This is a genomic window from Croceivirga radicis, from assembly GCF_002072105.2.
Lineage (GTDB): Bacteria > Bacteroidota > Bacteroidia > Flavobacteriales > Flavobacteriaceae > Croceivirga > Croceivirga radicis.
In genome coordinates, this window is sequence record NZ_MTBC01000005.1 from 1 (window position 1) to 57,671 (window position 57,671).

General features: G+C 36.5%; 55 protein-coding genes (1 of these 55 running past the window's edge). 28 read left to right on the forward strand and 27 right to left on the reverse strand.

The features are described 5' to 3' along the window. The first annotated feature begins 126 nt into the window (after nucleotides 1–126). Complete coding sequence (trhA, locus tag BUL40_RS08780) at nucleotides 127–756, forward strand: PAQR family membrane homeostasis protein TrhA (RefSeq protein WP_080318956.1); 630 nt, start codon at nucleotides 127–129, stop codon at nucleotides 754–756. 16 nt (nucleotides 757–772) lie between these two features. Here the strand turns inward: trhA and BUL40_RS08785 are convergent, their stop codons facing one another. After that, nucleotides 773–1,444, reverse strand: coding sequence for a ZIP family metal transporter (locus BUL40_RS08785; RefSeq protein WP_080318957.1), 672 nt, complete (start codon nucleotides 1,442–1,444; stop codon nucleotides 773–775). A gap of 61 nt (nucleotides 1,445–1,505) precedes the next feature. Between BUL40_RS08785 and BUL40_RS08790 the strand changes: the two genes are divergently transcribed. Then, nucleotides 1,506–2,669, forward strand: a complete 1,164-nt coding sequence (locus tag BUL40_RS08790) for a THUMP domain-containing class I SAM-dependent RNA methyltransferase (protein WP_080318958.1) — start codon at nucleotides 1,506–1,508, stop codon at nucleotides 2,667–2,669. Nucleotides 2,670–2,702: 33 nt separating this feature from the next. On the opposite strand, the gene BUL40_RS08795 is transcribed toward BUL40_RS08790, so the two are convergent. Continuing rightward, nucleotides 2,703–3,569, reverse strand: a complete 867-nt coding sequence (locus BUL40_RS08795) for a hydroxypyruvate isomerase family protein (RefSeq protein ID WP_080318959.1) — start codon at nucleotides 3,567–3,569, stop codon at nucleotides 2,703–2,705. 46 nt (nucleotides 3,570–3,615) lie between these two features. On the opposite strand from BUL40_RS08795, the gene BUL40_RS08800 reads away from it, so the two are divergent. The 3 genes from BUL40_RS08800 (at nucleotide 3,616) to yidC (ending at nucleotide 7,502) form a co-directional block, all read left to right on the forward strand. Continuing rightward, a complete protein-coding gene (locus BUL40_RS08800) occupies nucleotides 3,616–3,852 on the forward strand; it encodes a DUF3820 family protein (protein WP_010519787.1) in 237 nt (78 codons plus the stop codon). Between the two features lie 56 nt (nucleotides 3,853–3,908). Continuing rightward, nucleotides 3,909–5,546, forward strand: coding sequence for a CTP synthase (locus BUL40_RS08805; RefSeq protein WP_010519786.1), 1,638 nt, complete (start codon nucleotides 3,909–3,911; stop codon nucleotides 5,544–5,546). A gap of 63 nt (nucleotides 5,547–5,609) precedes the next feature. Next, nucleotides 5,610–7,502 (forward strand): membrane protein insertase YidC, encoded by a 1,893-nt coding sequence (yidC, locus tag BUL40_RS08810; protein WP_080318960.1) that lies wholly within the window; start codon nucleotides 5,610–5,612, stop codon nucleotides 7,500–7,502. A gap of 291 nt (nucleotides 7,503–7,793) precedes the next feature. Here yidC and BUL40_RS08815 read toward each other — a convergent pair whose 3' ends face one another. Together BUL40_RS08815 and BUL40_RS08820 are read right to left on the reverse strand one after the other, a co-directional pair. Next, nucleotides 7,794–9,818: a fasciclin domain-containing protein gene (locus tag BUL40_RS08815; RefSeq protein WP_080318961.1), complete on the reverse strand. Its 2,025-nt coding sequence runs from the start codon at nucleotides 9,816–9,818 to the stop codon at nucleotides 7,794–7,796. A gap of 253 nt (nucleotides 9,819–10,071) precedes the next feature. Then, nucleotides 10,072–11,655, reverse strand: a complete 1,584-nt coding sequence (locus BUL40_RS08820) for a fasciclin domain-containing protein (protein ID WP_080318962.1) — start codon at nucleotides 11,653–11,655, stop codon at nucleotides 10,072–10,074. 167 nt (nucleotides 11,656–11,822) lie between these two features. Between BUL40_RS08820 and mnmA the strand changes: the two genes are divergently transcribed. Genes mnmA through BUL40_RS08835 form a run of 3 tightly spaced genes read left to right on the forward strand, consistent with a single transcriptional unit; the run spans nucleotide 11,823 to nucleotide 14,472 of the window. Then, on the forward strand, nucleotides 11,823–13,025 hold the full coding sequence (gene mnmA, locus BUL40_RS08825) for a tRNA 2-thiouridine(34) synthase MnmA (protein WP_080318963.1): 1,203 nt from the start codon (nucleotides 11,823–11,825) through the stop codon (nucleotides 13,023–13,025). Between the two features lie 3 nt (nucleotides 13,026–13,028). Continuing rightward, on the forward strand, nucleotides 13,029–13,979 hold the full coding sequence (locus BUL40_RS08830; protein ID WP_080318964.1) for an NAD(P)H-dependent flavin oxidoreductase: 951 nt from the start codon (nucleotides 13,029–13,031) through the stop codon (nucleotides 13,977–13,979). Nucleotides 13,980–14,016: 37 nt separating this feature from the next. Then, on the forward strand, nucleotides 14,017–14,472 hold the full coding sequence (locus tag BUL40_RS08835) for a hypothetical protein (protein ID WP_095529369.1): 456 nt from the start codon (nucleotides 14,017–14,019) through the stop codon (nucleotides 14,470–14,472). 4 nt (nucleotides 14,473–14,476) lie between these two features. Here the strand turns inward: BUL40_RS08835 and BUL40_RS08840 are convergent, their stop codons facing one another. The 7 genes from BUL40_RS08840 to BUL40_RS08870 are packed head-to-tail and all read right to left on the reverse strand — an operon-like array spanning nucleotide 14,477 to nucleotide 24,065. After that, the gene (locus BUL40_RS08840; protein ID WP_080318965.1) at nucleotides 14,477–17,878 is read right to left on the reverse strand and encodes a HEAT repeat domain-containing protein; all 3,402 of its coding nucleotides are present in this window, start codon (nucleotides 17,876–17,878) and stop codon (nucleotides 14,477–14,479) included. A gap of 44 nt (nucleotides 17,879–17,922) precedes the next feature. Next, nucleotides 17,923–19,257 carry a DUF58 domain-containing protein gene (locus BUL40_RS08845; protein ID WP_080318966.1) on the reverse strand — a complete coding sequence of 445 codons (1,335 nt, stop codon included), beginning with the start codon at nucleotides 19,255–19,257 and terminating at the stop codon, nucleotides 17,923–17,925. Between the two features lie 2 nt (nucleotides 19,258–19,259). Beyond that, nucleotides 19,260–20,252, reverse strand: a complete 993-nt coding sequence (locus BUL40_RS08850) for an AAA family ATPase (protein WP_080318967.1) — start codon at nucleotides 20,250–20,252, stop codon at nucleotides 19,260–19,262. Nucleotides 20,253–20,255: 3 nt separating this feature from the next. Further along, on the reverse strand, nucleotides 20,256–21,461 hold the full coding sequence (locus BUL40_RS08855) for a DUF4350 domain-containing protein (protein WP_080318968.1): 1,206 nt from the start codon (nucleotides 21,459–21,461) through the stop codon (nucleotides 20,256–20,258). Continuing rightward, entirely contained in the window at nucleotides 21,454–22,185 is a 732-nt protein-coding gene (locus tag BUL40_RS08860) for a DUF4129 domain-containing protein (protein WP_080318969.1), read from the reverse strand. Before BUL40_RS08860 ends, BUL40_RS08855 begins: the two co-directional genes overlap by 8 nt. After that, the gene (locus BUL40_RS08865) at nucleotides 22,178–23,116 is read right to left on the reverse strand and encodes a hypothetical protein (protein WP_080318970.1); all 939 of its coding nucleotides are present in this window, start codon (nucleotides 23,114–23,116) and stop codon (nucleotides 22,178–22,180) included. The genes BUL40_RS08860 and BUL40_RS08865 overlap by 8 nt, the downstream gene beginning before the upstream one ends. Then, complete coding sequence (locus BUL40_RS08870; RefSeq protein ID WP_080318971.1) at nucleotides 23,082–24,065, reverse strand: stage II sporulation protein M; 984 nt, start codon at nucleotides 24,063–24,065, stop codon at nucleotides 23,082–23,084. Before BUL40_RS08870 ends, BUL40_RS08865 begins: the two co-directional genes overlap by 35 nt. Nucleotides 24,066–24,100: 35 nt before the next feature. Here BUL40_RS08870 and BUL40_RS08875 point away from each other — a divergent pair, with 35 nt between their 5' ends. Both BUL40_RS08875 and BUL40_RS08880 read left to right on the forward strand, forming a co-directional pair. Then, the gene (locus BUL40_RS08875) at nucleotides 24,101–24,826 is read left to right on the forward strand and encodes an RDD family protein (RefSeq protein WP_080318972.1); all 726 of its coding nucleotides are present in this window, start codon (nucleotides 24,101–24,103) and stop codon (nucleotides 24,824–24,826) included. Nucleotides 24,827–24,829: 3 nt separating this feature from the next. Continuing rightward, nucleotides 24,830–25,438 carry a trimeric intracellular cation channel family protein gene (locus BUL40_RS08880; RefSeq protein WP_010519771.1) on the forward strand — a complete coding sequence of 203 codons (609 nt, stop codon included), beginning with the start codon at nucleotides 24,830–24,832 and terminating at the stop codon, nucleotides 25,436–25,438. A 2-nt stretch (nucleotides 25,439–25,440) separates the two neighbouring features. On the opposite strand, the gene BUL40_RS08885 is transcribed toward BUL40_RS08880, so the two are convergent. Continuing rightward, complete coding sequence (locus BUL40_RS08885) at nucleotides 25,441–26,169, reverse strand: peptidylprolyl isomerase (protein ID WP_080318973.1); 729 nt, start codon at nucleotides 26,167–26,169, stop codon at nucleotides 25,441–25,443. On the opposite strand from BUL40_RS08885, the gene BUL40_RS08890 reads away from it, so the two are divergent. Together BUL40_RS08890 and BUL40_RS08895 are read left to right on the forward strand one after the other, a co-directional pair. After that, on the forward strand, nucleotides 26,168–26,812 hold the full coding sequence (locus tag BUL40_RS08890; RefSeq protein ID WP_010519769.1) for an NUDIX hydrolase: 645 nt from the start codon (nucleotides 26,168–26,170) through the stop codon (nucleotides 26,810–26,812). The genes BUL40_RS08885 and BUL40_RS08890 overlap by 2 nt on opposite strands. Before the next feature lie 36 nt (nucleotides 26,813–26,848). Next, on the forward strand, nucleotides 26,849–27,664 hold the full coding sequence (locus tag BUL40_RS08895) for a lysophospholipid acyltransferase family protein (RefSeq protein ID WP_010519768.1): 816 nt from the start codon (nucleotides 26,849–26,851) through the stop codon (nucleotides 27,662–27,664). On the opposite strand, the gene BUL40_RS08900 is transcribed toward BUL40_RS08895, so the two are convergent. From BUL40_RS08900 to BUL40_RS08910, 3 genes are read right to left on the reverse strand one after another with little or no spacing between them, the layout of a single operon-like run. Continuing rightward, entirely contained in the window at nucleotides 27,661–28,299 is a 639-nt protein-coding gene (locus BUL40_RS08900) for a hypothetical protein (protein ID WP_080318974.1), read from the reverse strand. The genes BUL40_RS08895 and BUL40_RS08900 overlap by 4 nt on opposite strands. 3 nt (nucleotides 28,300–28,302) lie before the next feature. Beyond that, nucleotides 28,303–28,797 carry an RNA polymerase sigma factor gene (locus BUL40_RS08905; RefSeq protein WP_010519766.1) on the reverse strand — a complete coding sequence of 165 codons (495 nt, stop codon included), beginning with the start codon at nucleotides 28,795–28,797 and terminating at the stop codon, nucleotides 28,303–28,305. Between the two features lie 58 nt (nucleotides 28,798–28,855). After that, nucleotides 28,856–30,283 carry an amidohydrolase gene (locus tag BUL40_RS08910; protein WP_080318975.1) on the reverse strand — a complete coding sequence of 476 codons (1,428 nt, stop codon included), beginning with the start codon at nucleotides 30,281–30,283 and terminating at the stop codon, nucleotides 28,856–28,858. A 99-nt stretch (nucleotides 30,284–30,382) separates the two neighbouring features. On the opposite strand from BUL40_RS08910, the gene BUL40_RS08915 reads away from it, so the two are divergent. Continuing rightward, nucleotides 30,383–31,672 carry an NAD(P)/FAD-dependent oxidoreductase gene (locus BUL40_RS08915; RefSeq protein ID WP_010519764.1) on the forward strand — a complete coding sequence of 430 codons (1,290 nt, stop codon included), beginning with the start codon at nucleotides 30,383–30,385 and terminating at the stop codon, nucleotides 31,670–31,672. A gap of 2 nt (nucleotides 31,673–31,674) precedes the next feature. On the opposite strand, the gene xerD is transcribed toward BUL40_RS08915, so the two are convergent. After that, entirely contained in the window at nucleotides 31,675–32,577 is a 903-nt protein-coding gene (gene xerD / locus BUL40_RS08920; RefSeq protein ID WP_080318976.1) for a site-specific tyrosine recombinase XerD, read from the reverse strand. 252 nt (nucleotides 32,578–32,829) lie between these two features. Between xerD and BUL40_RS08925 the strand changes: the two genes are divergently transcribed. Next, entirely contained in the window at nucleotides 32,830–33,351 is a 522-nt protein-coding gene (locus tag BUL40_RS08925; RefSeq protein ID WP_010519762.1) for a hypothetical protein, read from the forward strand. Between the two features lie 68 nt (nucleotides 33,352–33,419). Here BUL40_RS08925 and BUL40_RS08930 read toward each other — a convergent pair whose 3' ends face one another. Then, nucleotides 33,420–33,755, reverse strand: coding sequence for a TM2 domain-containing protein (locus BUL40_RS08930; protein ID WP_010519761.1), 336 nt, complete (start codon nucleotides 33,753–33,755; stop codon nucleotides 33,420–33,422). Between the two features lie 37 nt (nucleotides 33,756–33,792). Here BUL40_RS08930 and BUL40_RS08935 point away from each other — a divergent pair, with 37 nt between their 5' ends. Beyond that, nucleotides 33,793–34,674 (forward strand): hypothetical protein, encoded by an 882-nt coding sequence (locus tag BUL40_RS08935; RefSeq protein WP_080318977.1) that lies wholly within the window; start codon nucleotides 33,793–33,795, stop codon nucleotides 34,672–34,674. Then, nucleotides 34,671–35,087, forward strand: a complete 417-nt coding sequence (gene aroQ / locus BUL40_RS08940) for a type II 3-dehydroquinate dehydratase (RefSeq protein ID WP_080318978.1) — start codon at nucleotides 34,671–34,673, stop codon at nucleotides 35,085–35,087. The genes BUL40_RS08935 and aroQ overlap by 4 nt, the downstream gene beginning before the upstream one ends. Here aroQ and BUL40_RS08945 read toward each other — a convergent pair. The 5 genes from BUL40_RS08945 to BUL40_RS08965 all read right to left on the reverse strand — a co-directional run bounded on the left by BUL40_RS08945 (nucleotide 35,079) and on the right by BUL40_RS08965 (nucleotide 38,636). Then, nucleotides 35,079–35,360, reverse strand: a complete 282-nt coding sequence (locus BUL40_RS08945; RefSeq protein ID WP_080318979.1) for a DUF3817 domain-containing protein — start codon at nucleotides 35,358–35,360, stop codon at nucleotides 35,079–35,081. The two genes, aroQ and BUL40_RS08945, sit on opposite strands and share 9 nt — an antisense overlap. 70 nt (nucleotides 35,361–35,430) lie before the next feature. Next, nucleotides 35,431–36,822, reverse strand: a complete 1,392-nt coding sequence (gene lpdA / locus BUL40_RS08950; protein WP_010519757.1) for a dihydrolipoyl dehydrogenase — start codon at nucleotides 36,820–36,822, stop codon at nucleotides 35,431–35,433. 224 nt (nucleotides 36,823–37,046) lie between these two features. Continuing rightward, nucleotides 37,047–37,448 (reverse strand): peptide-methionine (R)-S-oxide reductase MsrB, encoded by a 402-nt coding sequence (gene msrB, locus BUL40_RS08955; protein WP_080318980.1) that lies wholly within the window; start codon nucleotides 37,446–37,448, stop codon nucleotides 37,047–37,049. Between the two features lie 12 nt (nucleotides 37,449–37,460). Further along, the gene (gene msrB / locus BUL40_RS08960; protein WP_080319124.1) at nucleotides 37,461–37,949 is read right to left on the reverse strand and encodes a peptide-methionine (R)-S-oxide reductase MsrB; all 489 of its coding nucleotides are present in this window, start codon (nucleotides 37,947–37,949) and stop codon (nucleotides 37,461–37,463) included. Nucleotides 37,950–38,066: 117 nt separating this feature from the next. Then, nucleotides 38,067–38,636: a collagen-like protein gene (locus BUL40_RS08965; RefSeq protein WP_080318981.1), complete on the reverse strand. Its 570-nt coding sequence runs from the start codon at nucleotides 38,634–38,636 to the stop codon at nucleotides 38,067–38,069. 151 nt (nucleotides 38,637–38,787) lie between these two features. On the opposite strand from BUL40_RS08965, the gene glgB reads away from it, so the two are divergent. From glgB to BUL40_RS08985, 4 genes are all read left to right on the forward strand, one after another. Further along, complete coding sequence (glgB, locus tag BUL40_RS08970) at nucleotides 38,788–40,683, forward strand: 1,4-alpha-glucan branching protein GlgB (protein WP_080318982.1); 1,896 nt, start codon at nucleotides 38,788–38,790, stop codon at nucleotides 40,681–40,683. A 100-nt stretch (nucleotides 40,684–40,783) separates the two neighbouring features. Next, the gene (locus BUL40_RS08975; protein ID WP_080318983.1) at nucleotides 40,784–43,183 is read left to right on the forward strand and encodes a glycoside hydrolase family 31 protein; all 2,400 of its coding nucleotides are present in this window, start codon (nucleotides 40,784–40,786) and stop codon (nucleotides 43,181–43,183) included. A gap of 37 nt (nucleotides 43,184–43,220) precedes the next feature. Continuing rightward, entirely contained in the window at nucleotides 43,221–44,030 is an 810-nt protein-coding gene (locus BUL40_RS08980) for a M48 family metallopeptidase (RefSeq protein WP_010519751.1), read from the forward strand. 56 nt (nucleotides 44,031–44,086) lie between these two features. Then, nucleotides 44,087–45,430, forward strand: a complete 1,344-nt coding sequence (locus BUL40_RS08985) for an MFS transporter (protein ID WP_080318984.1) — start codon at nucleotides 44,087–44,089, stop codon at nucleotides 45,428–45,430. A gap of 29 nt (nucleotides 45,431–45,459) precedes the next feature. Here the strand turns inward: BUL40_RS08985 and BUL40_RS08990 are convergent, their stop codons facing one another. From BUL40_RS08990 to BUL40_RS09005, 4 genes are read right to left on the reverse strand one after another with little or no spacing between them, the layout of a single operon-like run. Then, nucleotides 45,460–46,185 carry a head GIN domain-containing protein gene (locus BUL40_RS08990; RefSeq protein WP_080318985.1) on the reverse strand — a complete coding sequence of 242 codons (726 nt, stop codon included), beginning with the start codon at nucleotides 46,183–46,185 and terminating at the stop codon, nucleotides 45,460–45,462. Between the two features lie 23 nt (nucleotides 46,186–46,208). Continuing rightward, complete coding sequence (locus BUL40_RS08995; RefSeq protein WP_080318986.1) at nucleotides 46,209–47,309, reverse strand: DUF4097 family beta strand repeat-containing protein; 1,101 nt, start codon at nucleotides 47,307–47,309, stop codon at nucleotides 46,209–46,211. Next, nucleotides 47,287–47,847, reverse strand: coding sequence for a hypothetical protein (locus BUL40_RS09000; protein WP_080318987.1), 561 nt, complete (start codon nucleotides 47,845–47,847; stop codon nucleotides 47,287–47,289). Before BUL40_RS09000 ends, BUL40_RS08995 begins: the two co-directional genes overlap by 23 nt. A 2-nt stretch (nucleotides 47,848–47,849) precedes the next feature. Next, on the reverse strand, nucleotides 47,850–48,407 hold the full coding sequence (locus BUL40_RS09005) for an RNA polymerase sigma factor (RefSeq protein ID WP_029511589.1): 558 nt from the start codon (nucleotides 48,405–48,407) through the stop codon (nucleotides 47,850–47,852). 220 nt (nucleotides 48,408–48,627) lie between these two features. Between BUL40_RS09005 and lon the strand changes: the two genes are divergently transcribed. Further along, nucleotides 48,628–51,078 carry an endopeptidase La gene (gene lon / locus BUL40_RS09010; protein WP_080318988.1) on the forward strand — a complete coding sequence of 817 codons (2,451 nt, stop codon included), beginning with the start codon at nucleotides 48,628–48,630 and terminating at the stop codon, nucleotides 51,076–51,078. 21 nt (nucleotides 51,079–51,099) lie between these two features. Beyond that, nucleotides 51,100–51,789 (forward strand): (d)CMP kinase, encoded by a 690-nt coding sequence (gene cmk, locus BUL40_RS09015; RefSeq protein WP_080318989.1) that lies wholly within the window; start codon nucleotides 51,100–51,102, stop codon nucleotides 51,787–51,789. A 48-nt stretch (nucleotides 51,790–51,837) separates the two neighbouring features. Here the strand turns inward: cmk and BUL40_RS09020 are convergent, their stop codons facing one another. Continuing rightward, a complete protein-coding gene (locus BUL40_RS09020; RefSeq protein ID WP_010519743.1) occupies nucleotides 51,838–52,218 on the reverse strand; it encodes a LysM peptidoglycan-binding domain-containing protein in 381 nt (126 codons plus the stop codon). 255 nt (nucleotides 52,219–52,473) lie between these two features. Here BUL40_RS09020 and rpsA point away from each other — a divergent pair, with 255 nt between their 5' ends. The 6 genes from rpsA to pdxH all read left to right on the forward strand — a co-directional run. Continuing rightward, complete coding sequence (gene rpsA, locus BUL40_RS09025) at nucleotides 52,474–54,297, forward strand: 30S ribosomal protein S1 (RefSeq protein WP_010519742.1); 1,824 nt, start codon at nucleotides 52,474–52,476, stop codon at nucleotides 54,295–54,297. Between the two features lie 114 nt (nucleotides 54,298–54,411). Next, on the forward strand, nucleotides 54,412–54,954 hold the full coding sequence (pyrR, locus tag BUL40_RS09030; protein ID WP_080318990.1) for a bifunctional pyr operon transcriptional regulator/uracil phosphoribosyltransferase PyrR: 543 nt from the start codon (nucleotides 54,412–54,414) through the stop codon (nucleotides 54,952–54,954). Next, the gene (locus BUL40_RS09035) at nucleotides 54,951–55,877 is read left to right on the forward strand and encodes an aspartate carbamoyltransferase catalytic subunit (protein ID WP_010519740.1); all 927 of its coding nucleotides are present in this window, start codon (nucleotides 54,951–54,953) and stop codon (nucleotides 55,875–55,877) included. The genes pyrR and BUL40_RS09035 overlap by 4 nt, the downstream gene beginning before the upstream one ends. A 2-nt stretch (nucleotides 55,878–55,879) precedes the next feature. Beyond that, a complete protein-coding gene (locus BUL40_RS09040) occupies nucleotides 55,880–56,212 on the forward strand; it encodes a ribonuclease Z (RefSeq protein ID WP_080318991.1) in 333 nt (110 codons plus the stop codon). Next, nucleotides 56,209–57,114, forward strand: coding sequence for a ribonuclease Z (locus BUL40_RS09045; RefSeq protein ID WP_080318992.1), 906 nt, complete (start codon nucleotides 56,209–56,211; stop codon nucleotides 57,112–57,114). The genes BUL40_RS09040 and BUL40_RS09045 overlap by 4 nt, the downstream gene beginning before the upstream one ends. A 42-nt stretch (nucleotides 57,115–57,156) precedes the next feature. Then, on the forward strand, nucleotides 57,157–57,671 hold the 5' portion of the coding sequence (gene pdxH, locus BUL40_RS09050; RefSeq protein WP_080318993.1) for a pyridoxamine 5'-phosphate oxidase. It continues 133 nt past the right edge of the window; only the first 515 of its 648 coding nucleotides appear in the window; it begins with the start codon at nucleotides 57,157–57,159; the stop codon falls past the right edge of the window.

The window sequence follows — 57,671 nt, forward strand, 5'->3', positions numbered from 1 at the left end:
AGTTAAGCCCGTTAGCGCCGATGGTACTGCCACACCAGGTGGGAGAGTAGGTCGCCGCCTCCTTCAAACCCCTTTACAATTCGTAAAGGGGTTTTTTTATGCCTTGAATCTGCTTAATTTTGAAGGATGAATGTAAATCAGCGTAAGGAAATAACAGAAGAATTGTGGAACGCCTATTCACATGGAACAGGTGTTGTGTTATCGCTAGTTGGAGCAATATGGTTGCTCACAACCACTAAGGAAAATCTCTTATTCCCTTTAACTATTTATGCTATCTCCCTTGTTCTGCTCTTTACAGCTTCTACAGTATACCATTCTGTGTATAATCCTGATATTAAGTTTAAACTTAGAAAACTAGATCATATAAGTATCTATTATTTAATTGCTGGAACGTATACTCCAATTTGTTTGTCTATTTTAAAACCTTCCTTAGGATTACTACTTTTAATATTGGTTTGGGGAATTGCGATAATAGGAACTATTTTAAAGCTTTGGTTAACCGGTAAATATGAGGTAATATCTTTGGTACTTTATGGAATAATGGGTTGGTTGGTCGTAATTGATTTTGATTTTATACTTCAAAATGAAATTACAGATTTTACCTATTTAGCTATTGGGGGAATTTTCTACACAGTGGGTATTTTATTTTATGCTAATAAACGTATTCCTTTTAACCATTTTATTTGGCATATTTTTGTTTTAGTGGGTGCAGCTTGTCATTGGTATTTTATATACAAGGAAGTAGTATTAAAGTAACAGTTGCTATTTTAATTTAGATAAAGTAGGCAGTGGTTATTCCCAATATGATTACCAACAATTTTTGCATGTTAAAAGAATGTCCTTTAGAACTTTCAAAGAGAATTATGGTTGCAATATGTAAAAATACACCAATGGATAACGCGTGTAAATAAGTCTTATAATTTGAAAAGAACGGTGAAGAACTTGCTAAGTAACTTCCAAGGGGTGTCATAACTGCGAAAAGTAGGATAAACAAGTAGATAAAAGTTTTCTTTAGCTCTGAATTAATTAAAAAAATAGATAATATAAGTGCAATTGGCACCTTGTGTACTAAAACTCCCAGTAAAATATTATTATCGTTGGTAATTGGCATTCCTTCTACTAAAGCATGGATGGATAAACTAATAAATAAGATAACGGGAAATTTATTTTTTTCTAAAGAAAAATGCATGTGCCCATGTTCTGCACCTTTAGAGAAGAATTCTAAAAATATTTGTAAAAGTAAACCTGCCAGAATAAATAGCGCTATTGTTTTGCTATTCGCTTTGGTATATACAGATGGTAGTAATTCAAAAAAGGTTAGTGATAAAAGGAAAGACCCGCTAAAAGCGAGTAAAAGGTTAATAAATAAAGTTTTTCTTGGATTAAAAACCTTAATAATAATAAAGCTAAGTAAAACCGCTAATACGGGTAAAATATAAATCATTAAAAATAACAAAAGGTAAGGTACAAAATTACCCTATTTTTGGAAAAATGAATGCATATATATGAGTGGTAATTTTAAGATGTTAGCAAAGACTCTTTTTGGGTTTGAACCTATCTTGGCAAAAGAGTTGAGAAATCTAGGTGCAAGTAATGTTAGGGAAGGTGTTAGAAACGTAACTTTTGAAGGGGATACTGGATTTTTGTATAAAGCCAATTTAAGTTTGCGAACAGCCTTGAAGGTTTATAAGCCCATAAAGGAATTTAGAATTTCCAATGAAAAACAATTTTACAGAGAACTCTTCAGTATAGACTGGCCTTCTATTTTTGATGTTTCTCAAACCTTTGCTTTTGATACTACAATGAATACAGAATTATTTAATAATTCTATGTTTGTTTCTTTAAAGGCGAAAGATGCATTGGTAGACCGTTTTAGACAGGACGTTAAAGAACGGCCAAATGTAGATTCCCAAAATGCTTCGGTTAGAATAAACATTCATATTTATGAAAATCAATGTACTGTTAGCTTAGATAGTTCTGGTTCGTCCTTGCATCAAAGAGGGTATAAGGTAGAAACCAATATTGCCCCAATCAATGAAGTATTGGCTGCCGGATTGTTATTGCAAAGTGGATGGGACGGACTTACCAATTTACTAGATCCCATGTGTGGTAGTGGAACGTTCCTTATAGAAGCAGCTATGATAGCCTGTAATATTCCTGCAAATATAAACAGGGAGCAATATGCTTTTAAAAATTGGTTGGATTATGATGAAGAATTGTTTTTAAAGATTGTAGATTCCAGTTTAAATAAGGTAAGAGAATTTAGATACAAGATTATAGGTTACGATAAAGCTCCATCCGCGGTGCGTAAGGCCCAAACAAATGTAGAACATGCTAATTTAGATGAATATATCTCTATAGAACGGAAAGATTTTTTTAGAACGGAAAAGCCAACGGAAGGTAAATTACACCTAGTTTGCAATCCACCATACGGGGAACGTCTAAATGTAGAGATGGAGACATTTTATGGTAAAATAGGAGATACGTTAAAGCAGCACTATCCAGGAACTGATGCTTGGATGATTACCGCAAATTTAGAAGCACTAAAGCATGTTGGTCTTAGACCATCAAGAAAAATTAAAACGTTTAATGGTAAACTAGAATCTAGATGGGTTAGATACGAAATGTACGAGGGTAGTAAAAAACAGAAATATCAAAATAAAGAATAAAGAAAAGGGCAACTGATCAGTTGCCCTTTATTTTTAAATATCACACCTTAACAAGGCATCTTTTAAAGCCGCAATTTTATCTTCCCAAGAAACTATGAATTCTTGGGCAACATAACCTTCAAACCCAGTTTCGTGTATCGCTTTAATTATTGCAGGATAATATAGCTCCTGGGTTTCGTCTATCTCATTACGGCCAGGCACACCAGCCGTATGGTAATGCCCAAAATATTGATGGTATTGTTTTATGCTATTTATAATATCTCCTTCTTGAATTTGCATATGGTAAATATCATACAACAACTTAAAATTGTCACTATCCAATCTTCGGCATAACTCTACACCCCAAAGGCTACTATCGCACATATAATCTGGGTGGTTTATCTGGTTAAATAATTCCATCTGTAAAACAACCCCATGCTTTTCTGCTATCGGCATAAGCTGCGCAAGCCCTTCATAACAGTTTTGTAGCCCAACATAGTCATCCATGCCTCTACGGTTTCCGCTAAAACAAATTAAATTGGTATAGCCGGCATCCGCTACTTTAGGGATAACTTCTTTATAGTTTTTAATAAGCTGTTCGTGATTTTTTGGTTCATTAAATCCGTCTGTAAGCCCTAGTTCCGCCCCATTACACATGGCACAATGAATATCGTATTTTTTTAGCAAGGTAAAATTGTCAGGACCAATTAAATCAATGCCTTTGACTCCTAAGTCTTTTAATATTGCTAAAAATTCCTCTAGTGGATAAGAGGCAAAACACCATTGGGCTACACTGTGGTTGATATTATTTTTAAGTTTAAATTCTTTTTTGGGAGATGCCATGCTTTGAGCGGATAAACTAGTTGTGGCCGCACCAGCGGTTCCAGCTGCAGCAGTTGCTATAAAATTGCGTCGTTTCATTATTATTGTGGTTATTTGTCATAGAAAGATACTACTTTCATATGAAATGTATATGTTACACGATAAACAAAAATTATTAGAGCTGGTTCATTATAAAATGCCTTTTGGAAAATACAAGGGGAGGTATTTGGTAGATTTGCCAATAGCTTACTTGGTATGGTTCAGGCAGAAAGGTTATCCGCCAGGTAAATTAGGAGCACATATGCAAACCATGTTAGATATAAAATCTGATGGTTTGGAACCTATGATTAAAAAATTACAGAAAGAATTTCCGATAGAATGACCCAAATTTTAACTGGTTTGTTGTAATTTTACGCCCCGTAACGTTGAATTTTGAACATGTCAGAGACTAAGTATATTTTTGTTACGGGAGGAGTAACTTCATCTTTAGGAAAAGGAATTATAGCAGCATCATTAGCTAAACTATTACAAGCTAGAGGCTATAAAACCACCATACAAAAATTAGACCCTTATATAAATGTAGATCCGGGAACCTTGAACCCATACGAGCATGGTGAATGCTATGTTACAGAAGATGGGGCGGAAACAGATTTAGATTTGGGGCATTATGAGCGTTTTCTTAACGTTAATACAAGTCAGGCAAACAACGTTACCACTGGTAGAATTTACCAAAGCGTAATTGAAAAAGAGCGTAGAGGCGAATTTCTGGGTAAAACCGTACAAGTAGTTCCACATATTACCAATGAGATTAAAGACCGAATCCAGATTTTAGGAAAGAGCGGTGATTACGATATTGTGATTACCGAAATAGGAGGTACCGTTGGTGATATTGAATCTTTACCATATATAGAATCTGTTAGGCAACTGCTATGGGAACTTGGTGATTTTAATGCTATAGTTATACATTTAACATTGGTTCCTTACCTAGCCGCCGCAGGAGAATTAAAAACCAAGCCTACCCAACATTCTGTAAAAACATTGATGGAAAGTGGTATAAAGGCTGATATTTTAGTTTGTAGGACCGAGCATGAAATTTCTGAAGAAAAACGTGAAAAATTGGCCCTCTTCTGCAACGTTAAGAAAGAAGCGGTAATACAATCCATAGACGCAAGTACCATCTATGATGTTCCGTTATTGATGCAAGAACAAGGACTGGATACCGTTACGCTCAAGAAATTAGGATTGCCGGATAACACAGAACCAGATTTAAAACGCTGGAAAGAATTTTTGGATAGACATAAGAATCCAAAACATGAAGTTACAATAGGTTTAATAGGTAAGTATGTAGAATTACAAGATTCTTATAAATCTATTTTAGAAGCATTTATACATGCAGGCGCGGCAAATGAAGTTAAGGTTAATGTTCGTTTTATACACTCAGAGTATTTAAAGCCTAACAACGTAGGCAAAAAACTTAAAGGATTAGATGGCGTATTGGTAGCGCCTGGTTTTGGAGAAAGAGGTATAGAAGGTAAAATTAAAGCCGTTCAATATGCTAGAGAGAACAAAGTTCCTTTTCTCGGAATTTGTTTGGGAATGCAAATGGCAGTAATTGAATTTGCTAGAAACGTATTGGGTTTAAAAGATGCCAATTCCATAGAAATGAATCCAGATACTCCAAACCCTGTCATCAACTTAATGGAAGAACAAAAATCTGTTACGGAAAAGGGAGGTACCATGCGTTTGGGTGCTTGGGAGTGTGTACTGGAAAAAGGTAGTTTAGTTAGTACCGCGTACAACGGAGCAGATACTATTATGGAACGCCACAGGCATCGTTTTGAATTTAACAATGCGTATAAAGAAAGTTTGGAGCAAAAAGGTATGTTGGCCACTGGCTATAATACCAAGGCTAATTTGGTAGAAATTGTAGAAGTAAAAGACCATCCTTTCTTTGTAGGTGTGCAATATCATCCAGAATATAAGAGTACCGTGGCCAATCCACATCCTTTATTTGTTGGGTTTGTAAAGGCCGTATTAAATAGAAAGCTACAAGAAAGCAGTGCCACTTTGGCATAAAAGTATTTTTTGGGCATATATTTGCTAGCTAGAGCACTAAATAATTTATTCTAAGTAATTTTCATGGAAGAGAAGAAACTGGATATCAAGTCTATTATCGGATTCGTATTAATATTTGGTATCCTTTTGGGCTGGATGTATTTAAGACAGCCGTCTGAAGAAGAGTTGGCCGCACAAAAAGCACAACAAGAACAGTTAGCAGCCAAACAAGAAGCAGAGCAAACTGCTGACCTTAAAGCCAATGCTAAACCAAAAGAGCCAACCTTAAATATAAACGATTCTACGGCTGTGGCTAACTACAAAAAGGCTGTAGGCGAATTTGGTTTTACCAAAACACAAGAAGGTTCCACCTTATTGGAAAACAATGTAATTTCTTTGGTTATCTCTAATAAAGGAGGGCAGATACAGGAGGCAAAAATGAAAGATTTTGTAACCTATGATAGCATTCCTGTTTATTTGGTAAAAGACGGTAACGCGGATTTTGGGTTGAATTTTACCACAAACGATAATCGAGTTTTAGATACACAAGACTTGTATTTTGAACCTAGTTTAAGCAATAGTGGGGAAAATAAAGTACTTTCCATGAAGGCAAAAGTATCTAATAACCAGTATTTGGAATTTAGATATGAGATAAAACCAAATGATTATTTGGTGGACTTTACCATTAGGTCTCAAGGATTAAGTGGGGTGTTTAATAGTTCAAAACCACTAGAGCTTAAATGGGATTTAAAAGGAATTAGACACAGTAAAAGTGTACGATACGAGAATAGGTATACCCGTTTAACTTATAACCACGAAGATGGTAAAATTAGTAAACTAAGCGAAAGTAGCGATGAAGATGAAGAAACCGAAGAGGATATTAAGTGGATTTCTTACAGACAACACTTCTTTAGTTCTATTCTTGCAACAGATCAAAACTTTAAATCGGCCAAATTAGTTTCTAAAAACTTGGTAGAAGAGGAGAGTAAGACCATTAAGTTTACCAAAGATTATAGTACTGTAGCTTCTTTAAATTTACAAGGAGGAGAGTTAAACCAAAGCATGTATTGGTATTATGGTCCTACGGATGTTAAAACATTTGAATCATATAACAAGGTTGATAAATATAAAGACTTAAACCTTGTAGAATCTATTCCTTTTGGTTGGGGAATTTTTGGTTGGATCAACCGTTATGTATTTACCCCATTCTACGGATTTTTAAGTTCTTTCTTGCCTTACGGAATTGCTATCATAGTTATGACTATCATGGTGCGTTTGGCATTGTCTCCTGTAACTTATAAATCGTACTTGTCTCAGGCTAAAATGAAGGTGTTAAAACCAGAAATTACTGAGTTAAACGAAAAGTACAAGGATAATGCAATGAAAAAGCAACAGGAAACCATGAAACTGTATAATAAAGCAGGTGTAAGCCCAATGAGCGGCTGTGTTCCTGCATTGTTACAGTTACCAATTTTCTATGCACTTTTCATGTTTTTCCCAACTTCATTTGCTTTAAGACAAAAGTCTTTTTTATGGGCAGAAGATTTAAGTTCATATGATACTATATTTGAATTACCTTTTACCATACCATTTTATGGAGACCACGTAAGTTTGTTTCCAATTTTGGCTTCTGTAGCAATTTTCTTTTATATGACTTTAACTACGGGACAAACCATGCAGATGCAACAACAACCTGGTATGCCAAATATGAAGTTCATCATGTACTTATCTCCAATTATGATGTTATTCTTCTTTAATAATTATGCTAGTGGTTTAAGTTTGTACTATTTTGTATCTAACCTGATTACGATATTTATCATGTTGGCTATAAAGAACTATATTATTAATGAAGACAAAATTCATGCTCAAATACAAGAAAACAAGAAAAAACCTAAAAAGGAAAATCGTTTTCAGCGTAAGATGAGAGAAATGATGGAGGAAGCGGAAGCACAGAAAAAATCTGGCCGTGGACGCTAAACAAAATTTATAAGATATATCTGGGGGGAACTTTTATAAAGCTTCCCCCTTTTTTATTAGGGGGAAACTTTTTCCAATTGTAATAGGTATAGTTTGGAAAGATTTAGGACTCCAAAGATGCGTTTCTTATACGCAATTACAAATTAATAGTTGTAAAACGGTCTTTTTTGTATGGTAAAAGAAAGGTCCATGTTGTATCTCCGATAAACGGTAATTTAATGCAATTAAAGAGCCTCTCTGTTTTTGCAGAGAGGCTTTTTTACCTACTAAAATTTAGAAGGTCTTGGGGGATTAATTATGCAAAGCATCTAAAGTGGCTTGTGGCAATAGTACTTTGTCCACAATATGTACAATACCATTGCTAGCTTCATTATCTGCTCCAGTTACATTTGCATTTGTATCCGTTTTATCATCAAGTTGAACGCCAGAACTTAAGTCTACGGTTATGGTCTCGGTTTGTAAGGTAGTTATAACTTGTCCGTTAGTTAAATCAGTACTAGCTACCGCAGCTCCAGATACTACATGATAGGTAAGGATTCCTGCTAGAAGTTCTTTTTCTTCAGGAGTATCAAAATCTGCTAAACTGTTATAAGCATCTCCCAAAGAATCTAATAATGCAGCAAATGCAGCATTTGTAGGTGCAAATACTGTAAATGGTCCCTCACCACTCAACGCATCTACCAAACCAGCATCGGCTTGTATTAGTGCATCAACCAAAAGGCTTAAATCATCCACGGATTGTGCTAGTTCAACAATGTTAGGTGTCTGTAGACTAGCCACAAAATCTACCGCAGCCTGTGGTAATAATACCTTGTCTATTATGTGAACTACTCCATTACTAGCTTCTACATCAGCGGTAGTAACTGCAGCGGGAGTATCTGTTGCATCGGCAATAAATACACCTCCTGTTAAATCTACAGTTAACATATCTTCGCTAACCGTGTTTAGCATTTGGCCATCTGTTAAATCTGTAGAAAATGCAGCAGTACCAGAAACTACATGGTAAGTTAAAATATCTACCAATAAATCAATTTCGGCTTCTGTATCAAAATCTTCTAAGCTATTATAATCGTCTCCCAGGGCTTCTAATAGAGCAGCAAAGGCAGCATTAGTTGGAGCAAATACCGTAAAAGGTCCGTCACCACTTAAGGTATCTACCAAACCGGCGTTAGCCTTAATTAATGCATCTACCAATAAACTTAGGTCATCTGTTTCTTGTGCAATTTCTACAATGTTCTTCATGTTAAGAGAAGCAACAAAATCTATTGCAGACTGTGGTAATAATACCTTGTCAATAGTATGTGCTACGCCATTAGTAGCCATGATATCAGTAGCGGTAATGTTGGCATTAGTTTCAGATGCGTCACCAATTACAAAAGTTTCTCCACTAGCAATTACTTCAATAGAATTGTCCATTAAAGCTGTGGCAACTGTACCAGCAGCTAAATCTGCAGCAAGAACTTCTGCAGGAACAACATGGTACAAAAGAATATCTCTTAATAAGGCTATCTCAGCTTCCGTATCAAAATCCTCTAAGGAGTTATAATCATCACCAAGGACATCTAATAAGGCAACAAAAGCATCCTCTGTAGGTGCAAATACGGTAAATGGACCATCTGCTTGTAGGGTAGTTGCCAAGTTTGCTTTTAAAACGGCCGCCTCAAGGCTAGAAAGGCTCTCTGTAGCAACTACAATTTCTACTAAATCATCCATTGCTTCCTCTTCGCCATTTAAAGCATCTATAACAGCTTGTGGTAATAGTACTTTATCAATAACGTGTACAATTCCATTGGTGTTTTCAACATCGGCCATAACCACTTCTGCGTCTGTATCTGTAGCATCACTTATAAATACCCCTCCTGATAACGAAACGGTAACCGTTTCTCCCTGTACGGTTGTTATTTCTTGACCTTCAGATAAATCAGTTGAAGCGGCAGCAGTACCTGCTACCACATGGTACTTTAAAATCATACCTAGAAGCGCTTTTTCTTCTTCCGTATCAAAATCGTCTAAAGAATCATAACCGTCTAGACTGTTTAATAGTGCAGTAAAGGCATCATTGGTAGGCGCAAAAACGGTAAACGAACCATCTGCACTCAACGTTCCAATTAAATCTGAATCTGCGTTTTCGTCTGCTTTGGATAATGCAGCAACCAAGGAACTTAATGCTTCAGTGTTTTGTGCAGTTACTACAATGTTGGTACCCATTTCTTCCATATCTGGTGGGTTACCTTCATCGTCGTCATCACAAGACAGAACAAAGAGACTCATACATGCCAGTAATAAGACATTAGACAATCTTAATAAATGTTTCATAGCTTAAATTTTATGTTTAATTAATTAATGATAAAAATCAACAACTAAACGCAGTTTGTTTTAAATAATAGGTTTATTGTTTTATGTTTTGCTATTAATGTTGATTAATTTTTTATAAAGATTAAACATTTTTAATAAGGTTGCGTTTGTTTAATTGTTTTTTGCAAAAGTTTAACAAAATGAGTTAAGGAAATAAAAAAACCACTTTTAAAGTGGTTTTGGTAAAAATAACTGTAAATACTACATTTATGTTTTAATAGGGCATAAGGGCAGTTTCTATTGAAAAAATACTCGCATCAGTTGTTTCTAGGTCTATATTCAAAATTTTAGATGTGTGGTTATGTACATCAACCAGAAATTTATGTCCGCCTTGCTCTATAACTTTTATTGTGTTTCCTTGTTGCGTGGTTAATTCTAGCCCTTCAACTAGCGATTCCATATTCAATTTTTGATTTGGAATTTGATGATAGGAAATAACATCTGCCAGCAACATAATATTTTCTGGAGAATTTAAATCCTGCAAACTATTAATTGTTGGTAACTGCTTCAAACGATTAATTAAGGAGGTATGCTCAGGTATAAAGAGGGTAAATGGCCGATCGGTGTTTAATAGCTGGTCAATATGGTCTTGAGCTAATAGTATTGCTGTTACAAAAGCAGGATTTTCCCCTATATAATCCATAATTCCTAAGTCGTTGATAGCACTATTTTCTACTAATTGTAGTATTGCCTGTTCGGGAATCAATATCCTGTCTATTAGGTGTATAATACCATTTCTGGCTGGTATATCTGGGGTTGTAATATGCACTGGTTCTCCAGTAAAATCAAAAAATTGTTTGGTAGAAGTTACTGTTATGTTTTCTCCCGAAAGTGTTTCAAGCTGTCCTGCTTCTAAGCTGTTAACAGGGTGTATACCATTTAAAATATGATAGCTCAAAACAGTTTTTAAAAGGTCAATTTCTTCGGTGGTGTCAAATTCTAATAACTCATTGTTACCGGCCAAGCTTAATAAAAAACCGATGGAATTATTAGTAGGCAATAAAATGGTAAATGGGCCTTCTTCTCCTAATGTGTCTAACAAATTGGTTAATTCCAGAGCTTCTTTGAGAACAGAAAACGATTCATTTTGGATGATAAACTCTTTAAGTGTAGGGATAGCTTCTCCGTTGGGTGGGTTGTTGATATCAATTCCAATATCTGCCAATAAATCAGCTGTTTCTTGAGAAATCAATATTTTATCTATGATATGAAGCGTGCCGTTGGTAGCGTCCAAATCCATTGTAGTACTATTTGCGGCTGTGGTAGTTGCATCTGTAATTGTAAAAGATTCAGTATCCAGGGCCAATAAAAAGGTCTGATCGTTTTGTAGCGTATTATAATCACCGCTGACCAAACTAGTCGTGGGTAGGTTTTCTGCTACCATATGGTACTTTATAATATCTTGAAGAATTAGTTTTTCCACACTGCTATCAAAATCAGAAAAAGATGTATAGGACTCACCAAGAAAGTCAAACAACAATTGTATGGCCCCGTTAGATGGTGCAAAAACCGTCAGTGGATTTTCGTCTTTCAATACATCATTTAAATTGGCAACTGTAAAAGCTTCATTTAACAATTCTAGTTCTTCCGTATTGGCTATCAGTTCTTGTAGGTTTACCGCAGTGGTTTCATTATCAGGTTCGTCATTGGCTTCTTCTTGATTTGTATTTTCTTCTGAACTTTGAGTAGTATCTTCTTGTTCTGTAATTGGACCATCATCACCTTTCTTACAATTGGTACAAATGCTGAAAACAATAATTAAAATTAAAGATTTGAAATAGGTTGGTAGGGTTCTCATTTTACGTGAATAATTGAATAGGATTCTAGTGTTGGAAAAGTAAAATAGCTATGTAACCCTTGTTTAAACGCAGTCTTAATTCTTTGTTACTAGAATTTTAAACTTAAGCCTATATGTAAAGTTAAGATGTAACTACCGACAGAATTAGTTCGTATTTTTGCAGTGTTATGAGTAATGTTAAAAAGAAAGTTGTTGTTGGCCTTTCTGGAGGTGTAGATAGTAGTGTAACTGCTTATTTACTAAAGGAACAAGGTTATGAAGTTATAGGTCTTTTTATGAAAAACTGGCACGATGATTCCGTTACCATTTCTGATGAGTGCCCATGGTTAGAAGATAGTAATGATGCCTTAATCGTAGCAGATAAATTGGGTATACCTTTCCAGACCGTAGATTTAAGCAAGGAGTATAAAGAACGTATTGTAGATTATATGTTCAAGGAATACGAAATGGGTAGAACACCCAATCCAGATGTGCTGTGCAATAGAGAAATAAAATTTGATGTTTTCCTAAAGATAGCTTTGGATTTAGGTGCAGATTATGTTGCTACCGGCCATTATTGCAGAAAAGCTAGCTTTTTAAATAATGAAGGGGAAGAAATACATCAATTGTTGGCAGGGATAGATAACAATAAAGACCAATCTTATTTTCTATGTCAATTATCGCAGTCGCAATTGGCAAAAACCCTTTTTCCAATTGGACATTTGACCAAGCCTGAAGTGCGAGAAATAGCGGCTGCCAATAATCTGATTACCGCAGATAAAAAAGACTCTCAAGGTCTTTGCTTTATTGGAAAGGTGCGTCTGCCAGATTTTTTACAACAAAAATTGAAACCTAAAAAAGGTGTAATTGTAGAGGTGCCACAAGAAGCTGCACATTATAAAAATAATGTTCCTGAATTTACTTCCAAACAGGAAGAATTGATGTTCAAGGCCAAAAAACCACACTATTCTGTAACGGATGGTAAAATTGTAGGAGAACATAACGGTGCTCATTATTTTACTATTGGGCAAAGAAAAGGTTTAGATGTTGGTGGAACCAAAGAACCCTTATTTGTAGTTGATACGGATGTGGTGGAGAACGTAATTTATACCGGACAAGGTAAAAATCACCCAGGTCTTTATAGAAATACGCTTTTTGTAAATGAGACCGAAATGCATTGGGTTAGAGAAGATTTAAAACTAGCCATAGATGAGACTATGACCGTAAGTGCTAGAATACGGTATAGGCAGCCATTACAAGAGGCCACTTTATATAGGGTAACAGGCGGATTATTTGTAGATTTTAAAGTTCCACAATCTGCTATAACAGAAGGTCAGTTCGTTGCTTGGTACCATGGAGAAGAATTAATAGGCTCTGGCGTAATATCATAAAAAATGACCAACCCAATTACCCAACTTTTTAAAATTAAATATCCAATAATCCAAGGCGGGATGATTTGGGCTAGTGGCCATACATTAGCGTCAGCTGTTTCAAATGCTGGTGGTTTGGGGCTTTTAGGTGCGGGGAGTATGTACCCAGAGGTACTTAGAACGCATATTAAAAAGTGTAAACAGGAAACCACCAAGCCATTTGGTGTTAACGTACCCATGCTTTACCCTGATCTACAGCAAATTTTGGATATAATTGTAGCGGAAAAAGTAAAAATTGTTTTTACTTCTGCAGGTAATCCTAAAACGTATACCGCCTTTTTAAAAAGTCATGGAATTACCGTAGTACACGTAGTAAGTAGTTTAAAATTTGCACTTAAGGCACAAGAAGCAGGAGTAGACGCTGTGGTTGCAGAGGGTTTTGAGGCTGGCGGCCATAACGGAAGAGATGAAACAACAACCATGGTGTTAATACCTAGTGTTGTAAACAAATTGGATATTCCCGTAATTGCCGCAGGTGGTATTGCCACAGGCAGCCAAATTTTGGCGGCCATGAGCCTGGGAGCAGCCGGAGTACAAATTGGTAGTCGTTTTGTTGCCACAGAAGAAGCTTCTTCTCATTTGGCGTTTAAAGAGCAAATAGTTGCCGCACAAGAAGGGAGCACCCAATTAACTTTAAAAGAATTAGCACCCGTAAGACTCTTAAAGAATAAGTTTTTTGAAGCTATACAACAAGCTTATGCGAATGGTGCCACTAAAGAAGATTTGGTGCAGTTATTAGGAAGGGCACGTGCCAAAAAAGGAATGTTTTTAGGAGATTTAGAAGAGGGTGAACTAGAAATTGGGCAAGTGGCCGGGTTAATTGATGATATTATACCAGTTGCGGATTTAATGAAACGGCTGTTGAGCGAATTTAACCAGGCTAAAAAGAGAATGGGTAAACTAGATTTTTCTTAACGCAACTTAAAACCTTAGCTTTTATATCTTTGCCTCCATGTGTAAAAAGCTAACCTTACTACCTGTATTACTATTCTGTTTTTTGGCTCATTCCCAATTAGAAAAAGATAAGGCACTGCATTTTCTTGGCGGTAATCTTTATGGTTTAGCTGGGGCGGGTATTGCCAAACAGATTTCTAAAGGCAACAGATTTTGGACTTTTGCCGGTGCGGTTGGCGGAAGTGCACTTATTGGTCTAGGTAAAGAAGCCATAGATTCAGGAAAAGGGGGTAGCGGTTGGGACAATGAAGATTTGCTAGCCACGGTATTGGGCGGGCTTACGGTTGGTGTAACAATAGACTTGTTTACCAATCACGAACGACAAAAAAAACGATTTGCTGCCAAGCAAAAACTAAATGCGCAATATTATCAATTACCTAAAGATTTGTCGCAAAAAAAAGGCCTGCCAACATTAACACAGTTGGCAAGCCCTAATCTTATAAGGTATTATTAGTTGTTTACTCTTTAAGATTACTTAAGAATTCAATTAAATCTCTTAATTCTCTTTTGGTTATCATTCTGCCCATTGGAGGCATACCAGATGGCAAGTTTTTACGTGTTTTTATTCTACTATGTAGTATTTCCATAGGTTCTGCATCTCCAGTTTTTAGAATTAGTTCTTCTTCTGTTTCTGCTTCAAGAACACCAGTAATTTCTTGGCCATCTGTTAAGGTAACGGTTACACTTCCGTAACCGGGGGCTATTCTTTTAGTTGGATTAATTAAGGCATCCAACAATTCTTTTTTAGAAAGTATGGCACCTATATTATCTAGTGATGGGCCCACTTTACCTCCGGTTCCCTGATAGGAATGGCAACGCACGCATTGCGCGGTAGTGTTATGTAAAAACACTTGTCTACCCGGCCAATTACTACCACCGCTTAATGTTTGTTCATAGGAATCGTCTCCAAAACCATTATCGTCTAAAACAGCTAGTTGATCAATCAATGCTTGGTTTTCTGAGTTTTTAACAGACTCTATTAAATCCAAAATCAATTCATTAGGCAATCTATTTTTATCTGCTTTGGAAATTAAATTACTCAAGATAGATTTACTTTTTTCAATTGGCATTGCGGCCAAGACCTCTAAAGTTTTTTGCTGTTCCCAAACACTTGCATTTTCAAACACGGGTTTTACCACTTGTTCTAATGCTTCTTTTGTTAGCTCTATTTTATCTAACATACCCAAAGCGGCACTGCGAACTTGTTCACTGCGGTCTTTCATACCTTGTGCTAATACCAGGTGCAATTGTTCGTACTCTAGTATACCTAATGCGTTAAGTGCGCTAGTCCTAATAGATTCAGAACTATTTGATTTTGCCAAGGCAACCAGTTCTGCTTCTTTTTCTTTTAAGCCTAAATTGGCTACTAACTGTATGGCTCCGTTTAAAAGCGCTTGGCTCTTGGTCTGGAACAAATTATCTAATTCTTTATTAACCTTTTCTTGTACCAAGGCGGCATCTCTTTTTACTTCGCCTCTATAACGGCCATCTACACGATCATAAACCGAAAGGGATGCCCAAGTTCCTAAGGCAGCTAAGGCTTCACCTCTTAAGTTTTCTGGTAAACTATCGTTTTTGGCAAATGCAATTAAGTAGTCTATGTGTTCTGGTCTTTCTACTCTTATGGCGGCGTTGATAGCTCGTCTAAGTAAAGCCTCATTGGTAAACTTAAAGCTATTTAATACTTCTGCTAAAGCAGGCAATGCCTCTGGTATAGATGTATCGTCATTTATTGCTCTGGCTGCTTCTGTGGCAATGGCTTCTTTAGTATCGTTTAAGAAAAGCGCAACCTTAGGGTCTTTTAATTTTCTAAGCACCAGTACCGCGGCCATTTTTAGGCTATTGTTATCGCTTGATGAAAGAGCGATTAAAGGCTCCGGATTTCCTATTCTTGCTAAGGCTAAAACGGCTGCGTGCCTTAAGTATAAATCTTCATCATTATTACTCTTGACAAAATCTAGTAAGGGCTCAATTGCTGTTTCAGCTTTAAAACGCCCTAATGCCTGGGCAGCATAAAATTTTACCCTATCGTTTTTATGTTGTAACAAGTTAATTGCTTTCTCAGTTGCCTCAACATAATTGGCGTCTCCTAATACTTTTAGACTTTGAGCAACAATTTCTGGGTCATTATCTTCCAACAATTCGGTCAATACCGCAACCTTATCGGTATCTTTTTCAGCCATCATCCCCAAGGTCCAAATTCCGTGAATTCTGGCAAGTTGATTTTGTTCTTCCTTTACGTAGGACTTTAACTTGTAATAGCCCCAAAAGGTACTTTTTGCTAGTTGATATTGAGCCTTTAACCGAATTCTCCTGTCTGTATTTTGAAATAATGCCAATAACTCGTCATTAGAAAAGTCTTCGTAATTGGCCTGCATTAATTTTAAGGTTTCCTTACGTTGTTGGGCAAGGTCATCTTTATCTTCAGAAACATCTAGTTTCCATATTCTTCCAGAATCTTTGGTACCCCAACCGTTGAGCCAATCTGCCAAGTACAAAGCCCCGTCTGGTCCAAATTTAATACCGGTAGGTAAAATGCCACTTAGAACATCAACCTCACTTTTAAGCTCAAAAGACGCGCCTTTCGGTTTTAAATCAAAAGCCCATAAATGAGATAGGGATGGGTCTCCTACAAACTCTACAAGAAAAAACTTGTTTTTCCATTCACTACCTAATGCCGTACCTGGGTTGTGCACCATGCCTGTAGGGCCGTTATGGTAATTCATGATTGGCGGAATTATGTAGGCCGCTTGGCCTTCCCAGTGGGGTTTGTAAAGTTCTTCTTCCATCCAAACCTTATAGTCGTTGTTTTTTGGGTCTGTATATTTTCCATATTGCCAATTAGAGCGCCAACCCGCATCAGAGCCTTCTACAATATGTACAAGACGTTCGCTTTCGCCTCTATGGTCCCCATCATTATCAGAAGAAATAATATTACCGTAATCATCAAAAACAAATTCATGGGTATTTCTTAGGCCGTGTGCAAAAACTTCAAAATTGCTTCCATCTGGATTACAGCGAACAATTACACCCTCGTTTGGAAAGGCGAATTCTGAACCATCTTGAGCCTTTATATGGCCACCAATATCTCCAATTCCCCAATATAATTTACCATCTGGACCTTTAATGGCCCCAGACATACCATGGCCACTAAATCCAATATGAACGCCAAAACCAGTTGCCAAGGCCTTTTTGGTTTCAAAATAGCCATCTTGGTTTATATCTTTTAGCTCCCACATTTCTGGGGCAACACCAACATACATTTTATCTCTTTCTACCAATAGCGCATTGGCAACATCTGTAATTTCAGTGTTAAAGTCATGAACAATTCTTTGGGCAACATCTGCCAGACCATCCTTATTGGTATCGCTTAGTTTCCAAACCTCTTCTTTTTCAATCGCTAGGTCTTTCCAATCGCTACTGCCATCGTTGTTCAAATCTTGTAACCATTGGTTTTGTTCACTATTCTCTGGAGCAAAAAAGGTATGTAAAAAGTTTCTTCTGTCTTCTGGTGTTTTAAAAGAACTTGTAGGGGTTACCCAATCTCTGTACCCACGAATATCAAACTCTGAGTGTTTTTGACGCAGGGTACGTGTTATATAAACCGAACCAAAATCATCTACATCTAATGCGATGGGGTCTGGTGCTAACGAATCTGTAGCCCATAGGTCTAGTTTAAGCCCTTCTACAAGCTTTATAGTGTTGTTGTTTTTTACCTCTAATGCCAGTTGCTTGGCGGTGGTAGCATTTTGATTAAGTGTTAGGGGATTTTGTTTGGGTAAATTTGGTTGTTGTTCACAAGAAAGCAGCGCTATCAAAGAAAGTGTTGAAATAGCACTTAAAAATTTATTAAAAAGCATTTGGTTTGGTATTAAGTAAAAATGAACTTGAAAATTAGTACATTTTAGATTAATCCCCTTGCTTTGATTTCTAAATATTTATTGATTGTATTGATAGTAAGGTCCTCTGGTTTGGTCAATATGGTTTGTATTCCATTTTTTCGTAACTCATTGACAATGAGTCTTTTTTCAAAAATAAATTTCTCCGCAATTGTTTGCTCAAATATTTGATGCACGTTTTTGGCCTTATTTGTAACAAATTCTTGTAGTTCTGTGTTCTGAAAAAAGATAACTACTAATAAGTGATTTTTTGCAATTGCCTGTAGATAGGGTAATTGCCTATGCAAGGCATCCAAGGTTTCAAAATTTGAATACAATAGAAGTAAACTACGTTGATTTAAGTTTCGTTTAATATCAATATAAAGTCTACTATAATCACTTTCTGCAAAGTCTGTATCCAAATTATAAAGCGTTTCTAGAATCAGGTTCATCTGAGCGCTTCTACGATCTGCCACCACTCGGTTTTCTACCTTCTTGCTAAAAGAGAACATACCAGCTTTGTCTTGTTTTTTTATGGCAATGTTGCTTATGACCAAAGTTGCGTTTATAGCGTAGTCTAATAAAGATAACCCGTTAAAGGGCATTTGCATTACCCTACCTTTATCAATAACGGAATATATGGGTTGCGATTTTTCGTCTTGATATTGGTTTACCATTAATTGGTTGCGCTTGGCTGTAGCTTTCCAATTTATATTCCTAATATCATCTCCTCTAACATAATCCTTAATTTGTTCAAATTCCATGGTGTGCCCAATACGTCTAATTTTTTTTAAACCATATTCAGATAAACGATTGGAAAAGGCCAATAGATCATACTTACGTAATTGTAGGAACGAGGGGTATACCGGCACCTCTTGATTGGTATTGAATTGGAACCGTCTACTTAAAAAACCAATGGGAGAATATGCAAAAACGTTTATGCTACCAAATGAATAACTGCCTCTTTGGGTTGGTCTTAATTGGTATTGATATTGTTTTTCTTGACCAGGATTCAACACACTCCAAAGTAAAAAATCCCGCTTTTGAAATTGAAAAGGAATTTCGTCTATGAGCTTAACATACGTTTTAAATAAATAACTGTTGGTTAATTTTATGGCAATAGGGTTCTCATCGCCATTAGACAATTTATCGGGAACCAATCTTTCGCCCTCAATTTTACCTTTAGTTGCAAATAATAAGAACAAATCTGTTACCCATAACAAAATAAAAATGACAAATAGCATTTGCATTACAAACAGTATTTGCGGATATACAAAGGCCACCAAAAAGCCTAAAATTAGGCAGGCCAAACACCAAAAAAAGCGTTTGTTGAGGTAAGTATTTTTAAAAATACGTTTCAATTTTATCTAGGTATTTCTATAGATTCTATAAGTTGATTTATCATTTTTTCTGGGGTTAACCCTTCCATTTCTCTTTCTGGTGTTAAAATGATACGGTGCGCCAGAATAGGGTTGGCAATCTTTTTGATATCTTCTGGTGTAATAAAATCCCTACCGTTCATAGCTGCCGTGGCTTTGGCCGCTTCTAAAATGGCTATAGATGCCCTAGGTGAAGCCCCTAAGTACAGATTGGCATTGGTACGAGTTGCATTTACAATGGCCGCTATGTAGCGTAAAAGGTTGTCTTCTACAATTACATCTTTAATTGTTTCTTGGTATTCTTTTATTTCTTTGGCCGTTAATATGGCACTGACTAAATCTTCTTCATTTCTTACTTTTTGTTGGTGCTTACGTTCCAAAATGGCCACTTCTTCTTCCAAGCTTGGATAGGCAACCTTTATTTTAAATAAAAAACGGTCTAATTGTGCTTCTGGTAACCTGTACGTTCCTTCTTGTTCTACCGGATTTTGGGTGGCAAAAACCAAAAATGGTGGTGCCATATTGTATTCTGTACCATCTATGGTAATTTGCCGCTCGGCCATAGCTTCAAATAAGGCAGCTTGCGTTTTGGCCGGTGCCCTATTAATCTCGTCAATAAGTACAATATTTGAGAATAAGGGACCTTTTTTAAATTCAAACTCAGATGTTTTAACATTAAAAATGGATGTCCCTAAAATATCACTAGGCATTAAATCTGGTGTAAACTGTATTCTATTAAAATCTACATCCATGGTTTTTGCCAAAAGCTTGGCGGTAATGGTTTTGGCCACTCCAGGAACCCCTTCTATAAGGGAATGGCCGTCTGCCAAAATAGAAACAATTAATAATTCTATAAATTCTTCTTGGCCAATAATTATCTTACCTAGCTCCTCTTTAATTTTAGCTACTGCATTCTGTAATTTATTAAGGTCTATCCTTGAATTAAATTCTAATGGGTTTTCGTTGGTGGTATCCATGTATTATTTCTTAAATGCGGTTATCTTTTTGTTAAGTTCTAATAACGGTTCAGGGCCGTTTATTTTTTTGCCTTTTAAGCGTTGTATCAGTTCTACTAAAGCCTTGGTTTCTTGTACTGTTTTTCCAGATTTAGCGGCCAATTTTTTAATTGTACCTTCATCTAACCTTGTGGTATCTATGTAATAGTTTCTTCTTAGATACGCTAAAAAGAACTTTATTTTTTTGTCAATTAAATCCGTATAATCTTTATTTTGATAGTAAAGAGAACCTACGGTTCTTGCAAAAGCTACAGAGGTATTTTCTTTGGCGGTAATTACGGGAATGATGCGTTGTTCCCTTTTTGCCTTGAAAATAACGAATAATAAAAGCCCTGCAATTGTTAAATAATACGCCCATTTCAACGCGGTTTGGTTGAGCACAAAACGCATGGGTGAATCTATAATTACCCTACCAGCTTTCTTATAACTATCCCAAAACAATGGTTCATCATTTAAATAGGATAAGGCATTAGCGGCATATTCTTCATTTCCGTTTAAGAGATAATAATTACTAAAAGCTTGTGGTATGGTATTTATGTAAAATTGGCCTTCGCCAAATTTAGATTTGATAAAATTTGGGTGTTTTTCGGTTTGTGTTGGGCCATCTAAAATTCCTTTGTTGCTTTGGAAACTTATATGCCCTAAAACAGTTGCATTTAAGGTGTCTATACTGCTAAAATGGGTATTGTATAAGCCACGGTCATAAACATACTTCTTACTAAACTTTGTATTGGTGAAAGAAGCTTTTAAAGTATCTTCTTTAATGGTGTAATCCGTGCTAAGCTTTATATTTAACGTATCCATCAAAAAATAACTTAGAGATGTAGTTGAAATAAGCACGCTATTACCACTAGATACATATTTAAGTAATTGATTTGTTTCTTGACGGTCTAAACTAATATGATCATTAATGAGTAAATAATTGCTTTTTTGTGTACTATCCCTGTTTACCAGAAACTCATAAACGTTTTGGTCTACACTTGTAATATCGGTTTTTGGAAACAGGCTCTCTAGCTCTTGAAAAAGCACATAGCATCCAAAAGGAATTTTATCATATTGGGTATAAGAAGGCCTCCAATTTATGGGTCTTGGTTTTGTTATTTCCGTTACAATTATAGCCAACAGTACCGCACAGAAAACACCTAGAATAATTTTAGAACGTTTATCCATGGTTACTTGGTGTTTGGTTTTTTACGGTATTAAATTTATTTGCTGCCGTTAAGTAGGCCGGTTCTGATATGGCTTGTTCTCCATACCAGACATAGTCATACAAATAAGCCAACTCCATAAAGCTGTTTTTAAGTCTTGGTTCCTTAATTTCCCGTGTATAATCAGCATTGGTTTTTTCAAAATGCCAGTCTATTAGGTCTTTGTTGGAAAGATGTTTTAACAACAGCAAAAATTGATACCTAACGGCCAGCCTATAATCCTTGTTTTTTAAGGCATCTGCTAATAATGCATCAAAATCTATGGTTTCTATATGTTGCTCAGATATACCTAAATCCGTAAGTGGTTTTGCTCGTTTGGTTAGGAGCGTACTAACCTTTTCATTTACGGCAAATTTTATGATTAAGTATAGTACCAATCCACCCAATAAGATATAGATAATGATTTCTAAAATTTTAAATGCTTCAGGTGATATGGTAAAGCCAAAAGTATCTGCTAGCCAATTGAAGAAAAAAGCTAAAAAACGCGTAAGTAGGTTTTGGGATTCTCCAGTAGTGATGGTATAATCAAATTCATCACCTGTATATTTTTCCTGAAGGTCTTTTTCAAAGTTACGTTGCTCAAGGCTAATATTGGTATCATACTTTACAATACTATCATTGGTTTGGCCCCAACTAAGGTAACAACCAAGTAAAAAACCTAATAAAAACGTTACTGTTTTAGGCATTGTTCAAATCCTCCCCAATTTGCTCTATGCGTTTACGTGTATTAATATTATAGGTTTTTTCGTGTAGGGTGTAGTACAAAATTCCGTTGACAAATTGTGTTAGGCATTGCCCATAAATAAGTACGATTAAGGCTAAAGTTAGGCAAATGGTATAAATTACGGTGGCAACTACGTTGCTGGTTAAAGAAACGCTGTTCTCCACTACATGAAAGGTATAGATGCCAAAAAGTACTCCAGGAACGGTCATCATTAGCATCAATAAAATAAATAGTAAAAGACCCATTACAAAATTTACGCCCACAGAGCGCCAAAAGTTATTTTTTACCAAATTCCAACCTTCGCTCAAGGCTGCACCTACCGGCTTCTTATTCTGTAACATTTCAAAAAAAGAAACTCCTACCCAAGCAGAGATAAAAAATTGAAGTACATATTGTGCCAAACTCCCTAGAATAGGAATAATTAAAAAGAAAATGGATACGATTAGAAAGCCTATATAGATAACGAATAACAATAAGATAAATAGAATTATACTTCCCATATGCGACTTGGTGTAGGCCCAAACGTCCTTTTTTTGAAAAGATTCGTTAGGGTCGTTATCATACAACACCATATAACTGGTAGATAAGCCGTAGTTTAAGGCGCCAACCATTACAAAAATTATAAAGAATAAACCGCCACCAATAGCCATGGGTATGTAAAAATCTTCTTCATTAGTGGTTTCTATACCAAAATTGTTTTCAATTTCAATTAAACCAAGAATCCCGGAAACCATTAAATAACTGGCAACCAAAAGGCCTATTAAAAAAATACCATTGTAACTGATAAATACATTGGTAAACTTTTTAATATTTCGTTTAAAAAAATCGAAGTAGGTATTGATGATGTCACCAAAGTCCCTATTCACCCTTAAGGGAACGTAATTTTTCGTCATCTAATCTATTTAAAAATATAGGATAAAGCAGATAATAGAAAACAATTAAAATTAAGGATACTCCTATTATCAAAGCTGCCAACCAAGTTGGCATATTCGTATATCTAGTAATAAAACCTTCTATAAAGCCGGCTACTATAAAAAAGGGTATGGTACTTATTACCACTTTTAAACCATCTTTTGCCCCCTTCATAAAAGAGACCCTTCTAGAAAATGTTTTGGGAAACAAAATACTGTTTCCCATAATTAATCCTGCACAGCCTGCAATTATTATTACAGATATTTCTATTGTTCCATGTAGCCATATTTGTTTATTAGCCTCAAAAAATACGCCTTTGGTATAAAAGAAAGTAATAAAGGCCCCAAGCATAACCCCATTGCTAAATAAGATATAGGACGTGCCTATACTGGTAATAACACCAAAGGCAAATGCTAAAAAGCCTACTCTTATATTGTTAATGGTAATACCTAAAAAAGTTCCAATTTCACTACCGCCTTTATATATAGCGGCAGGGTCTCCTTTGGCTATATTGTTCAAAGTTTCGTTTACATAAGCATCCCCAAGAATTAATCTTAAAAAACTAGCATCATTTAAGGCACTTATTACCCCTATGGCCGTTGCGGCCATAAATATGAGAAATGCTACCCCAAGGGTTTTATGGTATTGTTTAAAGAACAAGGGAAATTCAAAAGCCCAAAAATCTACGATTCTGTTACGGCTTTCTTTTTTGTTCTTGTATATTTTCTGATGCGCCTGTGAGGCCAAGGCGTTCAAATACAATAAAGTTTTACTTTCTTCGTAATAGGTTTGCGCGTAAGCCAAGTCATTAGTGAGTTGTATGTAACCTTCTGCCAGTTCATCTGGATTGGTGTTGGATTTTAGGTTAATGGCCTTTTCAAAAGCTATCCATTTTTCCTTATTTTGCTTTACAAAGGCAGCTTCGCGCATAAAAGAGTTTTACTAAGAGTTAAATTTAAAGTTTAATGGGCAACCTCCAAATCAATACAACGCAAAATGTAAACCTAAATTATAAAATAGTGAGTTTAGGGGAGCGCATTGTTGCATTTTTAATAGATGGCTTCATCCTATATCTCTATGCCATTCTAGTGAATTTAATTGGAGATATGATTGGTTATATCTACAAAGATGGTTGGACCCAAAGAGGGCTGGTTGCTTTGATTTTTTTACCAGCTATGGGTTATAGTTTGTTTATGCATAGCCTATTCAACGGCAGAACCGTTGGTAAGATGTTGTTAAAAATGCGTGTAGTTCGTTTTGATGGTACACCTGTTCATTGGAGTAATTATTTGGTTAGGTGGATGCTACGTTTAGTAGATATTTGGCTTTTTGTGGGGTCTATAGGCATTCTTTCTATCTTGTTTACAGAAAGAAGGCAACGATTAGGAGATGCCGCGGCTGGTACAGTTGTAATTAGTACTAAAAATAAAACCAAGGTTTCCCATACCATTTTAGAAGATGTAACGGACGACTATGAACCAACCTTTACCAACGTTACTATGTTGACCGATAAAGATATTAGACTAATTAAAGAAACCTTTTTAATTGCCAAAAAAAATAACGATTACAAAACCTTAACCGCGTTACGGGTAAAGGTAGACAGTATACTGGACACCAAATCTAATTTGTATGACTTACAGTATATAGACACCGTACTAAAAGATTACAATTACTATACGCAAAAAATATAAAACTTGTTTTTACAGCTCATAGATGTTTTAGGTACCATAGCCTTTGCAATTTCTGGTGTTTTGGTGGCCATGGACAAAAAGTTAGACCCCTTTGGGGTACTTATTATTGGTTTTGTCACTGCTATTGGTGGGGGTACTTTAAGAGATTTGCTCATAGGTAATACACCTGTGGTTTGGATGCGAGATGCCAATTATATGATTATTATAATTACTTCTGTATTTTTTGGGGTATTGTTTTTTAATAAGTTAAAGTACCTGCGTAAATCTCTTTTTTTGTTTGATACTATAGGTATAGGTCTTTACACCATTGTAGGTATAGAAAAAGGAATGGAGGCAGGCCTTATACCTGCTATATGTATTGTTCTAGGAATAATTACCGCCAGTTTTGGAGGGGTAATCCGGGATATTCTATGCAATGAGATACCCGTTATTTTTAGAAAAGAAATTTATGCTACTGCCTGTATACTGGGTGGTGTGGCTTATTTTGTTCTAGATTACATACCATTCACCAAAAATTACGCTACTGTTGGCGGCATTCTTGTGGTATTGTTAATTAGAATTTTAGCCGTACGGTATAAAATTTCATTACCAACTATCTACAAAAGTAATTGAGCTTAATCTAGTACTTCAGCTTTTAAAATGTAGATATTCTTCTTAGGCCATTCTCCGGTATCTATTGGTGTTTGGTTTATTTTGTCTACCACGTCCATTCCTTCTATAACCCTGCCAAATGGTGTATAGTCTCCATCTAGATGATAAGAACCAGGGTTTGTGGTTACTATAAAAAACTCAAAAGGAGATGCTAGCTTATGTGGGTTGTCTCGCTCACTACTGGGCATAGAAATAGTGCCCCTATGGTGTTTGTGCCCTTTTCGTGTGTCTGGAGGCAAAAGATAGCGTCCTATTTTTCCACGTTTTTTAGCTGTACGCATATCATCAGAGTTACCCCCTTGAATTATAAAATTGGGTACCACACGGTGAAATTGAGTACTATCAAAATACTTTTTATGTGTTAGGTATATAAAATTGGCCTTATGGTATGGAACATTATCATATAATTGAACCGTAAAACTACCTTTGGTAGTGGTTAACCTAACTTTGTCTTGCTTTAAATCTTTAGCGTAATCAAAGAAAAATTTTATCGCATTTTCCTCGTTTAACTCAAAAGTATCTTTTTCTTTTTCTACCAAAGCAATACTATCTGCTCGCTTTTTTGCCTTAATAGAATCTTGGTTTACAACTTCTTTAACTGTGTTTTTTTGCTTTTTTTTAGGAGGATTACCACATTGTACCATAAAAATTAATAGTAAACTTGCTAAAAAGGAGAGTTTTAAAACACGCATGAATTTTACCGATTTTAAGAAACAGGTCGTAAAAATAAAAAATCTGAACTTGCCGGGGCCAGAGGCGCACTTTAAAATGGAGCCAGAAATGCGCAGGGTGGTTAGGGAACAGCATGCAGACCGTTTAAAGAAAGCTAGAAAAGCAGCTGTTTTAGCATTATTTTATCCAAAAGGAGCAGCAAACAGCACACATTTATTATTAATTTTAAGAAAAACGTATAAAGGCGTTCATTCCAATCAAGTTGGTTTTCCTGGTGGCAAGGTAGAGAAAACAGATGCCAACTTACTTGCAACAGCTTTAAGAGAAACCCAAGAGGAAGTGGGGGTAACCCCTGCAGAGGTTGAATTGGTTAGAGAATTAACGGATTTATACATTCCTCCAAGCAATTTTTTGGTGCAGCCCTATTTGGGCTTGTATGCAAACCCCAAACCATTTATTAAAGACCCTGTAGAGGTAGAACGGTTAGTAGAGGTTGATCTAACCAATTTTTTAAGTTCTGCTAGTTTAATTGAAGAAAAAATGAATACCTCATATGGTTCAGATATCATGGTACCCGCCTTTAAATTAAATGGTTATACCGTTTGGGGAGCAACGGCTATGATGCTAAATGAAATCAAACACTTAATAAAACAAGTGCTTTAGCGCCTATTTTGTATTTTAGCGATTCTGATTTAACGTATGGATATATTTAAGTCTACCCCCTTTGGACACAATCTTTTCCTAAAAAAATGGCTAATCCGTATTTTAGGAATGATAACACATTCTAGATATAAAGGATTTAATAAATTAAAAATTGAAGGTTCTGAAGTGATTCGAAACCTACCAGAGAGAAACGTACTTTTTGTAAGTAACCACCAAACGTATTTTGCAGATGTGGTTGCTATGTTCCATGTTTTTAATGCCGCCTTAAGTGGAAGGGAAGATAACATTAAGAATGTGGCCTATTTATGGAATCCTAAATTGAACTTTTATTACGTTGCAGCCAAGGAAACCATGAAAAAGAACCTTTTGTCCAAAATTTTGGCCTATGCAGGTTCTGTAAGTATAGAACGTACCTGGCGTGCAGATGGCCAAGATGTTAAACGTCAGGTAAAATTGAGTGACATCAGTAATATTGGAGTAGCCCTAAATGATGGTTGGGTAGTAACGTTTCCCCAAGGAACCACAAAACCTTGGAAGCCCTTGCGAAAAGGTACGGCCCACATAATTAAAAGATATAAACCCGTAGTGGTGCCTGTTGTAATAGACGGCTTTAGACGTTCTTTTGATAAGAAAGGATTATACATCAAGAAAAAAGGAATACTTCAATCTATGATTATTAAGGAGCCCCTTAACATAGATTATGAGAACGAAACCATTGATCAAATCATAGAAAAGCTAGAATATGCTATTGAACAGCACCCTTCCTTTTTACGTGTAATACCACAAGAGGAATTAGCAGCATATGAAGAGGACCATCAAAAAAGAAGATATAGTTACAAAGGAGATTCTTAAACCTCTAGCTTTTTTAATTCTTTATAATTTTCTTGTAATCGTTTTAATAGAATACCATAAATAAGACGGTAAAATAGCCAAAGCAATACTCCGGTTACTAGTATGCAGCCAATTACTATTATGCCAATTAAGGCGTAGACCATAAGGGAACTATCAGCTGCGGCCAATTTTTCGTTTAAAGCGGTAAATTCTGGTTCGTAGAAAATTAATTCTGCAGTAACTATGACCAAAGAAATAGCAAAGACAGAAAGACTTACCCAAACATAGGTAACAACCGTTCTTCGTGTTTTTAAAATATTTTTCATCAACGCTCGGGCAGAATCCGTGGTATTTATTTTTTTGTAGTTCAAATAAAACTTAACTATAAAAAATAGCATTATACCGTAGGATAAAACTTCTAAAATGGTATAAAGGGTATTGGTGTTTTTTAATTCTGAGGTGGAAGATTCCCCAACAGGTATCTGGCCAATAAGAATCCAAAAGAGAAATTCAGCAATACTTATGTAGAAAATCCATTTTACAATGGAGCTCGATTTTTTCAAAATCATATTATAGATTTCGTCATAGCTAAGCTTAGGCAAAGAAGCTGTTTTCTTTTGCCAGTCTTTTTTCAATAATTCTAACTCGTCCATCATAGTTTAAGGATTTAAAATGGTCCTTAATTTGTTTTTAACCCTATTCATTTTCACTCTTGCATTTACCTCACTAATACCAAGGGTTTCGGCTATTTCGGCGTAATTTTTATCTTCTAGGTAAAGAAAGACCAAGGCTTTTTCAATATCGCCCAATTCTTTAATGGCATTGTACATTAGCTTCAATTGTTGCTCTTCGGTATCGTCATATTCTTGGGCCTTTATTTTAAATAAAACCGAGTCAAAATCCTGTGTCTTTACTTTCTTCTTTGACTTTCTATAAAGTGTAATAGCAGTGTTTAGTGCCACACGGTACATCCACGTGCTAAACTTGGCTTCTCCTCTAAATTTTGGATAGGCTTTCCATAACTGTATGGTAATTTCCTGGAACAAATCGTTATGGGATTCGCGGTCGTGTGTATATAACGTACACACTTTGTGAACAATATTTTGATTGTTCTCCAATTCCGTAACAAATTGATGTTCCAGGTTTTTACTCACAGTTGGTTGGTGGCTACTTTTATAGTTAGTAGTCTAAAAAGTAAAATTGTTACAACTATTAATCCCTATAATTAAGAGCGGGCGCTCTATCTCCTAGTAATGGTTTGTATACAAAGTTGTTACCTCTTTTTTCTATAAATTCTTTTTTTGATTTTTCTATGATATCGGTATCGCTAAAAAGGTCTATTGCTGTAGCGGTAAGGGTTTTTGCGGCTACCATCATACTTTTTGTGCCAATAGACGTGCCGCCCGCGGCAACGGCTTGCCAACTATGTGCAGGTGTACCAGGAACCCAAGTAGCGGTACTAAAACCTACGGTAGGCACAACAAAACTTACATCACCTACATCTGTAGAACCAAAGGCGCGCGCCTCTTCTTTATACGGTTGTATTATTGCTGCGGTTTGCTCGGCAAGTTGTTCCTTACCAAGCGTTTTACTTATTTTTTCTGCAAACGCCCTTTCTTCTTCTGTATATGTTATACCACCAATAGTAGACAGGTTGTCATGAACTAGTTTTTGTAGGGTAAGGTTGGGTAATAACTCATGGGTACCACCTATCATTTCATAATCCATAGTGGTACCGGTGCCCATTGCGGCGCCTTCAGCTGCTTTTACCATACGGTCAAAAATAGCTATTACCACATCTCTGTTACCGTGTCTGGCATAGTAATAAACCTCTGCAAAATCTGGAACTACATTGGGTGCTTTGCCACCATCTGTTATTACGTAATGTATCCTGGCATCTTGCGGAATGTGTTCTCGCATCATATTTACCATCATATTCATTGCTTCTACACCGTCTAATGCAGAACGACCTCTTTCTGGAGCGCCAGCAGCGTGGGCAGAAACCCCATAAAACCTAAATTTTGCCGATTTATTTGCCAATGCGGCGCCAGCACTAGCTGCATTTTGAGCTCCAGGATGCCAGTGTAAGGCTACATCTACATCATCAAAAATTCCAGAGCGTACCATATAAACTTTTCCGCTACCACCTTCTTCTGCTGGGCAACCATAAAACCTTACCCTACCTTTTGTTTTGGTTTCTTGCAACCAATTTTTAACAGCAATAGCAGCTGCTGTAGAAGCTGTACCAAATAAATGATGACCACAGGCATGACCTGCTTTGCCACCTGCCGGTATTTTTTCCGAAACCGCTTGCTGTGATAATCCTGGGAGGGCATCATATTCACCTAGAATTGCAATAACAGGCCCTTCAGTTCCATATTCTGCCATAAAAGCAGTGGGTATTTCAGCTATGCCAGCCGTAATTTCAAAACCTTCGTTTTTTAAAGTTTCTTGTAATAAAGCCGCGCTTTTTTCTTCTTGATAACCCATTTCTGCCCAATCCCAAATTTGTAGGGCAATTTTGGCATATTCAGAACTTTTGGCATCTAGATTATTTAGAGCACCTTTTTTTGCTTTTTGTGCAATTATAGACATGGGAATCCATAAAAATGCAATAAGTAATACGTGGTAGTTTTTCATAAAGATATTTCTTTGGTTATAGCTTTAAATATAGGCTAAAATCTACTATTCTTTAGTAGGTTAACAGGCTTATTGTTTACCTTTGAGGCAATGAGTTCAATGAATATTCCACAGTCTAGCAACCCCCGCGTAGTTATTATTGGTGGTGGTTTTGCAGGTATTGCCCTTGCCAAGAAACTTAGTAAGCAAGAATTTCAGGTAGTGTTATTAGATCGCCACAATTACCATACGTTTCAACCCCTATTATACCAAGTTTCTACGGGCGGTTTAGAGCCAGATTCTATAGCCTACCCTATACGAAAGGTTTTGCAGGGTTATCCTAATTTTTACTTTAGGTTGGCCGAGGTATTAAAAGTGAATACGGACGTAAATCTTGTAGATACCAACATAGGTTCGCTCAAGTTTGATAAGCTTGTGGTGGCCACGGGTACAGAAACTAACTACTTTGGTAATACTGAGTTGGAAGCGAATAGTATGGCCATGAAAACCATACCACAATCCTTAAATTTAAGAAGTCTTATACTAGAAAATTTTGAGCAAGCTTTATTAACTGACGATTTGCACGAGCGTGAAGCGTTAATGAATTTTGTTATAGTAGGAGGTGGCCCTACGGGAGTAGAGCTTGCAGGAGCTTTAGCAGAAATTAAAAAAGGAATATTACCAAAAGATTATCCAGATTTGGATACCAGAAGAGCCCAAATTAACATTGTACAAGGTGGGGATCGTTTGTTGCCCGCAATGAGTGAAAAGGCCTCTGAAAAAGCGGAAGCCTTTTTGGAAGAATTGGGCGTAAACGTTTGGAAAAAATTGCGGGTAAGTGGTTATGATGGCAAATTGGCCACCACCAATACGGATATCTCATTTAGGACTGAAACTTTGGTTTGGGCCGCAGGGGTTAAAGCAGTTTCTTTAAAAGGATTGGATGGCGAAGCTTTTGTTAGCCGTTCTAAGCGTTTGTTGGTAAATGAATTTCACCAAGTTAAAGGTTTTGACAACATTTATGCCATTGGCGATGTGGCCCAAATGGAATCGGAGGCGTTTCCGCACGGTCATCCAATGATGGCGCAACCAGCCATGCAGCAAGGCGAAAATTTAGGAAACAATTTAGTAGCGGAGTCTAAAGGCAATTCATTAAAACCTTTTAGTTATAGAGATAAAGGTAGTATGGCAACAATTGGTAGGAACAAGGCCGTTGCAGATTTGCCTAAATTTAAGTTTCAAGGTGTATTTGCTTGGTTTGTTTGGATGTTTGTACACCTTTACTTCTTAATTGGCTTTAGAAATAGGGTAGTGGTATTTATTAATTGGGTGTACAATTATATAAAATTTGATAGGGAGGCGCGTTTGATTATACGTCCATTTAAAAACCACTTTAAAACAAAAGAATAGTTTTAGTCTGTACTCCTAGGGTGAAATTTTTCTAACACTTTGGCTAAATGGGTCCTATCTACATGCATGTAAACTTCTGTTGTAGTAATGCTTTCATGGCCAAGCATTTGTTGAATGGCACGTAAATCTGCTCCATTTTCTAAAAGATGGGTAGCAAAAGAATGCCTAAAAGTATGCGGGCTAATAGTTTTCTTTAATCTAATCTTTTCTGCTAATTGCTTAACAATGGTAAAAACCATGGCCCTAGTTAATTGCTTGCCCCTTCGGTTTAAAAATAATATGTCCGTTGCCTCTGGAGCAATAGTTTGATGTACCCGTATTTGCTCCATATAAATTAGAATGTATTTTTTGTTGATGTCTGCAATGGGTACCAATCGTTGTTTATTGCCTTTTCCCGTAACTTGTATAAAATCTTCATCAAAATATAAATCGGATAGTTTTAGATTAATCAGCTCAGATACCCGTAAGCCACAGCCATAAAGTGTCTCAAGTATAGCTCTATTACGTTCACCTTGTGGGTGGGATAAATCAATTGCGGCAATTAGGTCATTAATTTCATTTTCGGATAAGGTATCTGGTAATTTCCTACCAATTTTAGGTGCCTCTATTAAATCTGTAGGGTTGTCTTCTCTAAGGTCTTCAAAAACCAAATAGTTAAAAAAGCTTTTTAAACCCGAAATGATACGTGCCTGTGAACGCTCGTTAACCACCTTGGCAATTTCATAGATAAACTGTTTAAGCATGTCCGTATCTACGGTTAAAGGTAATTCGGTTAGTTTTTTTTCTTCCAGAAAACGAACTAATTTTTCCACGTCCATTACATAATTGGTGATGGAGTTATCTGCCAGTCCTCTTTCTAATTTTAAATAGGTTTTGTATGCTGCCAATGCTTGGTTCCAATTCATGTTTCAAAGATACATGCTAAATTATTCAGCTAAAGGGCACTATACAAACCATCTTTTTTAAAGCTCAAATAATGCTGGTTATAAGGATAAGTTCAAGTACTCTATAATTGTTGTAAAACAAAGGTTGTACTGCTATAGCTCTAAAATTTAAACCTAAAGTATTTTATTATATACCACAAAAAATGAAAAACTGGCAACTTTTATTAGGTAATAGTTTGTAAAGCAAGCATTTTGTGGTAAAATTAATCAACCATGAAAAAACGACTAGTATTATTATTCATTCTTTTAACCACAATTATTGCTGCACACGCGCAAAAAGTAGACCGTTCATTTTTTAAGGCTGGTTTGCAGGTTTCTATGCCATTAGGCGATGCAGGCGATATTTCTAATTTTGGTCTAGGATTGGACCTACAGCAACATTATGGTGTGGATAAGATTTTGGATTTAGGCTTTGCTACGGGTTTCATAAATTACTTTGGCAAAACAGAGACCATTTCTGATGATTTTATTGAAGTAGAAGCAGATTTTCCAAATATTCAGTATTTACCCGTTGCGGGTCTTGTAAGATTGTATGCCTCTAAAGGTTTTAATTTTGGTGCCGATGTTGGTTATGCTTTTGGATTGGATGAAATAACGGAAGGTGGTTTTTATTATAGGCCTACAATAAGTATAGGCATGTCTGATACTTCTGCATTGGAGTTCTCCTACACGGGTATTTCTGATGAGGCGGTAGATTGGTCTTCTGTAAACTTAAGTTTGGTTTTTCTATTTTAAATACTATTTACCCATTTGAATTAAAAAAGGCTCCCATTGGGAGCCTTTTTATTTAAATCTTTTAGTTCTTATACAAAATTATCAGTTAGGATATTGATAAGGTCTATAATAGCCCAAATACCTAAACCTCCAAGTGTTAAGATAAAAAGAATGTTCCATCCTGCAGGTTTTCCTGCATACCATCTATGCGCTGCAAAAAGACCTAAGAAAAACCAGAATGCTACGGCAACCCATTTATCATAAGCCATTGCTGCGGCAACAGGTGTTTCTAGTTCCGCTGTGGAAACTTCAATAATTTCGTTACTTTCGCTGTTTACCACGTGGCGCTTAACAGGAAAAGAAGCACTAACTGTTGTTAATGTGAACACCATTAAGAAAATGGCCATTAAAAATTTTAAATTCATAATTGATAAAAGATTAGTTGAGCTTTAAAAGTACTAAATGAAACATAAAATATTCCCATTTATTTTTATCTTTTTTTTAAATTTTTCAATTTATTCTCAAGAAAATTTCGAATTTCTTGGTTTTCTGACGATTAGGGATACTACCCTTGTTTCGTATAGATTGAATCTAACGTTAAAGGGTAAGAAGGTAAGCGGTTTTTCAGTAACCAATATTGGAGGGCCACACGAAACCAAATCCTATGTATCCGGAAATTATTATCCAGAAAACAATACTTTAAAATTTCAAGAATTTGGAATAGAATACACCAAATCTGATGTAGAAACATATGACTTTTGTTTTGTACATTTTTCTGGTAAAGTAAGTAGCTTAGAAAAGGAAGATATAATCCAAGGACAATTTGTAGGTAGGTATGAAGATGGTTTTGCTTGTATAGACGGGGAATTGAATGTGAAGTCCATTGACAAAATTTACAAAAAGGCGGTTAAGACCGATAAAAAAATCCAGAAATTAAAATCGGTTCCAGACAGTGTTAAAGCAAAAGCTAGCTTAACAAAAACAATAGATGAAAGGCGTTTAAACATGCTCAAGGCCAATGAGAAAACCTCAATCTTTACCAAAAGTAAGCATATAGTGCTCAGGGTTGTAGACGTAGGAAAAGAAGATGGCGACCAAATTTCTATTTATCTTGATGATGCCGTACTGCTGAAAAATAAAGAAGTAACTAATAAAAGTTATACTTTATCCGTGAATTTGGAAAAACCGATTACTACTCTTAAGATTGTTGCTCAAAATGAGGGAACAATTGCGCCCAATACGGCCAAATTAGAAGTGGAAATAGATAATAGGGTTATAGAATTAATGAGCAATCTAAAAGAAGGTGAGCAAACCAGTTTAAGCTTTCATAAAATAAAAGAATGAAACTAATTATAATTAATGGTCCCAATTTAAATCTCTTGGGCAAAAGAGAGCCAGAGGTTTACGGTAGCAAAACGTTCGAGGATTATTTTTCTGAACTTCAGTTTAAATTTAAAAATACCCAATTAGAATATTACCAAAGCAACATTGAGGGCGAACTAATAGATAAAATACAAGAAGTTGGTTTTGATTATGACGGTATAATTTTGAATGCTGCCGCATACACTCATACTTCCGTGGGTATTGGAGATGCTATTAAAGCCATAACCACCCCTGTGGTAGAGGTTCACATTTCCAATACATTTTCTAGAGAAGAGTTTAGGCACCAATCCTACATATCTCCGGTGGCCAAAGGCGTTATCTTAGGGTTTGGGCTCAATAGTTACGATTTAGCTATTACAAGCTTTTTACTGTAGGTCTTTAAGGTATTTCTGGTCTACATAAAAAGTGCCAAATGGTAATAAGGAGGCAATAAAGAATATAATAAACCTTTTTATGCTCCATTTGTATTGGTAACAAACCAACCCTGCTAAAACCACAAAGAGAATAAAAAGAACGCCATGTGCCATACCTACATGTTTGTTGGGTGCTCCAATATTGGCCCAGTATTTTAAAGGCATGGTAAATGCAAACAACAACAAATAGGATATTCCTTCTAAAATAGCAGTTAGTCTAAAGGCTTTAATCATAGTTTTTATATTAAAAACCGCCAAGTAGAAATGTACTTGGCGGTTTTGTTTTTCTATTACTTATATGTTTTTATAAGTGAATTACTTCGTCATAAGCAGCAGCAACAGCTTCCATAACCGCTTCGCTCATAGTAGGGTGTGGGTGTACCGCTTTTAATACTTCATGGCCGGTAGTTTCTAGTTTTCTAGCTACAACGGCTTCGGCAATCATATCGGTTACACCAGCACCAATCATATGGCAACCCAACCATTCTCCATACTTTGCATCAAAAATTACTTTTACAAAACCTTCGGCGTTACCACCAGCTTTTGCTTTTCCGCTTGCAGAGAATGGAAATTTACCCACTTTTATTTCGTAACCTTTTTCTTTGGCTTGCTTTTCCGTAAGACCAACAGATGCAATTTCTGGCATGCAATAGGTACAACCTGGTATATTGCCGTAATCCAATGCTTCTACATGCATCCCGGCAATTTTCTCTACACATAAAATACCTTCTGCAGAAGCTACGTGAGCCAATGCAGGTCCTGGGGTAACATCACCAATGGCATAATAACCCGGGATATTGGTCTGGTAATAATCATTAACCAATATTTTATCTCTATCTGTAGCAATGCCTACGTCTTCTAATCCTATATTTTCAATATTGGTTTTGATACCAACAGCAGAAAGTACAATATCTGCCTCTAGAACTTCTTCTCCTTTTGCCGTTTTTACGGTAGCTTTTACGCCATCACCACTTGTATCAACCTTAGTAACTTCAGCGTTGGTTTTTATTTTAATTCCTGATTTTTTGAAGCTACGTTCTAATTGTTTGGATACCTCTTCGTCCTCTACGGGAACAACATTTGGCATGTACTCCACAACGGTTACTTCTGTACCCAAAGAATTGTAAACGTAGGCAAACTCCATTCCTATGGCGCCACTACCCACAACAATCATTTTCTTAGGTTGTTTTTTTAAGGTCATGGCTTCTCTATAGCCAATAACTTTTTTGCCATCTTGTGGTAAGCTTGGCAATTCTCTACTTCTTGCACCCGTTGCAATAATAATATGGTCTGCACTATAGGTTGCCGCATCGCCATTTTCTCCTTTTACAATAACCTTTTTGCCTGGCTGTACCATGCCGTAACCGTTCAAAACTTCAATTTTGTTCTTCTTCATTAAGAATTGAACTCCCTTGCTCATTCCTTCGGCAACGTTTCTACTACGGTCTATAACCTTATCAAAATCATGTTCTACTTTTTTGGCACTTAGACCATAATCTTCTGCATGCTTTAAATATTCAAAAACCTGAGCAGATTTTATCAATGCTTTTGTAGGTATACACCCCCAGTTTAAACAAACACCTCCTAGGCTTTCTTTTTCTACAATGGCGGTTTTTAAACCAAGTTGAGAAGCACGGATTGCAGTTACGTAACCTCCAGGTCCGCTTCCTAAAACTATAACATCGAATTTGCTCATTGATTTACTTATTTAAGTTGTCTTTAAAAATCGATTGCAAAGATAATGAACTAAGACAAGATATTGGGCATTGTTGGGTCAAGGTTAATGGTAATTAATAAACTTATCTTTTCTTATTACTCTTTGTAAACATTTATTGCAGTGACAATAGCGTTTTAGTTCATACTCGTACAAAAAAAGCTCGCCTTAAGCGAGCTTTTATAACTTCTACCAAGAATTATCAATTATTCATCTTTCTTAAAATCTAGACTTAAACTATTTATACAATAACGTTGCCCAGTTGTTTCTCTGGGGCCATCGTTAAAAACATGCCCTAAATGTCCACCGCAATTTGCACACAATGTTTCGGTTCTAATCATTCCGTGAGATGTGTCTCTAATGTATTCTATGGCACCTTCTACCGCTTGATCAAAAGAGGGCCATCCACAACCACTTTCGAACTTATTGTTACTTTCAAAAAGTTTTGCCCCACATGCCTTGCAGTGGTAATCGCCATCTTCAAAGTGTAAGTTATAAGTGCCGGTAAACGGACGTTCTGTACCTTTTTGACGCAATACGTAATAAGCGTCTGGGTCTAATTCTTTCTGCCAATCTGCCTCTGATTTATCTATAGGGTACTTTTTCATGCTAAAACTTTTTTAAGAAGATGGAACAAAATCTAGTGCGGCACCATTAATGCAATGTCTTTCTCCGGTAGGTTCTGGGCCGTCCTTGAAAACATGCCCTAAATGACCGCCGCAAGTTGCACAATGTTCTTCTGTACGGGCGTAGCCAATTTTATAATCGGTATCAAAACCTACATTGCCCTCTATTTCTTGATAAAAACTAGGCCATCCTGTACCCGACTTGTATTTGTGTTCGCTTTTGAACAAAGGTGTTTGGCAAGCGGCACAGACGTAAGTTCCTTTTTCTTTGTTCTCTAGCAATTCACTGGTAAACGCATTTTCCGTACCTGCTCTTCTAAGAACATAATATTCCATGTCTGTGAGCTCCTTGCGCCATTCCGCATCTGTTTTGGAAACTTTATACTTTTTTACATCTTTTTTTTCTTCAGAATCTTTTTTTTGCGAGATGCCGTTGCATGCAGTAAGAATTCCAAATACGATTACAGCTAATTTTTTTCCCATCTTTTTCTTTTTCAATATGTCGTATTAACAGGCTTGTCCTTTCAATAAAAAGGAAAACCACACTTTATTTACGTAAAAATAACAAGTGTGGTTTTAAATTATATGTTTGTTAAAGCCTTAATTTACACTAACCTTCTCAATAGTGTTCACGTTTTGATTAAGCGCGTTCATTACACTGTTAAAGTCCGCCGGGTTAAAATCTTCGCTGTTGGCAAACTCAGCAGGCACAACTGCTATTCTAAATACCTGATTTTGGGTGTCTCCGGCTTGTAACGTGCCCAGGTCAAAATCTGACTCCAAAAATAGACTTACATCTAAAAAAGTATGGTCGTAGTTGTACAGCAGTAAGCCTTGGTCAAGAATCCTGGTTTGTGGCATTGGTCTCCAAACCGGAATATTTCCATTTGGGTCTTCAATTTCTTCCCAAAGTAGATAGACCAGAACAACGTCAGATTCAAAAACCTCGATACCATCATCTGCAAATGTGTACAATAAAGAGTAGTTGTTTTCTGGGGTAAAAGACCCTTGTATTTCTACTACTTGTCCTAATATATTTATGCCATCAGCACCATCTAAACCATCCAATCCGTCAAAACCATCCCTGCCAGGAGGTCCTTCGGGTCCTTGACAACCAAATGCCAGTAATGCTATTGTAAAAATTCCTAAAAGTGATTTCAATTTTGTCATTGTGTATTGATTTAATGATTTGTAATGTGTTGTTTGCTTGTTTATTTGGAAAAACAAATATCGTTCCAAAAATTTTACCTAAGCTTTGCAGTCTAAGTTTTACTATCTTGTGTAAAGTTGTATAATATTGTAAATCTTTAATCTCATCTTTATGGCAAATGTTTTACCGCATAGTTTTTTTACGGAATTTGATATTAATCTTTTTAAAGCGGGAAAGCATTTTAGACTTTACAACAAATTAGGCTCCCATATAACTACTTTAGAGGGCGTTGGGGGCGTTTATTTTGCAGTTTGGGCGCCATCTGCTAAAGCAGTTTCCGTAGTGGGGAACTTCAATAATTGGGATGCTGGTACACACCAATTAATGGTGCGTTGGGACAGTAGTGGTATTTGGGAAGGATTTATACCCCACATTAAAAAAGGAGAAATTTATAAATATAAAATAGAAGCCCATAATGGTGCCGTAACGGAAAAGGCCGATCCTTTTGCCCGTTATTGCGAACATCCTCCAAAAACAGCATCTGTGGTATGGCAGGCAGATTATTCTTGGAAAGACCAAGATTGGATGCATACCAGGGCCAACTACAATGCATTAGACAAACCATATTCCGTTTACGAGGTGCATCTGGGATCTTGGAAACGAAATGCGGACAACTCATTTTTATCTTACAAGCAACTTGCTACGGATTTGGTGGCCTATGTTAAAAAAATGGGGTTTACCCATGTAGAGTTTATGCCTATCATGGAATACCCTTATGACCCTTCTTGGGGCTATCAATTAACAGGTTATTATGCACCTACTTCCCGTTTTGGGGCACCAGAAGAGTTTAAGGAATTGGTAGATGCCTTGCATGCGGCAGGTATTGGGGTAATATTGGATTGGGTTCCCTCTCATTTTCCTGAAGATGCCCATGGACTGGGTTATTTTGATGGATCACACCTATACGAGCACCCAGATCGGCGCAAAGGCTATCACCCAGATTGGAAAAGTTTAATTTTTAATTACGGCCGTAACGAGGTTAGGGCATTTTTAATAAGCAATGCCGTTTTTTGGCTAGATCAATACCATATTGATGGCTTAAGGGTAGATGCCGTTGCCTCCATGCTTTATTTAGATTATTCCAGGGAAGAAGGGGAATGGGAACCAAATATGTATGGTAATAATGAACATTTGGAGGCCATGTCTTTTATTAGGGAGATGAATGCTGAGGTCTACGCCAGTTTTGAAGGAATACAAACCATAGCAGAAGAATCTACCGCGTTTACAGGCGTATCTAAACCGGTACATTTAGGAGGCTTGGGATTTGGTATGAAGTGGATGATGGGGTGGATGCACGATACCTTAGAGTACTTTAAAAAAGAACCTATATACAGAAGGCATCACCAAAACGATTTAACCTTTAGCATGACCTATGCGTTTACCGAAAATTTTATGCTGCCTTTTTCTCATGATGAGGTGGTCTACGGTAAACAATCTTTGATATATAGAATGCCCGGAGATGAATGGCAACGTTTTGCCAATTTAAGGTTGCTCTTTGGGTACATGTTTACCCATCCTGGTGCTAATTTAATTTTTATGGGTGGGGAGTTTGGCCAAACTGCCGAATGGAATTTTCAACAAAGTTTAGATTGGCATTTAACCCAATATGATTTTCATAGTGGCATCCAAAAACTAATTCAAGATCTAAATAAATTATATAAAAAAGAACCCGCATTATATCAAAAGCAGTTTAGTCCAGATGGTTTTGAATGGATAGAATGGAATGATGCGGAAAACTCGGTACTTTCCTATATACGAAAAGGAAATACAAAAGAAGAACAAGTAATAATTATAGGCAACTTTACTCCGGTACCTAGAGAAAAGTATAAATTGGGCGTGCCAAACAATACAACACTAAAATTGCTGTTTAATAGCGATGATAAAGCATATGGAGGTAGTGGAATAGGAAAGAAAACCGCAAAACCCAGTGTACAAGGTTGGCACGGTAGGCCTAATAGCGTAGAATTAAACCTACCACCGTTAGGAATCTTGGTCTATAAGCAGTAATCGTGTTAACTATAACGTTTTAGTTGTAAATGAGTTATAAAGTTGCTTTCCGGTGTCATGGGAAAACACTTTTTTTGTTAGTATATAAAATCATTAGCCTATGATTACCAATACAGAAGTTGAAAAAAGGGGCAATCAGTTTCCCAACAATATAATCGATTTTAAGCACGATAATGAAAAGGTTTATTTTACCACCCAGAATGGTGTGTTATTGGAAATTACCATTCTTAGGGATAGTATGGTGCGTTTTAGATATGCAACGGAATTTGCTTTTGAACCAGATTTCTCCTACGCAATAAGTTCAGAGGTTAATACGGGTTATAATGAATTAGAAGTAGAAGAAAAAGATACCTCTTTTACTATAGCAACATCCAAGGTTGTTATACGTGTAGCCAAGAAGAACCTTAAAATTACCATCTCAGATTTAGAAGGTAATATTATAAACCAAGACGATAACGGCTTCCATTGGGAAGAGAATTTTGATTACGGTGGCAATGTGGTTAAAATGACCAAGGTTACCCAGTCTGGAGAAAGCTTTTATGGAGGCGGCGACAAAGCCTCCCATACCAATTTAAAAGGAAAAAGAATTTCTAACTGGGTTACGGATTCTTATGCCTATGGCAAAGACCAAGAGCCGTTATATAAGTCCATACCCTTTTACATAGGTTTACATAACGAAAAGGCCTACGGAATTTTCTTTGATAATTCCTTTGGTACATATTTTGATTTTGCGCATGAGCGTAGAAACTTAACCAGTTTTTGGGCAGACGGTGGAGAAATGAACTATTATTTCTTTTACGGTCCTAAAATTTCGCAAGTTGTAGAAGCTTACACGGACTTAACTGGGGTGCCAGAATTGCCACCCATGTGGGCTTTGGGTTTTCATCAATCAAAATGGAGTTATTACCCAGAAAGCAAGGTCAAAGAGGTATCAAAAACATTTAGGGATTTAAAAATACCTTGTGATGCTATCTATCTAGACATTGATTATATGGATGGTTTTAGGTGTTTTACTTGGGATAATCAAAAGTTTCCAGACCCTAAACGAATGATAGATGAATTAGAGAAAGATGGTTTTAAAACCATAACCATGATAGACCCGGGCTTAAAAATAGACCGTGAGTACGACATCTACCAGCAAGCCATGGAAAACGATTTTTTCTGTAAGCGAGCAGACGGACCACATTTTAAAGGCAAGGTATGGCCTGGAGAATGTAAGTTTCCAGATTTTACCAATCCAAAAGTAAGGGAGTGGTGGGCAACACTTTATAAAGAAATGATTGCCGATATGGGGGTACATGGTGTATGGAACGATATGAACGAACCTGCCATTATGGAGGTGCCCACTAAAACGGCCAATTTAGATGTTCGCCATGATTATGATGGGCATCCGTGTAGTCATAGAAAAGCACACAATGTGTATGGCATGCAAATGGTTAGGGCAACGTATAATGGTGTCAAAAAATACACTTTCCCAAAGCGTCCTTTTGTATTAACAAGGGCAGCGTATTCTGGAACACAACGGTACTGTGCTACGTGGACCGGAGATAATGTGGCTACTTGGGAACATTTATGGATCGCAAACGTACAGATGCAACGCATGTGTATGAGTGGTTATTCCTTTGTAGGTTCAGATATTGGTGGTTTTGCAGAACAACCTAATGGCGAATTGTTTGCCAGGTGGATTCAGTTAGGGGTATTTCATCCTTTTTGTAGGGTACACAGTAGCGGAGATCATGGAGATCAAGAGCCTTGGTCTTTTGGTGAGGAAGTTACCAACATTGTACGTAAGTTTATAGAATTGCGCTATGAGCTATTACCTTATTTATATACCGCCTTCTACAAGTATATAGAAAATGGTGTGCCAATGTTACAATCTTTGGTGTATTATGATCAAGCGGATACACAAACGCATTTTAGAACGGACGAGTTTTTATTTGGCGAACAAATACTGGTTTGTCCAGTGCAAGAACCAAATTCGCAAGGTAGAAGAATGTACGTGCCAAAAGGGAAGTGGTATAATTATTGGACAGATGAGTTGGTAGAGGGCGGCGTGGAAAAATGGGTTTCAGCACCGTTAGACCGCATTCCACTTTTTATCAAAGAAGGCGCAATGATACCTAAATATCCGGTACAACAGTATGTGGGCGAGAAAAAGCTAACAGAACTAAAAATTGACGTTTATTTTAAAGAAGGAAAAGAAGATTCTGTTATTTACGAAGACCAATTAGAAGGTTTTGATTATAAAAAAGGTAGGTATAGTTTAAGAAACTTTAGATTATTAGGAAAGCCCAATGAGCTTATCATACAGCAATTTAAAGATGGCTCTTTTACAACCACCTATGAGAATTTTAAAATTCAGTTTCATGGTTTACCCTTTAAAATAAAAGAAATTGAAGTAGACAATGAAGTGGTAAGTTTTGAGTCCTTGAAGTTTAACGGCAATAATGCAATAGAAGTTAGTAAGGATATGACGGCAATACACTTGATTGGCGAATAAAAAATTGTAAATTACCATTAAACACAAATATACCATTATGAAGAAGATAGGTCTAACCCTATTGGTTTTTATAGGCGTAATTGCCTGTAAGACCAATCCATTTACGGGTAAGAAAATGTTGAACTTTTATGGAAATCAACAAATTTTCCCCATGGCTTTTGCCCAGTACGATCAGTTTTTAGAAGAAAACAAAGTAATTACCGGTACTGCAGAAGCAAAAATGATTACTACGGTAGGGCAACGTATTGCCACCGCCGCTGAACGTTGGTTAAATGCCAATGGCTACCCCGGTTATCTTAAAGATTATAAATGGGAGTATAACTTAGTTAATGATGAAACGGTAAACGCTTGGTGCATGCCAGGGGGTAAAATAGTTTTTTACACCGGTATTTTACCTATTTGTCAAGGAGAAACAGGGGTTGCAGTGGTTATGGGGCACGAAGTGGCACACGCCTTGGCTGATCATGGGGCCCAACGTATGAGCGCAGGTACATTGCAACAAATTGGCGCAGTAGCTGGTAATGTTGCCATCCAAGACCCCCAAAAGCGAAATATGTTCAATCAGGCATATGGCATTGGTTCTCAATTAGGTGTTATGTTGCCATTTAGTAGGAGCCATGAAACAGAAGCAGACCGTATAGGATTGCAAATAATGGCTATTGCAGGATACAATCCTGATGAGGCAGCAGAACTTTGGAAACGTATGAAGGCTAAGAGTGGAGGGCAAGCCCCGCCAGAATTCATGAGTACGCACCCTTCCAACGATACCCGTATTTCCAATTTAACCCAATGGGCACCTGCTGCTAAACAAGAGGCGGCTAAATTTGGGGTTACATCCTTTAAGTAAGAAAACAATTCTTTATATTGAAAGCTGCTTAAAAAGCAGCTTTTATTTTTTATAACATGACCGAAGTTTTAGCATTAAAAGGAGAAAAAAAATTACTAAATGCTTGGGCCTTTTATGATTGGGCCAATTCTGTTTATAGTTTGGTAATATCATCTGCTATTTTCCCAATTTTTTATGGCGCACTTTTTAGAGTTGCGAATATTGACAAGGTAGCTGTTTTTGGTTTTGAAATAGCAAGAGCACCCTTGATTAGCTATGTTACCTCTGCCGCTTTTGTTTTTATTGCTATTGTTACGCCATTAGTTTCTGGTATAGCGGACTATTTGGGTAACAAAAAGATGTTCTTAAAATTCTTTTGCTATTTAGGTGCACTTTCCTGTGCCGGCCTGTATTGGTTTTCTTTAGAGAACATTTACTTTGGTTTAGTCTGTTATTTTTTTGGTTTGGTAGGCTTTTGGGTAAGTTTTGCCATAAATAATTCGTATTTGCCAGATATAGCTTTTCCAGAGCAGCAAGATCGTATAAGTGCAAAAGGCTTTTCCTTGGGTTATATTGGTAGTGTTATTCTGTTGTTGGTTAATCTTGCTATGGTTATGAAGCCAGAAGTATTTGGTATAACGGATAGTTCTGCAACTGGTGGTGATGTTGCTGAGGTTAAGGCTATGAAGTATTCTTTTGTAACTGTTGGTTTTTGGTGGGCATTGTTTAGTCAATATACCTTTAAACACCTACCTAATGGTTTTAAAAAAGAAGGTGCGCGAAAAAATGTAATCTTAAATGGATTTTTAGAATTAAAAGGTGTTTGGGGCCAATTAACAGAAATGCCTAGCCTTAAAAGGTACTTAGGAGCCTTTTTTGTTTATAGTATGGCGGTGCAAACCGTAATGCTTATTGCAACCTATTTTGGTGAGGAGGAAATACAATGGGGTACGGATAGTGAACGAACCACAGGTTTGATTATTAGTATTTTAGTAATTCAAATTGTTGCGGTTTTGGGGGCTTCCGTTACTGCTTGGTGTTCCAAGCAGTTTGGCAATATAAAAACCTTGGTAACAATTAATATATTTTGGTTGGGCCTATGTGTGTACGCCTTTTTCTTGATTACACCTATGGATTTTTATATTGCAGCCGGTCTTGTAGGTTTGGTCATGGGGGGTATACAAGCACTATCTAGATCTACCTATTCAAAATTTTTGCCAGACACTACGGATACTACTTCGTTTTTTAGTTTTTACGATGTTGCGGAGAAGATAGGAATTGTAATTGGTACGTTATTATACGGTTTAGTTGCACAGATTACTGGTAGCATGCGCAATGCTATTATCTTTTTAGGTGTATTCTTTTTGGTAGGAGCTTTTTTGTTGACCAGGGTAGAAAAAAAGCCCCAATCCAAAGATTAGGGCTTCGTTTTTTGATTGTTATCCTTTTTTTAATATTTAGAAACATCCCCAGAACCAGAACTTTTTGTTCTTACTCTGGAAGGATTGCCTTTATAGGTAATATCCCCACTACCAGACACTCTAGCTTCTATAGCGCTATTTGCAGTTACTTTTATGTCTGCTGAACCAGAAACGGTAGCTTCTACATTATCTGCCTCTAGCTCATAAGCAGAAATATCTCCAGAACCTGAAACCGTTACATCAAAATTAGTGGTGTTTCCAGCAAATTTTAAGTCGCCCGATCCAGATAGCCTAACTTCTAGATTTTTGGTTTGTACCTCTAGGGCACAATCTCCAGAACCGGACATTCTAATATCAAGATTATCGCTATCCAAAACAACAGAGCTAGTTAAGTCTCCAGAGCCAGACATTCCTAAATCACTAATCTCTTCTACTGGTATGGTAACGGATATTCCGTTTCTCCAGTTAGATGATTTAAGGTTTACTCCTTTTTCAACTTTTACCACCAATCTATCGTTCTCAACTTCTGTGATGATATATTCTAAAAGGTTTTCCTCTCCTTTTAGGGTTATGTTTCCTTCTTTACCCTTTACCAATTCAACATCAAACCATCCGGCAACACTAATACCATCATAGTCTCCTGTGTTGCGTTCAATGGTTACTAAATTTCCGTTTCCTTTTATACGTTTTCCCCATTGTGCATAGGATGAAAAAGTAAAAACTAGGATTAAGCTAAGGGTAAAAAGATTTTTCATGATTGTTCGTTTTATATTTAGATTTAATTTTTTGATAGACTTACGCCTCCGTATTCACTATTAATAATTACATTGTTTTTTGCGGAACTACTGCCATAATACCCCTTGTAATATTTATCGCTGGATTTTTCTTGACTAATATTTATTTCTAAATCTTCTTTTCCACTTACACCGGCATATTCTGTGGTTATTTCAAAATTGAAATGATAGTCTGCATCATAGCCTAACTTTACACCAGTATAATCTGTTCTAATGGATACATTGCCCGCATCCGCGGTTAAATTTGCAATTTTTATAGAGCCGTAATCGGCAACAAGGTCTACGTTACCAGACACATTTCCTAGCTTAACACTAATATAGTCTCCATTGCCTTTTACATTTTTTACATTTTCTGCGGTAATGGATCCATAATCACTTGAATAGTCTAGATTGCCCATGTTCTGTATGGTTGCGTTAGTGTAGTCTGCCCGCACTATTAAATTACCTGCTTTTTCTATGGTAAAGCCAGAGTAATCTGCAATAATTTCCGCGCTGTTAATATATTCAAAACTAGATTTGCTGGTGTAATCGAATCTTAGTTCGTTGTTTCTGCCCCTAAGTTCACCAATTTCCATTTTACCGTAATCACAGCTTATTTTTGCATGGCCATCTATTCTATCTAAATAGATATTACCATAATCGTTGCTTAGATTAACACTATTCTTGGTAGGTAGCTTAATGGTATAATTTACCTGTACGTTTACACTTTTTTTGTTGCCCCAGCTCCAGTTCCATCCACTATTTCTTTCTCCAAATCTGGTTATGGCAGAAACCAAGCTCGGGGTATTTTCAAAATCTACATCTATCTCAGCTAACCTTTCTTTAACTCGTTCTTCATTATTACCATTGGTTTTTACATGAACTTCTATGAGCACTTTGTTCTGATTCCAAGAAGAAATAGTTAAGTTACCATAGCTATTTTTTACCTTAAAAAGGGCATCTGCATTTACCGCAAACTCTTTTTTTATGGTTTTTTCCCTGGTGTACTTACCGCCCCACCTGGCGTTTATACTATTGGCATTTACAGCAAAAGGCAGTGCCAGTAGAAATAGTAAACACGTTTTAAATAGTAATGTTCGCATCATTTATTTCGTTTAAATTTTTAATGTCTTCAATTGTGGTCAATACTTCTTTGACCAGGGTAATTCTTGTTTCAAAATTGATGATCATGGCGTTTAATATTAGTTTGCTATTACCGCCATTTACCAATTCTTTTTCTAATTTTTGATAATCTTTCTCTAGCTTTTGTAACTGCTCTAAGGTGTCATCTACCAGTTGGTCAGTTACAGGTGTACGCTCCGCTTCTAATAGATTAATCTGTTCTTCTACCAAGCTGGTAAAATAAAATTCTGTATTAGAGGCTTCTGGTGCAATTTCTACTACCTGTTCCTTTATGCTTTGTGTAGGCATTAAAATTTGTTTGCTCAAAACAAATACCAATGCTAAAGAGGCCGCAATGCTTAACGGCATCCAAATATTAAATTTTTTCTTGTTTTGCTGAACCTCTGCTGTGGGTTGTTTTAATTTTTCCAAAAATCTTGATTCATGCCCTTTATGGGGTTCTTCAAAATCAAATTGGTTTTGTAATTTTTTAAACAGTTCTTCAATAGGCTCCTTTTCCATAACTACACATTTACTGTTAATTTTTTTCTTAGGCTTTCTTTTGCCCGGCTAATTGTTGTTCTACAATTAGCATAGCTTATATCCATAATCTCACAGATTTCGTCATAATCATACCCTTCTATTAAATGTAGGGTCAAAGACACTCTATAATTATCTTTAAGATTTTTCATGGTTTCCATCACCTTTTGAGCCTTCAGTTCTGTATACCCACTAGTATCTGTTGCAACTACTTCGTCATCTTCAACCCTGTACATTACATCTTCTAGGTCTACCGTGCCGGTTTTTTGATTTTTTCTGTAGTGATAAATACTATTATTGATAACAATTCTTTTTAACCAAGCACCAAAAGCGACGTCTCCTTTAAAGGTGCTTAATTTGGTAAAGGCACTTAAAAATGAATCTTGCATAATATCTTCTGCCAGGGCAGTATGCTTAACAATTCTAAGTGATGCGTTGTACATAGCTTTATAATATTTATTGTAAATAGCTAGCTGTGCACGTTGGCTCCCTTCTAAACATTGTTTTAATAACAATTCTGTATTTTCACTTTGTTGGCTCAAAAGGTGATTGGTTTGGTATAAAGATGAACCATTTTTACTTCTGTTACACTTTTCTTTAATTTTTTTATAAATACATGGCACAAGAATTGTTTTTAAGCCTGTACATAATTTTACTTAAGCACGTTAAATTATTGTTCTACAAGGGGTTTTGTCCGTTTTATGGATATGTGAAGTGTAGAAGAACAATTTTTTAGGGTGACAGAATGACCGATATAATACTATGGGAAGAATAAAATTTACAGATTTTGACAATATGTCTCTTCAAGGGTTAGATCAGGATGCAGAGTTAATCCCGTTGTTGACTCCAGAAGACGAAGAGCAGATGAATAACGAGAGCCTTCCGGAAACTTTACCAATTTTACCCTTGCGTAATACGGTATTGTTCCCAGGAGTTGTAATTCCTATTACAGCTGGTAGGGATAAATCTATACAATTAATAAAAGATGCCAACAATGGGTCTAAGGTTATTGGAGTAGTAAGCCAGAAAGATGAAAGCATAGAAAATCCAAAGGTAAAAGATATTAATACGGTGGGTACGGTTGCACGTATTTTACGTGTTTTACAAATGCCAGATGGTAATACCACCATTATTATACAAGGTAAAAAACGTTTTGAACTGGCAGAAGTTATTACTGAGGAGCCTTACATGACGGCCACTGTTAGAGAGGCAGTGGAAAAAAGACCGGAAAACGACGATAAAGAGTTTTTGGCTATTATAGATTCTATAAAAGATTTGGCGTTCAAGATTATAAAGGACAATCCAAATATTCCTAGTGAAGCCAATTTTGCTATAAAGAATATTCAAAGCAACTCTTTCCTTATCAATTTTGTTTCTTCCAATCTTAATCTTGAGGTTAAGGAAAAGCAGAATTTGTTAGAAATACCAAATTTGCAAGAACGTGCATTGGCTACTTTAAAATATATGAACTTGGAACTTCAAAAATTGGAGTTGAAAAACGATATACAGTCCAAGGTAAGAAGCGATATGGACCAGCAACAGCGTGAATATTTCTTGCACCAGCAAATGAAAACTATTCAAGAAGAGTTGGGTGGTATTTCTTACGAGGAAGAGGTGGATGAAATGCGTAAAAAAGCCAAGGACAAAAAATGGGGCAAGAAGGTTAAAGAGCATTTTGAGAAAGAATTGGCTAAAATGCAGCGTATGAACCCACAAGTAGCAGAATACAGCATACAGCGTAATTACTTGGATTTGTTTTTAGACCTACCATGGAATGAGTTTTCAAAAGATAAGTTCGATTTAAAAAGAGCACAGAAAATTTTAGACCGTGATCATTATGGTTTAGAAGATGTTAAAAAGCGAATTATCGAGTATTTGGCAGTGTTAAAACTGCGTAACGACATGAAATCGCCTATTCTTTGTTTATATGGGCCTCCAGGGGTGGGTAAGACCTCCTTGGGTAAGTCTGTGGCAGAAGCTTTGGGCAGAGAGTATGTTCGAATTTCGCTAGGTGGTTTGCGAGATGAAGCAGAAATTCGTGGTCACCGTAAAACCTATATTGGTGCTATGCCCGGTAGAATTATACAAAGCTTAAAAAAGGCAGGCACCTCTAATCCTGTTTTTATTTTAGACGAAATAGATAAATTGAGCAATAGCCATCAAGGAGACCCATCTTCTGCTATGTTAGAAGTGTTGGATCCAGAACAAAATGGGGAGTTTTATGATAACTTTTTAGAAATGGGGTATGACCTTTCTAAAGTAATGTTTATTGCGACTGCCAATAATTTAAGTACCATACAACCTGCATTAAGGGATAGGATGGAAATTATAAATGTTACCGGTTACACCATTGAAGAAAAAGTTGAAATAGCTAAGAAACATTTATTGCCTAAGCAACTTAAAGAGCATGGTTTAACCGAGAAGGATTTAAAAATAGGCAAGCCACAATTAGAAAAAATAGTTGAAGGATACACCAGGGAGTCTGGTGTACGTACCTTGGAAAAGCAATTAGCAAAAATGGTGCGTTATGCGGCTAAAAATATTGCTACGGATGAAGCTTATGAGGTTAAGGTAAGCAATGAAATAGTAGAAAAAGTTCTAGGACCTGCAAGACTGGAGCGAGATAAGTATGAAAACAATGACGTTGCCGGTGTGGTAACTGGGCTGGCATGGACCAGCGTAGGTGGTGATATCCTTTTTATCGAATCCATTCTTTCTAAGGGTAAAGGAGCGCTAAACATTACTGGTAACCTTGGTAAGGTTATGAAAGAGTCTGCTACCATTGCAATGGAGTATATAAAAAGTAACGCAACAGAATTTGGTATTGAACCGTCTATATTTGAAAAGTATAACGTACATATTCATGTGCCAGAAGGGGCTACACCAAAAGATGGGCCAAGCGCAGGTATTACCATGTTAACTTCTTTGGTCTCTTTATTTACCCAACGTAAGGTTAAGAAAAGTATAGCTATGACGGGTGAAATAACCCTAAGAGGTAAGGTATTGCCCGTTGGTGGCATAAAGGAGAAGATTTTGGCAGCAAAGCGAGCCAGAATCAAAGAAATTATACTATGTGAAGAAAACCGTAGAGATATTCAGGAGATAAAAGCAGAATACCTAAAGGGGCTTACTTTTCATTACGTAACAGATATGAGCGAGGTGATTAAATTGGCCATTACCAAACAAAAGGTAAAGAACGCCAAGGAGCTGTAATTCTTTAAGTATTTTTAGAATATGAGAAAAATCACCATAGCAATTGACGGCTTTTCCAGTACTGGTAAAAGTACGGTAGCCAAAAAGTTAGCAAAAGCCCTAGGGTATATTTATGTAGATACCGGTGCTATGTACAGGGCAGTAACGTTGTTTGCTTTGGAAAATGGTTTTTTTAAAGAAGATGTTTTAGATAAATCCGCTTTGATCAAGTCGTTGGTAACTATTCAATTGCAATTCAAGTTTAATGAAGAAACCCAACAGTCTGATATTCATTTAAACGGAAAAAACGTGGAGAAGGAAATTAGGACCTTAAGGGTCTCTAATAAGGTGAGTCCGGTTGCTACGGTGCCAGAGGTGAGGGAAAAATTGGTTGCCATGCAACAACGGATGGGCAAAGATAAAGGTGTAGTAATGGATGGCCGTGATATTGGAACGGTTGTTTTTCCAGAAGCGGAACTAAAGCTGTTTATGACGGCTTCTCCTGAGAAAAGAGCTTCTAGACGGTATAAAGAATTATTGGATAGGGGTGATAAGGTTACCTATGAGGAAGTTTTAAAAAACGTACAGGAAAGAGACCGTATAGATTCTACCCGGGAAACCTCACCGTTGAGACAGGCGGTAGATGCCGTTCCTTTTGATAATTCTGATATGGGATTGGAAGAACAATTTGAGCGGATTCATCAATTTGCTTTGCGTATAATTAACCAATAAAAAAAGCACCTTATAAAGGTGCTTTTTTATATCTAAATTTACTCCTATTTATAGATTAGGTATTACCAATTCTTGATCAGGATGAATTACATCTGGATTTTTCAAAATACCCGTGTTGGCTTCAAAAATTTGCTTGTATTTCATTGGATCGCCATAGTAGTGCTTGGCAATTAAGCTTAAAGATTCGCCACTTTTTACCGTGTGTCTGTGGTAAACAGAAGTATCGCTAACAGTAATATTCGCTTTTAAATCGCTAGGGCTTTCACCGCCAATTTCTTTGATTTTATCCCAAATCAAGTTTTTTTCATATTGTGTAGCAGCTTCGCCTTTTATCTTAAGAACACCAGCTTCTTCGGTAACATTACCGTCTTTAATTGCTAATTTTTCTCCTAAATCTAAAACGGGTTGGTATTTTGCTTTTACGCTCATAATAAGTAATTTTTTAATGGTTACAATTAAGAAACAAGTTAACGATAAAAGTCACATTAAAGCTTAAATTACCTTTAATAAATCAAAATTAAGGGTAATGCTAGAATAAGCCTTTGTAAAACAAGGAATTAATTGTATTTTTGCACACCTTTTTGGCGATAGGCAGGAGAAAAAAGGATTCAATTTTATTTTAAACAACTTCTACGGTCAACGTTAACTCCTGTAAATCCGTAGGATACAAATTTTAATCAGCGCATGGCTGAAGAGCAAAAAGCAGCTGAGGTTGTAGAAGAAACCAAAGCACAAGAAACGTCTCCAAAACAAGACCCAAAAGAATTTTTGGACAATTTTGATTGGGACAAGTACGAAGAAGGTATTGAAAAAGTTGACGACAGCAAACTTAATGAGTTTGAAAAGTTAGTTGAAGAAAACTTTGTAGATACTGCAGATGAAGAGGTTGTAGAAGGTACCGTTGTTCACATGACGGACAGGGAGGCAATCATTGACATCAATGCTAAATCTGAAGGTGTTATCTCTTTAAACGAATTCAGATACAACCCAGACCTAAAAGTAGGGGATAAGGTTGAAGTATTGATAGACATCCGTGAGGACAAAACAGGACAGTTAGTATTATCTCATAGAAAAGCTAGAACTATCATGGCTTGGGATCGTGTTAACGCGGCCCATGATAAAGAAGAAATCGTACAAGGATTCGTTAAGTGTCGTACTAAAGGTGGTATGATCGTAGACGTATTTGGTATTGAAGCATTCTTGCCAGGTTCTCAAATAGATGTTAAGCCAATCCGTGATTACGATCAGTATGTTGGTAAAACTATGGAATTCAAGGTGGTAAAAATCAACCATGAGTTTAAAAACGTAGTTGTATCTCACAAAGCACTTATCGAAGCGGATATTGAAGAGCAGAAGAAAGAAATTATTGGCCAATTAGAAAAAGGTCAAGTATTAGAAGGTGTGGTTAAGAACATTACTTCTTACGGTGTATTCATCGATTTAGGAGGTGTAGATGGTCTTGTACACATTACAGACCTTTCTTGGAGCCGTATTAACCACCCGAACGAGGTTGTAGAGTTGGATCAGAAATTAAACGTTGTTATCCTTGATTTTGATGATAACAAATCTAGAATCCAATTAGGTCTTAAGCAATTAGAGAAGCACCCATGGGATGCTCTAGGAGACAACATCCAAGTAGGAGAAAAAGTTAAAGGTAAAGTAGTTGTAATTGCAGATTACGGTGCATTTATCGAGGTTGCAGAAGGTGTTGAAGGTCTTATCCACGTATCAGAAATGTCTTGGTCTACCCACTTACGTTCCGCTCAGGATTTCGTAAAAGTTGGAGACGAGGTAGAAGCTGTAGTATTGACTTTGGATAGAGAAGAGAGAAAAATGAGCTTAGGTATTAAGCAATTGACTCCAGATCCATGGACAGATATTACTTCTAAGTACCCGGTAGGTTCTAGACACAAAGGTATTGTACGTAACTTTACTAACTTTGGTGTGTTTGTAGAAATGGAAGAAGGTATTGATGGTCTTATCTATATCTCTGACCTTTCTTGGACAAAGAAAATCAAGCACCCATCAGAATTCGTTAACGTAGGAGACGAGTTAGAAGTAGAGGTACTAGAATTAGATGTTGACGGTAGAAAATTAAGCCTTGGTCACAAGCAAACTACTGAAAACCCTTGGGACAAATATGCTGCTGAGTTTGGAGAAGGTTCTGTGCACAAAGCAACAGTTACCGATATTGTAGACAAGGGAGCTACTATCGTATTAAACGACGATATTACGGCCTTTGTTCCTTCTAGACACATGGAAAAAGAAGATGGAAGCAAAATCAAAAAAGGAGAAGAGGTAGAATTCAAGGTAATTGAGTTCAACAAGGACTTCAAGAGAGTTGTTGCTAGCCACACGGCTATTTTCCGTGAGCAAGAGGAAACAAATATAAAAGCGGCTAAGCGTAAAGCAGCTGCTTCTGCAGAAGAAAACGCGCCAACATTAGGAGATGCAAACTCTGCATTACAAGCATTAAAAGATAAAATGGAAGCAGACGCTAAGAAGTAAGCTTTTAAAATCTTTAAATATTTGCAAACCCCGGACTTTAGTTCGGGGTTTTTTGTTGCCGTTTCGTTACCAATAAATGTTTACTTTTGTAAGTAAGCGCTAGAAAAATAGCCAATGAGTCAAAAAATTCTGCTTTCCGCAAAAGAAATAAACATCATTTTACATCGTTTGGCCTGCCAGTTATTGGAGAATCATCTAGATTTTTCCAATACGGTACTAATTGGTATTCAACCAAGAGGAACTTTTTTGGCAGAGCGATTAAGACAAATATTGTCTGAAAAATACAAGGTAAAGGATGTTAAAATGGGCTTTTTAGATATTACTTTTTATAGAGATGATTTTAGAAGGGGAGAAAAGATTTTAGAAGCTAATTCTACCAAAATAAACTTTTTAGTAGAAGATAAGAACGTTGTTTTTATAGATGATGTTTTGTATACCGGTAGAAGTATCCGTTCTGCCCTAACCGCAGTACAGTCTTTTGGTAGGCCAAAGCAAATTGAATTGTTGACCTTGATAGATAGAAGATTTAGTAGGCATTTGCCTATACAACCCAACTACAGGGGCAGGCAGGTAGATGCGATCAATAATGAAAAGGTAAGGGTAATGTGGAAAGAGAATGATGGGGAAGATGCCGTTTATTTAGTAGAAAAAGTATGAGCGAGTTAAGTGTAAACCATCTATTGGGCATAAAATATCTAAAGAAAAAAGATATAGACCTAATTTTTGAAACTGCAGATCATTTTAAAGAGGTTATAAATCGTTCTATTAAAAAGGTGCCTACCCTTAGGGATATTACTATTGCCAATATTTTCTTTGAAAATAGTACGCGTACCAAACTATCTTTTGAGCTGGCGGAAAAAAGATTATCTGCAGATGTAATCAATTTCTCAGCCTCCCAATCCTCAGTAAAAAAAGGAGAAACCTTAATAGACACGGTGAATAATATTCTTAGCATGAAGGTGGATATGGTGGTTATGCGTCATCCTAACCCTGGTGCTGGTATATTTTTATCTAAAAATGTAAAAGCTGCCATAGTAAATGCTGGTGATGGTGCACATGAGCATCCTACGCAAGCCTTGCTAGATTCCTATTCCATTAGGGAGCGTTTAGGTGATGTTGGTGGTAAAAAAGTTGTTATAGTTGGAGATATATTACATTCTCGTGTGGCTTTATCAAATATATTCGCCTTACAACTACAGGGGGCAGAGGTAAAGGTGTGTGGTCCTAAAACATTAATACCAAAGTACATAGAGTCTTTAGGAGTTACCGTAGAAACCAATTTGGAAAAAGCGTTGCAGTGGTGCGATGTTGCCAATATGTTACGTATACAAAACGAACGTCTGGATATCAGTTATTTTCCTTCAACAAGAGAATATACACAACAATTTGGCCTAAATAAAGCCATGTTGAAAAGGCTGGATAAGGAAATAGTAGTAATGCATCCTGGTCCAATTAATAGAGGGGTAGAAATAACATCGGATGTCGCAGATTCGGGACAATCCATTATCTTAGACCAAGTAGAAAACGGTGTGGCCGTAAGGATGGCGGTAATCTATCTTTTGGCCTCAAAAATTAAGTAAGTATGATTTTTGATAAAGAAGGTAATACAACCATAGTATTTCAAGAAGATATTTCGTTAGCTGGTTTTTTGAAAAATTTAAACCAGGCATACGATAAAATAAAGCACGACCATTTGGTCATCAACCTATTTTCTTTTAGCAAACTATCTGCAAATGATGTTTTGGAATTTTTGGATTTATCCAATAATCATAAAGCCAAAAAAAAGTCTTTTGTCTTAGTAAGCAATGCTATTTCTTTTGAAGAAATACCAGACGAGCTAACTTTGGTGCCCACGGTACAAGAAGCTAAAGACGTTATTGAAATGGAAGAGATAGAACGCGATTTGGATTTATGAAGCTAACCATTTTAGGTTGTTATTCTGCCACTCCGCGAACCCTAAATAACCCAACCGCACAAGTATTAGAGATAAAAAACCATCTTTTTCTAATAGATTGTGGAGAGGGTACCCAAGTACAGTTACGTAAAAGCAAATTAAAGTTCTCCAGAATAAAGCACATCTTTATATCTCATTTACATGGAGACCATTTCTTTGGTTTGCCAGGGTTGGTTTCTACCTTTAGGTTGTTGGGTAGAGAAAAAGAACTGCACATATACGGTCCAAAAGGTATTAAAGAAGCTATAACTTTGCTCTTAAAGTTGGGCGATTCTTGGACCAATTACCCATTATATTTTCATGAATTGGAAGGTAGGGAACCTCAAATAGTATATGAGGATGAAAAAGTAAAAGTATCTACTATTCCACTTGATCATAGAATATATACAAACGGTTTTTTGTTTCAAGAAAAGGAAGGGGCAAGAACCTTAAATGTAGAAGCAGCTAAGGTATGGGAGGTAGATAAAAGTCAGTTTAATAATATTAAAGCGGGTAAACACGTAGTTTTAGAAGACGGTACCATTGTAGACAATAAAGAATTAACTTTTGATCCACCAAAACCCAAAAGCTATGCTTTTTGTAGTGATACCATGTATAAAGAAGACATAGTCCCTATTATTAAAAAAGCAGATTTGCTTTACCATGAGTCTACATTTCTAGAAAGTGAACAAGAATTAGCCGTCAAAACCAAACACTCTACGGCCAAAGAAGCTGCAGAAATTGCAAAACAAGCACAGGTGGGCAAATTGATTTTAGGTCACTATTCTACTCGTTACAAATCCCTAGAAGTATTTAAAGAAGAGGCTCAAACCGTTTTTACTGCTGTAGATTTGGCAGAAGATGGTAAATCTTTTGTAGTGTAGTATTTGCTTTTAATTCTGCTGTAATTTTGTCAAATTTGTGTTATGCAGAAAGATTTAAGTAACTACCGTAAATCCTACCAAAAAAGTGAATTGTTGGAAGATGCAATCTCTAATAACCCCATGGAAGTTTTTCAAAAATGGTTTCATGAGGTAGAAGCCACTGATGGCGTAGATGAACCCAATGCCATGACCGTAAGTACCATTGGCTTGGATGGTTATCCAAAGAGTAGGGTGGTGCTAATGAAAAAGTTTACTTTTGAAGGCTTTATTTTTTACACCAACTACCTAAGCGAAAAAGGAAAGGCAATTGCCAATAACCCCAATGTTTGCTTAGCTTTTTTCTGGCCCAACTTAGAAAGGCAAGTATTGATTAAAGGTAAAGCGGAAAAATTGGCAACAAATCTTTCAGACGGTTATTTTGAATCCAGACCTAGGGGTAGTCAACTTGGAGCGTTGGTTTCTGAACAAAGTGAGCCTATTAAATCCAGACAAGCGCTAGAAGAAAGACTCATAGCCTTAGAAAAGGAATTGGAAAATAAAGAAATAGAACGTCCAAA

Bases quoted from the DNA above. Each gene is read 5' to 3' on its own strand.
- yidC (WP_080318960.1), top strand. From the start codon at position 5,610: ATGGAAGAGAAGAAACTGGATATCAAGTCTATTATCGGATTCGTATTA.
- BUL40_RS08875 (WP_080318972.1), top strand. From the start codon at position 24,101: ATGGGCAACCTCCAAATCAATACAACGCAAAATGTAAACCTAAATTAT.
- BUL40_RS08865 (WP_080318970.1), bottom strand. From the start codon at position 23,116: ATGACGAAAAATTACGTTCCCTTAAGGGTGAATAGGGACTTTGGTGAC.
- BUL40_RS08910 (WP_080318975.1), bottom strand. From the start codon at position 30,283: ATGAAAAACTACCACGTATTACTTATTGCATTTTTATGGATTCCCATG.
- lpdA (WP_010519757.1), bottom strand. From the start codon at position 36,822: ATGAGCAAATTCGATGTTATAGTTTTAGGAAGCGGACCTGGAGGTTAC.
- rpsA (WP_010519742.1), top strand. From the start codon at position 52,474: ATGGCTGAAGAGCAAAAAGCAGCTGAGGTTGTAGAAGAAACCAAAGCA.
- BUL40_RS08985 (WP_080318984.1), top strand. From the start codon at position 44,087: ATGACCGAAGTTTTAGCATTAAAAGGAGAAAAAAAATTACTAAATGCT.
- lon (WP_080318988.1), top strand. From the start codon at position 48,628: ATGGGAAGAATAAAATTTACAGATTTTGACAATATGTCTCTTCAAGGG.
- mnmA (WP_080318963.1), top strand. From the start codon at position 11,823: ATGAGTAATGTTAAAAAGAAAGTTGTTGTTGGCCTTTCTGGAGGTGTA.
- BUL40_RS08855 (WP_080318968.1), bottom strand. From the start codon at position 21,461: ATGGATAAACGTTCTAAAATTATTCTAGGTGTTTTCTGTGCGGTACTG.
- xerD (WP_080318976.1), bottom strand. From the start codon at position 32,577: ATGAATTGGAACCAAGCATTGGCAGCATACAAAACCTATTTAAAATTA.
- BUL40_RS08915 (WP_010519764.1), top strand. From the start codon at position 30,383: ATGAATATTCCACAGTCTAGCAACCCCCGCGTAGTTATTATTGGTGGT.
- BUL40_RS09020 (WP_010519743.1), bottom strand. From the start codon at position 52,218: ATGAGCGTAAAAGCAAAATACCAACCCGTTTTAGATTTAGGAGAAAAA.
- BUL40_RS08790 (WP_080318958.1), top strand. From the start codon at position 1,506: ATGAGTGGTAATTTTAAGATGTTAGCAAAGACTCTTTTTGGGTTTGAA.
- BUL40_RS08785 (WP_080318957.1), bottom strand. From the start codon at position 1,444: ATGATTTATATTTTACCCGTATTAGCGGTTTTACTTAGCTTTATTATT.
- BUL40_RS08890 (WP_010519769.1), top strand. From the start codon at position 26,168: ATGAATTTTACCGATTTTAAGAAACAGGTCGTAAAAATAAAAAATCTG.
- BUL40_RS08815 (WP_080318961.1), bottom strand. From the start codon at position 9,818: ATGAAACATTTATTAAGATTGTCTAATGTCTTATTACTGGCATGTATG.
- BUL40_RS08975 (WP_080318983.1), top strand. From the start codon at position 40,784: ATGATTACCAATACAGAAGTTGAAAAAAGGGGCAATCAGTTTCCCAAC.
- glgB (WP_080318982.1), top strand. From the start codon at position 38,788: ATGGCAAATGTTTTACCGCATAGTTTTTTTACGGAATTTGATATTAAT.
- BUL40_RS08840 (WP_080318965.1), bottom strand. From the start codon at position 17,878: ATGCTTTTTAATAAATTTTTAAGTGCTATTTCAACACTTTCTTTGATA.
- BUL40_RS08925 (WP_010519762.1), top strand. From the start codon at position 32,830: ATGAAAAAACGACTAGTATTATTATTCATTCTTTTAACCACAATTATT.
- BUL40_RS08895 (WP_010519768.1), top strand. From the start codon at position 26,849: ATGGATATATTTAAGTCTACCCCCTTTGGACACAATCTTTTCCTAAAA.
- BUL40_RS08930 (WP_010519761.1), bottom strand. From the start codon at position 33,755: ATGAATTTAAAATTTTTAATGGCCATTTTCTTAATGGTGTTCACATTA.
- BUL40_RS08965 (WP_080318981.1), bottom strand. From the start codon at position 38,636: ATGACAAAATTGAAATCACTTTTAGGAATTTTTACAATAGCATTACTG.
- BUL40_RS08935 (WP_080318977.1), top strand. From the start codon at position 33,793: ATGAAACATAAAATATTCCCATTTATTTTTATCTTTTTTTTAAATTTT.
- BUL40_RS09040 (WP_080318991.1), top strand. From the start codon at position 55,880: ATGATTTTTGATAAAGAAGGTAATACAACCATAGTATTTCAAGAAGAT.
- BUL40_RS09035 (WP_010519740.1), top strand. From the start codon at position 54,951: ATGAGCGAGTTAAGTGTAAACCATCTATTGGGCATAAAATATCTAAAG.
- BUL40_RS08820 (WP_080318962.1), bottom strand. From the start codon at position 11,655: ATGAGAACCCTACCAACCTATTTCAAATCTTTAATTTTAATTATTGTT.
- BUL40_RS08795 (WP_080318959.1), bottom strand. From the start codon at position 3,569: ATGAAACGACGCAATTTTATAGCAACTGCTGCAGCTGGAACCGCTGGT.
- BUL40_RS09045 (WP_080318992.1), top strand. From the start codon at position 56,209: ATGAAGCTAACCATTTTAGGTTGTTATTCTGCCACTCCGCGAACCCTA.
- BUL40_RS08850 (WP_080318967.1), bottom strand. From the start codon at position 20,252: ATGGATACCACCAACGAAAACCCATTAGAATTTAATTCAAGGATAGAC.
- BUL40_RS08900 (WP_080318974.1), bottom strand. From the start codon at position 28,299: ATGATGGACGAGTTAGAATTATTGAAAAAAGACTGGCAAAAGAAAACA.
- BUL40_RS08990 (WP_080318985.1), bottom strand. From the start codon at position 46,185: ATGAAAAATCTTTTTACCCTTAGCTTAATCCTAGTTTTTACTTTTTCA.
- BUL40_RS08800 (WP_010519787.1), top strand. From the start codon at position 3,616: ATGTATATGTTACACGATAAACAAAAATTATTAGAGCTGGTTCATTAT.
- BUL40_RS08805 (WP_010519786.1), top strand. From the start codon at position 3,909: ATGTCAGAGACTAAGTATATTTTTGTTACGGGAGGAGTAACTTCATCT.
- BUL40_RS08885 (WP_080318973.1), bottom strand. From the start codon at position 26,169: ATGCGTGTTTTAAAACTCTCCTTTTTAGCAAGTTTACTATTAATTTTT.
- BUL40_RS08870 (WP_080318971.1), bottom strand. From the start codon at position 24,065: ATGCGCGAAGCTGCCTTTGTAAAGCAAAATAAGGAAAAATGGATAGCT.
- BUL40_RS08995 (WP_080318986.1), bottom strand. From the start codon at position 47,309: ATGATGCGAACATTACTATTTAAAACGTGTTTACTATTTCTACTGGCA.
- BUL40_RS08860 (WP_080318969.1), bottom strand. From the start codon at position 22,185: ATGCCTAAAACAGTAACGTTTTTATTAGGTTTTTTACTTGGTTGTTAC.
- BUL40_RS08945 (WP_080318979.1), bottom strand. From the start codon at position 35,360: ATGATTAAAGCCTTTAGACTAACTGCTATTTTAGAAGGAATATCCTAT.
- BUL40_RS08835 (WP_095529369.1), top strand. From the start codon at position 14,017: ATGTGTAAAAAGCTAACCTTACTACCTGTATTACTATTCTGTTTTTTG.
- pyrR (WP_080318990.1), top strand. From the start codon at position 54,412: ATGAGTCAAAAAATTCTGCTTTCCGCAAAAGAAATAAACATCATTTTA.
- msrB (WP_080318980.1), bottom strand. From the start codon at position 37,448: ATGAAAAAGTACCCTATAGATAAATCAGAGGCAGATTGGCAGAAAGAA.
- trhA (WP_080318956.1), top strand. From the start codon at position 127: ATGAATGTAAATCAGCGTAAGGAAATAACAGAAGAATTGTGGAACGCC.
- BUL40_RS09000 (WP_080318987.1), bottom strand. From the start codon at position 47,847: ATGGAAAAGGAGCCTATTGAAGAACTGTTTAAAAAATTACAAAACCAA.
- aroQ (WP_080318978.1), top strand. From the start codon at position 34,671: ATGAAACTAATTATAATTAATGGTCCCAATTTAAATCTCTTGGGCAAA.
- cmk (WP_080318989.1), top strand. From the start codon at position 51,100: ATGAGAAAAATCACCATAGCAATTGACGGCTTTTCCAGTACTGGTAAA.
- msrB (WP_080319124.1), bottom strand. From the start codon at position 37,949: ATGGGAAAAAAATTAGCTGTAATCGTATTTGGAATTCTTACTGCATGC.
- BUL40_RS08980 (WP_010519751.1), top strand. From the start codon at position 43,221: ATGAAGAAGATAGGTCTAACCCTATTGGTTTTTATAGGCGTAATTGCC.
- BUL40_RS08830 (WP_080318964.1), top strand. From the start codon at position 13,029: ATGACCAACCCAATTACCCAACTTTTTAAAATTAAATATCCAATAATC.